Annotated in this window: 56 protein-coding genes, 4 tRNA genes, 1 pseudogene and 1 riboswitch (1 of these 62 running past the window's edge); of the genes and pseudogenes, 43 read left to right on the top strand and 18 right to left on the bottom strand. The window is 38.9% G+C overall.

Features of this window, described 5'->3' with window-relative positions:
• The 6 genes from gyrA to dnaA form a co-directional block, all read right to left on the bottom strand.
• Positions 1-1,413, bottom strand: the 5' portion of a protein-coding gene (gene gyrA / locus H540_RS0111500; protein WP_028400773.1) for a DNA gyrase subunit A. The gene continues 1,050 nt to the left of window position 1, outside the view; the window shows 1,413 of its 2,463 coding nt (coding positions 1-1,413); it begins with the start codon at positions 1,411-1,413; its stop codon lies beyond the left edge, outside the window.
• Between the two features lie 81 nt (positions 1,414-1,494).
• Positions 1,495-3,417, bottom strand: a complete 1,923-nt coding sequence (gene gyrB / locus H540_RS0111495; protein ID WP_034670865.1) for a DNA topoisomerase (ATP-hydrolyzing) subunit B — start codon at positions 3,415-3,417, stop codon at positions 1,495-1,497.
• A gap of 47 nt (positions 3,418-3,464) precedes the next feature.
• Entirely contained in the window at positions 3,465-4,577 is a 1,113-nt protein-coding gene (gene recF, locus H540_RS0111490) for a DNA replication/repair protein RecF (RefSeq protein WP_028400771.1), read from the bottom strand.
• 15 nt (positions 4,578-4,592) lie between these two features.
• Entirely contained in the window at positions 4,593-4,805 is a 213-nt protein-coding gene (yaaA, locus tag H540_RS0111485; protein WP_028400770.1) for a S4 domain-containing protein YaaA, read from the bottom strand.
• Between the two features lie 125 nt (positions 4,806-4,930).
• On the bottom strand, positions 4,931-6,076 hold the full coding sequence (gene dnaN, locus H540_RS0111480; RefSeq protein WP_028400769.1) for a DNA polymerase III subunit beta: 1,146 nt from the start codon (positions 6,074-6,076) through the stop codon (positions 4,931-4,933).
• Between the two features lie 181 nt (positions 6,077-6,257).
• Positions 6,258-7,604, bottom strand: a complete 1,347-nt coding sequence (dnaA, locus tag H540_RS0111475) for a chromosomal replication initiator protein DnaA (RefSeq protein ID WP_028400768.1) — start codon at positions 7,602-7,604, stop codon at positions 6,258-6,260.
• Between the two features lie 573 nt (positions 7,605-8,177).
• On the opposite strand from dnaA, the gene rpmH reads away from it, so the two are divergent.
• The 10 genes from rpmH to H540_RS0111425 all read left to right on the top strand — a co-directional run bounded on the left by rpmH (position 8,178) and on the right by H540_RS0111425 (position 17,566).
• Positions 8,178-8,312 carry a 50S ribosomal protein L34 gene (gene rpmH / locus H540_RS0111470; protein ID WP_000831901.1) on the top strand — a complete coding sequence of 45 codons (135 nt, stop codon included), beginning with the start codon at positions 8,178-8,180 and terminating at the stop codon, positions 8,310-8,312.
• A gap of 224 nt (positions 8,313-8,536) precedes the next feature.
• Positions 8,537-8,908 (top strand): ribonuclease P protein component, encoded by a 372-nt coding sequence (gene rnpA / locus H540_RS0111465; protein ID WP_028400767.1) that lies wholly within the window; start codon positions 8,537-8,539, stop codon positions 8,906-8,908.
• Between the two features lie 29 nt (positions 8,909-8,937).
• Positions 8,938-9,702 carry a YidC family membrane integrase SpoIIIJ gene (gene spoIIIJ, locus H540_RS0111460; RefSeq protein ID WP_028400766.1) on the top strand — a complete coding sequence of 255 codons (765 nt, stop codon included), beginning with the start codon at positions 8,938-8,940 and terminating at the stop codon, positions 9,700-9,702.
• The gene (gene jag / locus H540_RS0111455; RefSeq protein WP_028400765.1) at positions 9,699-10,316 is read left to right on the top strand and encodes an RNA-binding cell elongation regulator Jag/EloR; all 618 of its coding nucleotides are present in this window, start codon (positions 9,699-9,701) and stop codon (positions 10,314-10,316) included. The genes spoIIIJ and jag overlap by 4 nt, the downstream gene beginning before the upstream one ends.
• Before the next feature lie 465 nt (positions 10,317-10,781).
• On the top strand, positions 10,782-12,158 hold the full coding sequence (gene mnmE / locus H540_RS0111450; protein WP_028400764.1) for a tRNA uridine-5-carboxymethylaminomethyl(34) synthesis GTPase MnmE: 1,377 nt from the start codon (positions 10,782-10,784) through the stop codon (positions 12,156-12,158).
• 18 nt (positions 12,159-12,176) lie between these two features.
• Positions 12,177-14,066: a tRNA uridine-5-carboxymethylaminomethyl(34) synthesis enzyme MnmG gene (gene mnmG, locus H540_RS0111445; RefSeq protein ID WP_028400763.1), complete on the top strand. Its 1,890-nt coding sequence runs from the start codon at positions 12,177-12,179 to the stop codon at positions 14,064-14,066.
• A gap of 21 nt (positions 14,067-14,087) precedes the next feature.
• Positions 14,088-14,807, top strand: coding sequence for a 16S rRNA (guanine(527)-N(7))-methyltransferase RsmG (rsmG, locus tag H540_RS0111440; RefSeq protein WP_028400762.1), 720 nt, complete (start codon positions 14,088-14,090; stop codon positions 14,805-14,807).
• Between the two features lie 103 nt (positions 14,808-14,910).
• Positions 14,911-15,756, top strand: a complete 846-nt coding sequence (noc, locus tag H540_RS0111435) for a nucleoid occlusion protein (RefSeq protein WP_028400761.1) — start codon at positions 14,911-14,913, stop codon at positions 15,754-15,756.
• A gap of 201 nt (positions 15,757-15,957) precedes the next feature.
• Entirely contained in the window at positions 15,958-16,719 is a 762-nt protein-coding gene (locus H540_RS0111430) for a ParA family protein (protein ID WP_028400760.1), read from the top strand.
• Positions 16,712-17,566: a ParB/RepB/Spo0J family partition protein gene (locus H540_RS0111425; RefSeq protein WP_028400759.1), complete on the top strand. Its 855-nt coding sequence runs from the start codon at positions 16,712-16,714 to the stop codon at positions 17,564-17,566. Before H540_RS0111430 ends, H540_RS0111425 begins: the two co-directional genes overlap by 8 nt.
• 5 nt (positions 17,567-17,571) lie before the next feature.
• On the opposite strand, the gene yyaC is transcribed toward H540_RS0111425, so the two are convergent.
• Entirely contained in the window at positions 17,572-18,177 is a 606-nt protein-coding gene (gene yyaC / locus H540_RS0111420; RefSeq protein WP_028400758.1) for a spore protease YyaC, read from the bottom strand.
• Positions 18,178-18,427: 250 nt separating this feature from the next.
• Between yyaC and H540_RS0111415 the strand changes: the two are divergent.
• The 23 genes and pseudogenes from H540_RS0111415 to rlmH all read left to right on the top strand — a co-directional run.
• Positions 18,428-19,228 (top strand): annotated as a pseudogene (locus H540_RS0111415) (mechanosensitive ion channel family protein); the annotation flags it as partial.
• 20 nt (positions 19,229-19,248) lie between these two features.
• The gene (locus H540_RS0111410) at positions 19,249-19,449 is read left to right on the top strand and encodes a DUF951 domain-containing protein (protein WP_028400756.1); all 201 of its coding nucleotides are present in this window, start codon (positions 19,249-19,251) and stop codon (positions 19,447-19,449) included.
• A 208-nt stretch (positions 19,450-19,657) separates the two neighbouring features.
• Positions 19,658-20,758 (top strand): redox-regulated ATPase YchF, encoded by a 1,101-nt coding sequence (gene ychF / locus H540_RS0111405; RefSeq protein WP_028400755.1) that lies wholly within the window; start codon positions 19,658-19,660, stop codon positions 20,756-20,758.
• A 188-nt stretch (positions 20,759-20,946) separates the two neighbouring features.
• The gene (rpsF, locus tag H540_RS0111400; protein ID WP_028400754.1) at positions 20,947-21,234 is read left to right on the top strand and encodes a 30S ribosomal protein S6; all 288 of its coding nucleotides are present in this window, start codon (positions 20,947-20,949) and stop codon (positions 21,232-21,234) included.
• 24 nt (positions 21,235-21,258) lie between these two features.
• Entirely contained in the window at positions 21,259-21,762 is a 504-nt protein-coding gene (gene ssb, locus H540_RS0111395; protein WP_028400753.1) for a single-stranded DNA-binding protein, read from the top strand.
• 39 nt (positions 21,763-21,801) lie between these two features.
• Positions 21,802-22,038, top strand: a complete 237-nt coding sequence (gene rpsR / locus H540_RS0111390) for a 30S ribosomal protein S18 (RefSeq protein WP_028400752.1) — start codon at positions 21,802-21,804, stop codon at positions 22,036-22,038.
• Positions 22,039-22,178: 140 nt separating this feature from the next.
• A complete protein-coding gene (locus H540_RS0111380; RefSeq protein WP_028400751.1) occupies positions 22,179-23,117 on the top strand; it encodes a YybS family protein in 939 nt (312 codons plus the stop codon).
• A 108-nt stretch (positions 23,118-23,225) separates the two neighbouring features.
• Positions 23,226-25,199 carry a DHH family phosphoesterase gene (locus tag H540_RS0111375; protein WP_028400750.1) on the top strand — a complete coding sequence of 658 codons (1,974 nt, stop codon included), beginning with the start codon at positions 23,226-23,228 and terminating at the stop codon, positions 25,197-25,199.
• Entirely contained in the window at positions 25,196-25,642 is a 447-nt protein-coding gene (gene rplI / locus H540_RS0111370) for a 50S ribosomal protein L9 (protein ID WP_028400749.1), read from the top strand. The genes H540_RS0111375 and rplI overlap by 4 nt, the downstream gene beginning before the upstream one ends.
• A 25-nt stretch (positions 25,643-25,667) precedes the next feature.
• Complete coding sequence (gene dnaB / locus H540_RS0111365) at positions 25,668-27,023, top strand: replicative DNA helicase (protein ID WP_028400748.1); 1,356 nt, start codon at positions 25,668-25,670, stop codon at positions 27,021-27,023.
• Between the two features lie 213 nt (positions 27,024-27,236).
• Positions 27,237-28,526, top strand: coding sequence for an adenylosuccinate synthase (locus H540_RS0111360; protein ID WP_028400747.1), 1,290 nt, complete (start codon positions 27,237-27,239; stop codon positions 28,524-28,526).
• Positions 28,527-28,782: 256 nt separating this feature from the next.
• Positions 28,783-28,858: transfer RNA gene (locus tag H540_RS0111355), tRNA-Lys, on the top strand.
• A gap of 11 nt (positions 28,859-28,869) precedes the next feature.
• A tRNA-Glu gene (locus H540_RS0111350) sits at positions 28,870-28,941 on the top strand.
• A 10-nt stretch (positions 28,942-28,951) separates the two neighbouring features.
• Positions 28,952-29,027, top strand: a tRNA-Asp gene (locus tag H540_RS0111345).
• 39 nt (positions 29,028-29,066) lie between these two features.
• Positions 29,067-29,139: transfer RNA gene (locus tag H540_RS0111340), tRNA-Phe, on the top strand.
• 166 nt (positions 29,140-29,305) lie between these two features.
• The gene (gene yycF / locus H540_RS0111335; protein WP_028400746.1) at positions 29,306-30,013 is read left to right on the top strand and encodes a response regulator YycF; all 708 of its coding nucleotides are present in this window, start codon (positions 29,306-29,308) and stop codon (positions 30,011-30,013) included.
• A 3-nt stretch (positions 30,014-30,016) separates the two neighbouring features.
• Positions 30,017-31,855: a cell wall metabolism sensor histidine kinase WalK gene (walK, locus tag H540_RS0111330; protein WP_028400745.1), complete on the top strand. Its 1,839-nt coding sequence runs from the start codon at positions 30,017-30,019 to the stop codon at positions 31,853-31,855.
• Positions 31,852-33,216 (top strand): YycH family regulatory protein, encoded by a 1,365-nt coding sequence (locus H540_RS0111325; protein ID WP_028400744.1) that lies wholly within the window; start codon positions 31,852-31,854, stop codon positions 33,214-33,216. Before walK ends, H540_RS0111325 begins: the two co-directional genes overlap by 4 nt.
• Entirely contained in the window at positions 33,203-33,997 is a 795-nt protein-coding gene (locus tag H540_RS29565) for a two-component system regulatory protein YycI (RefSeq protein WP_034670863.1), read from the top strand. The genes H540_RS0111325 and H540_RS29565 overlap by 14 nt, the downstream gene beginning before the upstream one ends.
• Positions 33,998-34,011: 14 nt before the next feature.
• On the top strand, positions 34,012-34,806 hold the full coding sequence (locus tag H540_RS0111315; RefSeq protein WP_028400743.1) for an MBL fold metallo-hydrolase: 795 nt from the start codon (positions 34,012-34,014) through the stop codon (positions 34,804-34,806).
• A gap of 59 nt (positions 34,807-34,865) precedes the next feature.
• A complete protein-coding gene (locus H540_RS0111310; RefSeq protein ID WP_028400742.1) occupies positions 34,866-36,053 on the top strand; it encodes a S1C family serine protease in 1,188 nt (395 codons plus the stop codon).
• 90 nt (positions 36,054-36,143) lie between these two features.
• The gene (locus H540_RS0111305) at positions 36,144-36,320 is read left to right on the top strand and encodes a CxxH/CxxC protein (RefSeq protein ID WP_028400741.1); all 177 of its coding nucleotides are present in this window, start codon (positions 36,144-36,146) and stop codon (positions 36,318-36,320) included.
• A 59-nt stretch (positions 36,321-36,379) separates the two neighbouring features.
• On the top strand, positions 36,380-36,859 hold the full coding sequence (rlmH, locus tag H540_RS0111300) for a 23S rRNA (pseudouridine(1915)-N(3))-methyltransferase RlmH (protein ID WP_028400740.1): 480 nt from the start codon (positions 36,380-36,382) through the stop codon (positions 36,857-36,859).
• Between the two features lie 111 nt (positions 36,860-36,970).
• Here rlmH and nspC read toward each other — a convergent pair whose 3' ends face one another.
• Together nspC and H540_RS0111290 are read right to left on the bottom strand one after the other, a co-directional pair.
• On the bottom strand, positions 36,971-38,098 hold the full coding sequence (gene nspC, locus H540_RS0111295; protein WP_028400739.1) for a carboxynorspermidine decarboxylase: 1,128 nt from the start codon (positions 38,096-38,098) through the stop codon (positions 36,971-36,973).
• A 1-nt stretch (position 38,099) separates the two neighbouring features.
• Entirely contained in the window at positions 38,100-39,338 is a 1,239-nt protein-coding gene (locus tag H540_RS0111290) for a saccharopine dehydrogenase family protein (RefSeq protein WP_028400738.1), read from the bottom strand.
• Between the two features lie 1,035 nt (positions 39,339-40,373).
• Here H540_RS0111290 and H540_RS0111280 point away from each other — a divergent pair.
• Positions 40,374-41,399 carry an acyltransferase gene (locus tag H540_RS0111280; RefSeq protein WP_028400737.1) on the top strand — a complete coding sequence of 342 codons (1,026 nt, stop codon included), beginning with the start codon at positions 40,374-40,376 and terminating at the stop codon, positions 41,397-41,399.
• Between the two features lie 364 nt (positions 41,400-41,763).
• Here H540_RS0111280 and H540_RS0111275 read toward each other — a convergent pair whose 3' ends face one another.
• The 3 genes from H540_RS0111275 to H540_RS29560 all read right to left on the bottom strand — a co-directional run bounded on the left by H540_RS0111275 (position 41,764) and on the right by H540_RS29560 (position 44,670).
• Positions 41,764-42,288: an IS66 family transposase zinc-finger binding domain-containing protein gene (locus H540_RS0111275; RefSeq protein WP_028400736.1), complete on the bottom strand. Its 525-nt coding sequence runs from the start codon at positions 42,286-42,288 to the stop codon at positions 41,764-41,766.
• A gap of 472 nt (positions 42,289-42,760) precedes the next feature.
• Positions 42,761-43,405, bottom strand: a complete 645-nt coding sequence (locus H540_RS0111270; protein WP_028400735.1) for a hypothetical protein — start codon at positions 43,403-43,405, stop codon at positions 42,761-42,763.
• Positions 43,406-44,118: 713 nt separating this feature from the next.
• Positions 44,119-44,670 carry a DoxX family membrane protein gene (locus tag H540_RS29560; protein ID WP_051317080.1) on the bottom strand — a complete coding sequence of 184 codons (552 nt, stop codon included), beginning with the start codon at positions 44,668-44,670 and terminating at the stop codon, positions 44,119-44,121.
• A 492-nt stretch (positions 44,671-45,162) separates the two neighbouring features.
• Here H540_RS29560 and H540_RS0111260 point away from each other — a divergent pair, with 492 nt between their 5' ends.
• The 5 genes from H540_RS0111260 to H540_RS0111240 all read left to right on the top strand — a co-directional run bounded on the left by H540_RS0111260 (position 45,163) and on the right by H540_RS0111240 (position 48,733).
• The gene (locus H540_RS0111260) at positions 45,163-45,495 is read left to right on the top strand and encodes a DUF1904 family protein (protein WP_028400734.1); all 333 of its coding nucleotides are present in this window, start codon (positions 45,163-45,165) and stop codon (positions 45,493-45,495) included.
• Positions 45,496-46,130: 635 nt separating this feature from the next.
• Positions 46,131-47,375 carry an O-antigen ligase family protein gene (locus H540_RS0111255; protein ID WP_028400733.1) on the top strand — a complete coding sequence of 415 codons (1,245 nt, stop codon included), beginning with the start codon at positions 46,131-46,133 and terminating at the stop codon, positions 47,373-47,375.
• Positions 47,372-47,809 carry a winged helix-turn-helix domain-containing protein gene (locus H540_RS29555; protein WP_281172489.1) on the top strand — a complete coding sequence of 146 codons (438 nt, stop codon included), beginning with the start codon at positions 47,372-47,374 and terminating at the stop codon, positions 47,807-47,809. Before H540_RS0111255 ends, H540_RS29555 begins: the two co-directional genes overlap by 4 nt.
• A 17-nt stretch (positions 47,810-47,826) precedes the next feature.
• Positions 47,827-48,153 carry a transposase gene (locus tag H540_RS29550; RefSeq protein WP_425388107.1) on the top strand — a complete coding sequence of 109 codons (327 nt, stop codon included), beginning with the start codon at positions 47,827-47,829 and terminating at the stop codon, positions 48,151-48,153.
• Positions 48,154-48,502: 349 nt separating this feature from the next.
• Positions 48,503-48,733 (top strand): excisionase family DNA-binding protein, encoded by a 231-nt coding sequence (locus tag H540_RS0111240; RefSeq protein ID WP_028400732.1) that lies wholly within the window; start codon positions 48,503-48,505, stop codon positions 48,731-48,733.
• 190 nt (positions 48,734-48,923) lie between these two features.
• Here the strand turns inward: H540_RS0111240 and H540_RS0111235 are convergent, their stop codons facing one another.
• A complete protein-coding gene (locus tag H540_RS0111235) occupies positions 48,924-49,103 on the bottom strand; it encodes a small acid-soluble spore protein H (protein WP_028400731.1) in 180 nt (59 codons plus the stop codon).
• 285 nt (positions 49,104-49,388) lie between these two features.
• Positions 49,389-49,501, top strand: a riboswitch (TPP riboswitch).
• A gap of 175 nt (positions 49,502-49,676) precedes the next feature.
• Between H540_RS0111235 and thiC the strand changes: the two genes are divergently transcribed.
• The 4 genes from thiC to H540_RS0111215 all read left to right on the top strand — a co-directional run bounded on the left by thiC (position 49,677) and on the right by H540_RS0111215 (position 53,432).
• Entirely contained in the window at positions 49,677-51,452 is a 1,776-nt protein-coding gene (gene thiC, locus H540_RS0111230) for a phosphomethylpyrimidine synthase ThiC (RefSeq protein ID WP_028400730.1), read from the top strand.
• A complete protein-coding gene (locus H540_RS0111225; RefSeq protein ID WP_028400729.1) occupies positions 51,427-51,630 on the top strand; it encodes a hypothetical protein in 204 nt (67 codons plus the stop codon). Before thiC ends, H540_RS0111225 begins: the two co-directional genes overlap by 26 nt.
• A gap of 330 nt (positions 51,631-51,960) precedes the next feature.
• Positions 51,961-52,572 carry a class I SAM-dependent methyltransferase gene (locus tag H540_RS0111220; RefSeq protein ID WP_028400728.1) on the top strand — a complete coding sequence of 204 codons (612 nt, stop codon included), beginning with the start codon at positions 51,961-51,963 and terminating at the stop codon, positions 52,570-52,572.
• A gap of 209 nt (positions 52,573-52,781) precedes the next feature.
• Positions 52,782-53,432, top strand: coding sequence for a glycosyl transferase (locus H540_RS0111215; RefSeq protein WP_028400727.1), 651 nt, complete (start codon positions 52,782-52,784; stop codon positions 53,430-53,432).
• Positions 53,433-53,801: 369 nt separating this feature from the next.
• On the opposite strand, the gene H540_RS0111210 is transcribed toward H540_RS0111215, so the two are convergent.
• The 5 genes from H540_RS0111210 to H540_RS0111190 all read right to left on the bottom strand — a co-directional run bounded on the left by H540_RS0111210 (position 53,802) and on the right by H540_RS0111190 (position 57,500).
• Positions 53,802-54,272, bottom strand: a complete 471-nt coding sequence (locus H540_RS0111210; protein ID WP_028400726.1) for a hypothetical protein — start codon at positions 54,270-54,272, stop codon at positions 53,802-53,804.
• 494 nt (positions 54,273-54,766) lie between these two features.
• Positions 54,767-56,047: a glycosyltransferase family 39 protein gene (locus H540_RS0111205; RefSeq protein ID WP_051317078.1), complete on the bottom strand. Its 1,281-nt coding sequence runs from the start codon at positions 56,045-56,047 to the stop codon at positions 54,767-54,769.
• 33 nt (positions 56,048-56,080) lie between these two features.
• Complete coding sequence (locus H540_RS0111200; protein ID WP_028400724.1) at positions 56,081-56,422, bottom strand: EamA family transporter; 342 nt, start codon at positions 56,420-56,422, stop codon at positions 56,081-56,083.
• Between the two features lie 2 nt (positions 56,423-56,424).
• Complete coding sequence (locus tag H540_RS0111195) at positions 56,425-56,763, bottom strand: DUF2304 domain-containing protein (protein WP_028400723.1); 339 nt, start codon at positions 56,761-56,763, stop codon at positions 56,425-56,427.
• Positions 56,764-56,771: 8 nt separating this feature from the next.
• Positions 56,772-57,500 carry a glycosyltransferase family 2 protein gene (locus H540_RS0111190; RefSeq protein WP_028400722.1) on the bottom strand — a complete coding sequence of 243 codons (729 nt, stop codon included), beginning with the start codon at positions 57,498-57,500 and terminating at the stop codon, positions 56,772-56,774.
• Between the last annotated feature and the right edge of the window lie 171 nt (positions 57,501-57,671).

The raw sequence follows: 57,671 nt of genomic DNA, 5'->3' as shown, positions 1-57,671 counted from the left end.
GTTTCTAATAATCTCTAATACCTTTTCTTCATCTGCCAAAATCGCTTTTAGCTCAGCAATAAGACTTAACAGCTCTGCATATTCTTCTTCAATCTTATCACGCTCTAAGCCTGTTAGACGCTGTAAGCGCATGTCAAGAATCGCCTGCGCTTGCTTATCGCTTAAACCAAAACGTTCGATTAAACCTTGACGTGCAATATCTGCTGTACGAGAGCTGCGAATAAGACTGATGACCTCATCCAAGTGATCGAGCGCTATACGTAAACCTTCTAAAATATGAGCGCGTGCCTCCGCTTTCTCTAACTCGTATGCAGTACGTCTGCGAATTACTACTTTCTGATGCTCCAGATAATAATACAAGCATTGTTTAAGATCTAATACTTTCGGTTCTCCGTCTACTAGAGACAGCAGATTAATGCCAAAGCTTGTTTGCAAAGCAGTGTGCTTATATAAGTTATTTAACAGCACGTTGGCATTTGCGTCTCTTCTCACTTCCATAACAATACGCATACCATTACGGTCAGACTCATCACGCAAGTCTGTAATCCCATCAATTTTCTTATCGCGAACAAGTTCCGCAATTTTCTCAATGAGCTTCGCTTTATTCACTTGGTAAGGAAGCTCCGTTACAATAATAGATTGCTTGTTGTTGCCGCGTTCTTCAATCTCTACCTTGGCACGGATAATAACAGTTCCTCTTCCGGTTTCATAAGCACGTCTGATTCCGCTTCTTCCAAGAATTTGACCAGCGGTTGGAAAGTCCGGGCCTGGAATTAATTCCATCAGTTCAGGAATTGTGATTTCCGGATTTTCGCTGAGCGCTAAGACACCATCAATAATTTCTCCAAGCTGATGGGGTGGGATATTTGTTGCCATCCCTACCGCAATACCGGTAGCGCCGTTTACAAGAAGGTTCGGAAACCTTGCAGGAAGAACAATCGGTTCTCTTTCTGAACCATCATAGTTATCTTGATAATCAATCGTATTTTTAGCAATATCACGTATCAATTCCATAGAAATTTTGGACATTCTCGCCTCTGTGTAACGCATAGCAGCCGCAGCATCACCGTCAACAGATCCAAAGTTTCCATGACCGTCAACAAGCATATAACGTTGGTTAAAATCCTGCGCCATACGTACCATTGTATCGTACACTGCCACGTCGCCATGAGGATGATACTTACCGATAACTTCCCCAACAATACGCGCTGATTTTTTATATGGTTTTTCAGCGACAATCCCTAAATCGTTCATCGCATATAAAATTCTGCGGTGAACCGGCTTCAATCCATCACGCACATCGGGCAAAGCACGGGATACAATAACGCTCATTGCATAATCTAAGAAAGAAGAGCGCATTTCTTGGCTAATATTAATTTCTCGAACTCGGGCTTGTTGTTGGTTATCTGACATCAACCAGCACCTCCTCTTACATTTCCAAACACATCTCGTTTTATATGAAGAGAAGACAGGAATATATATTCCTGTCGTTCTTTAAATATCAAGGTTTTTCACGTACCTAGCGTTATCCTGAATAAAGTTGCGCCGCGGCTCCACTTTGTCGCCCATTAAGGTTTCAAATGTTTCATCCGCTTCAATCGCATCCTGCAGATTTACCTGAAGGAGTGTACGAACTTCAGGATCCATTGTTGTTTCCCAAAGCTGCCCTGGATTCATCTCTCCAAGACCTTTATAACGCTGAATTCCTGGCTTCGGCTGAGCAGGCATTTCCGCTAATACTCTTGCCAGCTCTTTCTCATTATAGACGTACTGCACTTTTTTCCCTTGCTGCACTTTATAAAGCGGCGGCTGTGCAATATATACGAAGCCATGCTCAATAATTTGACGCATATAACGATAAAAGAACGTTAATAATAGGGTACGGATATGTGCACCATCTACATCGGCATCTGTCATAATGATAATTTTATGATAACGGGCTCTTTCTATATCAAAGTCTCCGCCAATTCCGGTTCCAATTGCTGTTACCATAGCACGTACCTCATTATTAGATAAAATCTTATCCAACCGTGCTTTTTCTACGTTAATAATTTTCCCTCTTAGAGGCAAGATCGCTTGGAAATGACGGTCACGTCCCTGCTTTGCCGAACCTCCGGCTGAATCACCTTCTACAATATACAATTCACTGATAGAAGGATCTTTAGAAGAGCAATCTGCTAATTTCCCAGGCAAACTTGATATTTCTAATGCACTTTTTCGTCTCGTCAGCTCACGTGCCTTTTTGGCTGCTACGCGAGCACGAGCCGCCATCATCCCTTTTTCTACAATCTTACGGGCAACGGACGGGTTCTCAAGGAGGAACTTCTCAAACGTTTCGGCAAAAACGGACTCCGTAATTGTTCGTGCTTCACTATTTCCAAGCTTCGTTTTTGTCTGCCCTTCAAATTGTGGATCTGGATGCTTGATGGATACGATGGCTGTCAAACCTTCACGTACATCTTCACCAATCAGGTTGCTGTCGCTATCTTTAATCAAGCTGTTCTTTCTTGCATAATCATTGATGACACGAGTCAAAGCTGTTTTAAAGCCTACTTCATGCGTACCGCCTTCGTACGTATGAATATTATTCGCAAAGGAATAGATGTTGCTCGTGTATCCTTCGTTATATTGAAGAGCAATTTCTATTTGAATGCCGTCACGAGCTCCCTCAACGTAAACAGGCTCCTCATGAATCGCTTCTTTCGTACGGTTTAAATGCTCTACATACGACTTAATTCCGCCCTCGTAGTAAAACTCTTTTTTGCGCGGGTTTTCACGCTTATCTTCAATCGTAAGCTTAATGGCGCGATTTAAGAAAGCAAGCTCGCGCAAACGGTTTGCTAATGTGTCAAAATCATATTCTGTCGTTTCCGTAAAAATTTCTGCATCCGGAACAAAGTGAATCGTTGTTCCTGTATGGTCAGCGTCACCAATTATTTTTAAATCTTCAGTAGGAACGCCGCGTCTGAATTCTTGGTAGTGAATTTTCCCTTCACGATATACGTATACTTCCAACTGGGAAGATAGTGCATTTACAACAGAGGCCCCTACACCGTGCAAACCTCCAGATACTTTATATCCGCCCCCGCCAAACTTACCGCCGGCATGAAGGACAGTCATAATAACTTCTACAGCTGGCCGTCCCATCTTTTCATGAATTCCGACCGGTATGCCGCGTCCATTATCTTTTACTGTAATGCTGTTATCTTCTTCAATTATTACATTCACTTCATCACAATAGCCCGCAAGTGCTTCATCAATACTGTTGTCAACAATCTCCCAAACGAGATGATGGAGACCCTTAATGTTCGTAGAACCGATATACATGCCCGGACGTTTTCGAACCGCTTCTAATCCTTCTAGCACCTGGATTTGACTTTCGTCATACGTATTCTCTTGCATTTGCTTTTGTTCCATTGTCACAAACATCACCTACTTTTCCATTTAACAGAAGCAATCCCTGCTTAGCTATTTACCGTACCATTTGTTACTCGAATTGTTTTTGCTTTCTTTAATGTCTCATGCTCAATGCCTTCAACACTTGTTGTTGTAACAAATGTTTGTACTTTACCTTGAATGGTATTTAAAAGATGAGATTGACGATAATCATCTAATTCAGACAATACATCATCTAATAAAAGAATGGGATATTCTTTTACCTCAGAATGGATTAATTCAATTTCAGCTAATTTTAGGGAAAGTGCTGTCGTTCGTTGCTGTCCTTGTGATCCAAAGACTTGAACATTTTTGTCATTAACGAAGAAATGTAAATCGTCGCGATGAGGGCCAATTAAAGTAGTACCACGGAACATTTCGCGCTTCTTAATAGATTGAAAATTTTCATAGTATACTTCTTTCATTTTCGACAAATCCGTCGATTCTGATACATCTATACTTGGTTTATATACAATCTTAAGCTCTTCCAGCCCTCTGCTGATGCCGCGATGGATGGGGGCAGCCCATTCCTGCAGCAAATGAAGAAATTCAAACCGTTTTTTCAAGATGTTCACGCCATGCTCAATCAGCTGAATTGTAAATATATCTAACATCGCTTCATTCTTTGGCGTTTCTTCATGCATAGACTTTAATAAATGATTTCGTTGGGTAAGTACTTTTTGATATTGGCTGAGTTCATATAGATATACGGGGGCAATTTGCCCAAGCTCCATGTCGATGAAGCGTCTCCTTACTTGAGGACTCCCTTTTACAAGATTCAAATCCTCAGGAGCAAACATCACCACATTCATTTCGCCGATATACTGGCTGAGCCTGGACTGCTCCAAATGATTCAACTTTGCTTTCTTCCCTTTTTTTGAAATGATTAACTCCAATGCGAGAGAAGAATGTTGTTTTTGAAGCTTCCCTTTTATTTTACCATACTCGGAGTCCCAATTGATAAGTTCGCGATCATTTGAGGTACGATGGGATTTTGCCATTGCCAACACATAGATGGCTTCCATTAAATTTGTTTTTCCTTGGGCATTTTCCCCAATAATTACATTGACTTTGTCTTCAAAAGAGAGCTGCAGCTGCTCGTAGTTACGATAATTTTGTAATGTCAGTTCCTGAATATACAAAGGGATCCTCCCCTTTTAAACTTTCACTTGAAACGTACCGATTGCCGGAACTGTTACTGTGTCATTAGCGAAAAGTTTTCTTCCTCTTCTGTCTTCCTTTTCTCCGTTCACATACACTTCGTTCTCCTGCAAAAACCATTTCGCTGCGCCGCCTGTATTGATAAGATCAGCGACCTTTAAAAATTGTCCTAATGTAATATATTCTGTCGAAATTTGAATGGTTTTCATTACATTCGCTCACTTTCCGAAAGTGTTCATTCTTTCATTGTACTAAAAAATTGCGCAATAGAAAAGAATTGGGACTGAAAAAAGCTACTAGCTCTTTTTACTAGTAGCTTTTTTCCTCCCTCATATCAGTATGTGCGAACTGGTAAAATCAGCTGCACGATGGAATCATCATTCACAGTACGGATCAAGAATGGACGCATTGCTCCAGTAAAGCTCGTTTGAATTTCTGTGCTGTCCAAAGCTTTTAAAGCATCCATCATATATTTTGCACTAAATGAAATCTTTAATTCTTCCCCCTCAATTTGCTCGCATTGCACTTCTTCTACAACCTTGCCAATTTCCGGTGAGTTAGAGGATATTTCGAGCATATCGCTTCCAAGAGTCGATAATTTCACAACATTATTTCTGCCGTCTCGCGCTAACAATGAGGCGCGGTCAATCGCCTGCAAAAATTCTTTCGTGTTGACCAAAACATCAGTTTTGCTCTCTGTCGGGATTAATCGAGACGTATCTGGGTAATTTCCTTCTAGCAGACGAGAGAAAAACAACAAATGCTTCGTACGGAATAGAACTTGGTAATCAGTAATCACGATATCTACCATTTCCTCTGATTCATCAAGAATTTTACTTAGTTCATTTAAGCTTTTTCCTGGAATGACAACATTTGCTTGAAATTCAGCCGGAAGATTTTTACCTGTAATCTTCGCCTTCCTTAAAGCCAAACGGTGACTATCTGTTGCAATGCAAACCAGCTCGCTGTTATACACCTTCCAGTTGACACCTGTCAAGATTGGTCGAGTTTCGGAAGTAGAGACCGCGAATACTGTCTGCCGGATCATATGTTTTAATAAATCAGTCGGAATTTGAAAAACATGGTGCTCTTCTAACTGTGGAAGCAGCGGATACTCTTGCGGGTCTAAGCCATTTAAATTAAATTCAGCTTTTCCGGATTTAATTTTTGTCATGAAATGGTTTTCTACTTCAATTTCTACAGTATCCTTAGGAAGCTTTTTTACGATTTCACTAAAATATTTAGCTTGCAGTACGATGCTGCCTGAGCGCTCTACCTCTGCAATTTCTTTTCCGTTTTCCTCTGTTGGAATGAAGGATTCAATAGAAATATCAGAGTCACTTCCTGTTAACGTAACGCCTTCTCCATTCGCTACAATTTTAATTCCCGTCAAAATAGGAATTGTTGTGCGAGAAGAAACAGCTTTCATGACATCTTGTACACTTCGAACAAGATAATCCTTTTGGATAATAAAGCGCATTTTAAAAAAACCTCCTGCTGATCAGTATAAATTCTAGTTTATTAAGTAAGAATAAAAAATTAGTAGTAATAGTAGTAATACTTGTGGATATGTGGATAACCTATTTGAGCTAAGGAAAAACAGTCTATCAACATGTGGATAGACTGTGTGTAAACCAGGAAGGGTTATTCACATAATTCAACTAACTTTTGAGTATATCACGGATTTCATCAAGTTGTTTTTGAAGCTGAGTATCTATTTTAACAAGCTTTGAAATTTTTTCATGTGCATGGATAACTGTTGTGTGATCCCGGCCGCCAAATTCTTCGCCAATCTTTGGGAGAGAAGAATCTGTAAGCTCTCGTGATAAATACATAGCAATTTGACGTGGAAAAGCTACAGATTTAGTCCGTTTTTTTGCTTTGAAATCATCCAGTTTTACCTGAAACAGCTGTCCAACTGCCTTTTGAATCTCATGAATGGAAATAATCCTCGGTTTGGAATTCGGAATAATGTCCTTTAATGCTTCAGCAGCTAAATCTGCATTAATGTCTTTATTAATTAGAGATGAATACGCAACAACACGAATGAGGGCACCTTCTAGCTCACGAATGTTGGAATCAATTTGATTAGCGATATATAACATCACTTCATTCGGGATATCCAAACCTTCCGCTTTTGCTTTTTTTCGTAAAATTGCAATACGTGTTTCCAAATCCGGCGGGGTAATATCTGTAATGAGTCCCCATTCAAAGCGAGAACGCAAGCGGTCTTCCAATGTTGGAATCTCCTTTGGAGGACGGTCGCTAGAGATGACAATTTGCTTGCTTTCTTCATGAAGAGCGTTAAACGTATGGAAAAATTCTTCCTGCGTTTGTTCTTTTCCAGCTAAAAATTGAATATCGTCTATAAGAAGAACATCCACATTTCGATATTTGTTGCGAAAATCAACAGCTTTATTGTCACGAATGGAATTAATAAATTCATTCGTAAATTTTTCAGAAGAGAGGTATACAACCTTTGCATTTGGATTATGCTCAATTACATAGTGGCCAATTGCGTGCATTAAGTGCGTTTTTCCTAAACCGACGCCCCCGTAAATAAATAAAGGATTGTACGCTTTTGCAGGAGCTTCAGCCACCGCCAACGATGCCGCGTGTGCAAAACGGTTGCCGGATCCAATTACGAACGTATCAAAAGTATACTTTGGATTCAGCATACTTTTAGGAAAGTGGTTCGGTTCATCGTTCATCATCTTTGCCTTTTGCGCAGGAGGATAATCAAATTCTTCTTCAGCTTGGCTTTGCGGAATGATGAAGCGGATTTCAAGCTCTTCGCCTGTTACATGGTATAAAGTCTCTGATATCAGATCAGAGTAATGCGATTCCAGCCAATCACGGGCAAACTCATTTGGGGCTGTAATCGTCAAATTATGCTTTTTAAGAGAATAAGCTTTTGTTGATTTGAGCCATGTTTCAAAGCTGGGCTTGCTGACCTTTTTTTCAAGCTCTTGTAAGGTCCGGTTCCATAAATCATTAATGTTTTCCAAAGGTGTCCCCCCTTTTACATAGGATAGTGAGCAAAGGTGTTTAAGTTTTGTATAACATTAAAACCCGAACGGTGAATATTTATACAAATACCTACAAATATCTAAAAAATACGAGTGTATGCAGATTGTAGTTTTCGACAAAATATACATATGTGGACAAGTAGTTATAAACATGTGAAAATAAAATGTCCACAAGTTATGCACAGTTTGTGGATAAGATGTTGTTGTGGAAAACTTGTTCTAAGGTGAAAACAAAAATATAATATCAAAAAAGAGTAGTAATATCAATGTGTTTTGGAAAGTTATCCACAAAATCAACCTATTGTGGAGAAAAGTTGTCAACAATACGAGATACTGTGTAAAAGAAAACAGTTAAGCTGTGGATATTTTGAAAGGGGAAATTTTATTATCCACAAGAAAAAAATCGAGTGTGAAAAAAGCTGTGAATAGGATGGAATAGGATAAATTTGCATATTGGATGAAAATTGTAAGAACCATTGACATTTCACTAAGGTATTAACTATAATTTATAAGACTGTCTTTAACAGTTATTCCTCAGGGAGGTGTCATATAATGAAAAGAACTTACCAACCAAATAAACGTAAGCGCAGCAAAGTACATGGTTTCCGTAGCCGTATGAGCACAGCAAACGGCCGCAAGGTTCTTGCAGCTCGTCGCCGCAAGGGAAGAAAAGTATTATCTGCGTAGACCACTGATCGCTCAGTGGTCTTTTTTCTAGGTAGATGAAGAAGGGTAAATCGGCGTGTCCAGCTCTAGCTCTATCGGCTAGGTGCTGTTGGCCAAGAACCTCCGTCAATGTATTGGCGAAAGCGCCTTTCTTAGGCGGAGAACCTTGGTCTCTGTACCTGGACGAGCCGATTGTGCTTTTCTTAACAGGTGCCACTGGACGAAATACAGGAGTGTTAAAACAGATGAAGAAAACGAATCGTATAAAGAAAAATGCAGAGTTTCAAGCGGTATTCCAAAAGGGAAAGTCCAGCGCAAATCGTCAATTCGTTTTGTATTGCTTGGATAAGCCAGGTCAATCCGATTTTCGTATCGGTCTTTCAGTTAGCAAAAAGGTAGGAAACGCGGTGACGCGAAATCATATCAAAAGGATGATTCGCCAAGTATTTACAGAGTTAAAACAATGCATAGATTCCGAAAAAGATTTTGTTATAATAGCAAGGAAGCCTTGTGCAGAAATGACATATGAGCAAGTCAAAAGCAGTTTGCTTCATGTTATGCGCCGGTCCGGCATGAAATTGCCGAGCGAAGAACGAAAAAGAGAAGAAATGCAGTAAGTTCTATACATAAAAGGAGGAAATAGTCCGTGAAAAAGAAAATTACTTTTCTGGTTATGATGATGACTCTCGTTGCAATCATCAGCGGCTGTAACCAAGTGAACCAGCCGGTTACACCAGAAAGCAAGGGTATTTGGAATGAGTACTTCGTGTATCCGCTTTCTCAAGTAATTACGTATTTTGCAGAGCTATTTGGCAACAACTATGGGTTATCCATCGTGGTCGTTACACTTATTATTCGCTGTGCATTATTGCCTCTTATGATTAAACAAACAAGAAGCACGAAGGCCATGCAAGCTTTGCAGCCAGAGATGGTAAAGCTTCGTGAAAAGTATAGTTCTAAAGACCAGGCGACACAGCAAAAGCTTCAGCAGGAAATGATGCAATTGTATAAAACGCACGGTGTAAACCCGCTTTCCGGCTGCTTGCCAATCTTTATCCAAATGCCAGTTCTGTTCGCGTTCTATCATGCTATTATGCGTACAGCAGAAATTAAACACCATAGTTTTTTATGGTTTGACTTAGGACATCCGGATCCGTTTTATATTTTGCCTGTTGTAGCAGGGATCACAACATTCATCCAGCAAAAAATTGCGATGACGGGAACAGCGCAAAATCCGCAAATGGCTATGATGCTATGGCTTATGCCGATTATGATTGTTATTTTCGCAATCAAATTCCCGGCTGCACTATCTCTATACTGGGTAGTCGGAAATATTTTCAGTATTGCTCAAACTTACTTTATTAAAGGTCCTGATTTGAAACAGGCTAAGGCAGGAGGAGCAAGCAAGTGAACGGAATAACTGCTAAAGGACAAACTGTCGAAGAAGCAGTCCAATCAGCGTTAACACAGCTTCAAGTTTCACGTGAACAAGTGGAAATTCATATAGTCGATGAAGGAAAAAAAGGTTTTTTGGGATTTATTGGAAGTAAACCGGCTATAGTAGATGTTGTGGTGAAAAAGAACCCTGTGGAAGAAGCAGAAAAGTACTTAAAAAGTATTATTAAAGAAATGAACGTAGACGTAGATGTCGAAAAGGCGGTAAAAGGGAAGGAAATTGTCTTTACTTTATCGGGCGAGCAAGTTGCGCTCATGATTGGCAAACGCGGAACAACACTGAATGCCCTTCAATATTTGACACAGCTCGTGGCAAATCGTTATACGAAGCAGTATATTAGTGTGCTGGTCGATGCGGAAAGCTATCGGGAGAAGCGTAAAAAAACATTAGAGTCCTTAGCGCATCGATTGGCTAAACAAGTGTATGCTACGAAGAAAAAGGTCGTTTTAGAACCGATGCCGTCATTTGAAAGAAAAGTCATTCACCAAGTTCTTTCCAATCATCCGCATGTTACAACAGCTTCAGAAGGTGCAGATCCGCACCGCCATGTTGTAATTGAGCCAAAATAAAGAAAAACCGGTAACTCTTTTGAGAGCTGCCGGTTTTTTTTGATAAAGTAAGTATAAAGTTGCGTGCCAATGCACTCCGTTCCTTTCTGCTGTTTGTGAATGTTCGCGGGATACAACGCAAAAAAGAACAAACCTATATGTTGAATAAAAAGAAACAGGGGAGGGTGTCTTAAAGGGGATGATCGCTACTATACGTAGCAGGAGCACGATGCCCATAAAAAGGATCGGACAATTTTTGACCGATTTTTCTCGCGCAATTTTACAAAGTTAGATGATGTGGATGAAGAGTGAATTGTTATTTTCACTTATCCACTGTGGATAAGTTTATGCTGTTTATACAGGGGATATAATAAAATGAGTTAATATTCTTTTTAAGATGACAACGTTATGGTATCCTAATAGTTTAGTGATGGAAAATATCCACTTTTTAAATAGAGAACAAAACTAGCAAGTGAGGTGAAGAAGATGGAGCTTGATACTATTGCAGCAATTTCAACGGCACTCGGAGAAGGTGCAATTGCAATTGTTCGAGTGAGCGGAGAAAACGCGGTAGAGAAGGTCAACCGCGTTTTTAAGGGGAAAGATCTTACACAAGTGCCGTCGCATACCATTCATTATGGGCATATTGTAGATTCTGAAACTAATCGTGTTATAGAGGAAGTTATGGTTTCGGTTCTTAGGGCGCCAAGAACGTTTACACGCGAAGATATAGTGGAAATTAACTGCCATGGCGGATTAGTGTCTGTAAATAAAGTATTGCAATTGGTTCTGGCTGAGGGAGTTCGGCTTGCAGAGCCTGGAGAGTTTACAAAAAGAGCTTTCTTGAATGGACGTATCGACTTATCACAGGCTGAAGCTGTGATGGACTTAATCCGTGCAAAAACAGATCGTGCCATGAACGTGGCAATCAACCAAATGGAAGGCCGCTTATCTAAGCTTATCGGCCGCTTGCGTCAAGAATTATTGGAGACGCTGGCTCATGTAGAGGTAAACATCGATTATCCAGAGTATGATGATGTAGAAGAAATGACGCACCACATCCTCATTGAAAAGGCTACGAAAGTGCGTGATGAAATTCGCAAGCTGCTGGAAACCTCTAAGCAGGGAAAAATTTTGCGGGAGGGCATTGCAACAGCTATAATCGGGCGTCCTAATGTGGGAAAATCATCTCTTTTAAATAGTCTTGTGCAAGAAAAAAAAGCGATTGTTACAGATATCGCAGGAACGACGCGTGATGTTATTGAAGAGTATGTAAATGTAAGAGGTGTCCCTCTTCGTCTCATCGATACAGCAGGTATTCGGGAAACAGAAGATATTGTAGAACAGATTGGTGTAGAACGCTCAAAAGAGATGATGCAAAAGGCAGATCTTGTTTTGCTTGTTCTAAATTACAATGAACAGCTGACATCAGAGGATGAAGAGCTGTTCGCAGCTGTACAAGGAAAAGACTTTATTGTAATCATAAACAAAATGGATTTGCCAAGAAATATTGATTTGAGTCGTGTGAAAGAGCTGGCAGGAAATGAAAAAATCATTACAACGGCTCTGATTGAAGAAAAAGGCATAGATGAGCTCGAGCAAGCGATTGCTGACTTATTCTTTGAAGGCTCTTTAGAAGCAGGGGACATGACATACGTTTCAAATGCTCGTCATATTGGATTGCTTACACAGGCAGAAAGAACGATTGCAGATGCAATTGACGCCATCGGGGATGGTATGCCTATTGATATGGTGCAAATTGATTTGACAAGAACGTGGGAAATACTAGGCGAAATTACAGGAGATACTGTACATGAAAGCTTAATTGATCAGCTATTTTCTCAGTTCTGTCTCGGAAAATAGTGTAAGGAGGAGAACATAATGGGATATAATGCCGGTTCATATGATGTAATAGTGATCGGTGCGGGTCATGCAGGTTGTGAGGCTGGACTTGCTGCTGCACGCATGGGGGCCAAAACATTGATGTTGACGATTAATTTAGATATGGTCGCATTCATGCCATGTAATCCGTCTGTAGGCGGACCAGCAAAGGGAATTGTCGTTCGTGAAATTGATGCTCTGGGTGGAGAAATGGGGCGTAACATAGATAAAACATATATTCAAATGCGCATGCTGAACACAGGAAAAGGCCCTGCGGTACGTGCTTTGCGCGCGCAAGCCGATAAATTTGCGTATCAACATGAAATGAAGAAAACGATCGAAGATACGCCAAACCTTACATTATTCCAAGGTATGGTAGAGCGCTTAATTGTAGAGGACGGAGAATGCAAAGGCGTTATTACGCAAACTGGTGCCGAATATACAGCGAAAACAGTTGTTATTACAACCGGTACCTTCCTCCGCGGGGAAATTATTATGGGCGATTTAAAGTACTCTAGCGGTCCGAATAACCAACAGCCGTCTGTAAAACTATCCCAGCACCTTGAGGAGCTTGGACTTGATCTTGTGCGCTTTAAAACAGGTACGCCGCCTCGTGTAAACAGCCATACGATTGATTACAGCAAAACAGAAATTCAACCGGGAGATGAAACTCCCCGTGCTTTCTCATTTGAAACAACGAAATTTATCATAGATCAAATTCCTTGCTGGTTAACGTATACCAGTGAAGAAACACATCGCTTGATTGACGCGAATTTGCACCGTTCCGCCATGTACTCAGGTATGATTAAAGGAACAGGCCCTCGTTACTGTCCATCCATTGAGGATAAAGTTGTGCGTTTCCACGATAAGCCGAGACATCAAATCTTCTTAGAGCCTGAAGGACGCAACACACAAGAAGTGTATGTCCAAGGATTATCAACAAGTTTACCGGAAGATGTACAGAGAGAAATTTTAAAAACGATTCCCGGTTTGGAAAACGTAGAAATGATGCGGACAGGATATGCAATTGAGTATGATGCGGTTGTTCCGACGCAGCTGTGGCCGACATTGGAAACAAAGAAAATCAAAAACTTGTACACGGCAGGCCAAATTAACGGAACGTCAGGCTATGAAGAAGCAGCAGGTCAAGGGTTGATGGCAGGAATTAACGCTGCATGCCGTGCTTTGGATAAAAAAGAAGTCATCTTGGATCGTTCTCAAGCCTACATTGGCGTATTAATTGATGACCTTGTAACAAAAGGCACAAATGAACCGTACCGTCTCCTGACATCACGTGCGGAGTATCGTTTGTTGCTTCGCCACGATAACGCAGATCTCCGACTTACGGATCTTGGCCGCGAAATCGGTATGATTCCAGAGGAGCGTTATGAACGTTTTACTAAGAAGAAAGAGAGCATCGAGAAGGAAAAAGCACGCCTTGCTGGAATTATTATTAAACCTAAGGCAGAAGTGCAAGAGTTGATTCGAAACGCAGGCGGAAGTGAACTGAAAGACGGAATCCGTGCGAGCGACTTACTGCGCAGACCGGAAATGACATATGAGCATATTAAAGCGATTGTACCGAATGAAGAGCCGGTTGCTGAAGATGTAGCGGAACAAGTAGAAATTCAAATTAAGTATGAAGGCTATATTGAAAAATCCCTTCAACAGGTAGATCGTATGAAACGTATGGAAAGCAAGAAGGTTCCAGTTGATATCGATTATGATGCAATTACCGGATTAGCATCGGAAGCGCGCCAGAAACTGAAAGAAGTACGTCCGCTTTCCGTAGGGCAAGCGTCACGTATCTCGGGTGTAAATCCTGCCGATATTTCTATCTTGCTTATATATTTAGAACAAGGAAAAATTGCAAGAGTATCGAACCAATAAAGAAGTAGGAGATTTATTGCGATGAATGTACAGCAATTTCAAATGATGCTGGAGGAAAAGGGAATTTCCCTTTCTCCTCTGCAATTAAAACAATTCGAAAAATATTATGAGCTGCTTGTAGAGTGGAATGAAAAGATGAACCTTACAGCCATTACAGAGAAAGACGAAGTGTATTTAAAGCACTTTTTTGACTCTGTAACAGCTGCCTTCCACTATGATCTTTCCAAACCATATTCTGTTTGTGATGTGGGAGCGGGAGCAGGATTTCCTAGTATTCCGTTAAAAATTTGTTTTCCGAACTTAAAAGTTACAATTGTAGATTCACTGCAAAAACGAATTACATTTTTAAATCATCTAGCAGCAGAATTACGTTTAGAAAATGTTGCATTTTATCATGACCGTGCTGAAACGTTCGGAAAAAAAGAAGGAATACGAGAGTCTTTTGATATCGTGACGGCACGTGCAGTAGCGCGTCTTTCTGTATTAAGTGAATTATGTCTTCCGTTAGCAAAGGTTGGGGGTACATTTATCGCGATGAAAGGTGCAGCCGCACAAGAGGAAATGGAGAGCGGAACACACGCTGTTCAAGTTTTAGGCGGAGAGATACGAGAAATAGCTACCTTCCGTCTGCCTTTTGAAGAAAGCGAACGAAATATTATCATAATTGAAAAAAGAAGAAAAACCCCAAAGAAGTATCCACGCAAGCCAGGAATGCCGAATAAATTGCCTATTGAAAAATAAATCTTATTCGACGTAAGATTAAGTTGTATGAATATAACCTTCATGTTTCACGTGAAACATTTCGTATAGAGCATTCAATAGGATTCGAGGGTGGTGGAGTACAATGAAGAATACAATTTCTCGTCTGTTTGGGCTAGGAGAGAAAGAGATTATATCAGAACAGCCAGAAAGCCGTGAAGAGGTAAAACAAATTCCCGTTACAAGCATTACTCCAAATCGTTATCAGCCGCGTACGGTTTTTAATGATGCAAAAATTGATGAGCTTGCCTTGACCATTCGCACACATGGGATTATTCAGCCGATTGTTGTGCGAATGTATGATACGGATAGCTATGAGATTATTGCAGGGGAACGGAGATTTCGTGCAGTCAGCAAGCTGGGATGGGATACAATCCCAGCTATTGTCAAACATATGAGTGATGCAGAAACCGCTTCTGTGGCTCTCATTGAAAATCTGCAGCGTGAAGAACTTACTGTCGTTGAAGAAGCAATTGCCTATCAAAAATTGCTTGATTTGCATAACTTAACGCAGGAAGCTCTCGCACAGAGGCTGGGAAAAGGACAGTCTACGATCGCGAATAAATTGAGACTTCTTAAGCTTCCAGAAGAAATAAAGCAAGCGCTGCTCGAAAAAAAAATTACAGAACGTCACGCCCGAGCACTTATTCCTTTAAAAGATGCTGAATTGCAATTGAGGATCTTGCAGGAGATTTTGGAGCGTCAGCTTAACGTAAAGCAAACGGAAGAACGAGTTGCAAAAGCTACGGAACAATCTGCGCCTAAACCTAAGCCAAAACGAAAAGCGGTCAGCCGCGATATGAGAATAGCGATGAATACCATTCGTCAGTCGCTGCAAATGGTTGAAAGCAGCGGTGTTTCCATTAATTCTGAAGAAGAAGAATTTGAAGAGTATTATCAAATCACGATTAAAATTCCGAAAAAGCATTAGATTCATAGAATGAGAGCCGTTTCTAACAGAAAGGCTCTTTTTTGTGAACATTTCTCATAACTCGTGCAGGAGATTATAAAGGGAGTTTTGAAGTTTTATACAGAAATAAACTGAAAATAAGCTGTTTCGTGTTACAATAAAAACAGCTTATTTGAACTTGTATAATCAAACAGGACAGAAAGTTTAAAGGTAGGTGACACCATGGGGAAAATCATTTCAATTGCTAATCAAAAAGGGGGAGTTGGAAAAACGACGACTTCCGTTAATTTAGGGGCTGGTTTAGCATGTTTAGGGGAAAAAGTATTATTAGTTGATATTGATGCACAAGGAAATGCAACGACAGGAGTTGGAATTGAGAAATCAGAATTAGATAAGTGCGTCTATAATGTTCTGGTGGAAGATGAAGATATTCGTGAAATTATAAAGTCTACAGCGGTGAAAAATTTATATGTACTTCCTGCGACTATTCAATTGGCTGGAGCAGAAATTGAGCTTGTTCCTACTATTTCACGAGAAGTACGTTTAAAGAGAGCGCTGCAGCCGATTCAAGATGAATACGACTATATTATTATTGATTGCCCGCCATCCCTAGGCTTACTGACAATCAATGCTTTAACTGCTTCAGATTCCGTCATTATTCCCGTTCAATGTGAATACTACGCATTAGAAGGATTGAGTCAGCTATTAAATACGGTTCGGCTTGTACAAAAGCATCTCAATAAAAATCTTGCTATCCAAGGCGTGCTTTTGACAATGCTCGATGCACGTACAAATCTGGGACTGCAGGTCATTGATGAGGTGAAAAAATACTTTAGAGATAAAGTATATCGTTCGATTATTCCAAGAAATGTACGTTTAAGCGAAGCGCCAAGTCACGGGAAACCAATTATGCTGTATGATGCTAAGTCGAAAGGGTCAGAAGTGTACTTAGATTTAGCGAAGGAAGTGATTGCAGGTGGCTAAAGGTCTCGGAAAGGGAATTCAAGCCTTTTTCCCTAATTTAGAGGTTCAAGAGGAAGAAATGATTAAGGAAATTAAATTGAACCAGCTGCGTCCTAACCCATATCAACCGCGCAAATATTTCTTGAAAGAAGCTATTCAGGAATTGAAAGCCTCTATTTTAGAACATGGCATTTTACAGCCTCTTATTGTAAGAAAAAGCATTAAAGGCTATGAAATTGTTGCAGGGGAACGAAGATTTCGCGCTGCAAAAGAAGCAAAATTAGAAACTGTTCCAGCTGTCGTGCGAGACATGACTGACCAGCAGATGATGGAGCTTGCACTTCTTGAAAACTTACAGCGAGAAGACCTGACGCCGATTGAGGAAGCTGCGGCGTATCAAAAACTGATGGATGAATTAAAGTTTACACAAGAACAATTGGCAAAACGATTGGGAAAAAGCAGACCGCATATTGCGAATCATGTACGTCTCCTCTCCCTTCCCCCGTTTATCCAAGAGTTAATTTCCAACAGTACAATTTCAATGGGACATGGCCGCGCTTTACTGGGATTAAAAGATAAAACGAAGCTAAAAGCAGTTGTACAACAGGTTGAAAAAGAAGGCTTAAATGTTCGTCAGCTTGAAAAACTGATTCAGCAATTAAATGAGAATGTTTCACGTGAAACAAAGAAAGCAAAGAAAGAAAAGAATATTTTCTTTGAAGAACAAGAGTCATTCCTAAGAGATCATTTTGGTACATCCGTAAAGATTAAAGAAATGAGCAATAAAGGGAAAATTGAAATTGAATTCTTTAACGAAGAAGATTTGGAGCGTATTTTAGAGCTGCTGACAGGAGAACAGGAAAAATAAACCATCTAGGAGAGATGGTTTATTTTTTTATGGATAGATAATGCTAAATCTGTCTTTTGGATACCATTCGCAATAACATCAGCCATTTTCATCACAAGGTTCAATCTCGTATTTTGCAGTACAAAAAACTCCATAAATCCATGAATATTTACAATCCCATGAATGTGCATATCTCCTACAGCCGGAAGCTTTTTATTCATAGCGGCACCAGGCTTGCTGGGTCCCTTTCCAACTGAAATAGAGCCTACACTCTGCGACTTTCCAAGACATGCATCAATAGCGACAATAAACGGGCGTTCATGCGTTTGCTGAATATTAGAAAGAGTTTCCTCTAAATTCAAGGCATGGACTGGTTCATCTAAAGTTCCGTATAAACGAAAATTCCTAATTCCTTTTTCACATAGTTTAGACCCTACAAGCGGACCTAGAGCATCACCTGTTGAACGATCTGTTCCAATGCAAACGAGAACAAGAGGTTGTACAGATTCTTCAGGAAGATAAGCATATAATGTATGACTAAGGCGGTCGCATACTGCTTCTTCATGATAAAACATAGGCTGCGGCTCTTTTTCAAAAAAAGGATATTTTAAGTTAAACGATCCACGGTTCACGGCCATCCACCCTTTGACATAATAGTATCAGTATATAAAAAAACCTTCCAGTTTATACCTGTATGCTGTTGTAAAAAATAAAGAAACTGTAAACAGATTTTTTAGGATGATATAAAAAATTCTGTTACAATAAGGGATGAATTCTATGAAACTAAGGAGAGGTAAGCAAATGAGTTGGTTTCAAGATAAATATAATGAGTTTGTAAATTATATAACAGATCCTAATGTTTGGATTAATACTTCATTAGGGATTTTGAAGATTATTTTCATTCTTGCAATTGCAAGTGTTGTGGTACGTGTTGGAAGGATTATTATCCGTAATGCTTTCCGGATTAACACAAAATCACCGCTTCAAATTTCTGAAAGAAGAACTGCTACAGTTGCTAAACTGTTAGAAAATGTTATTACCTATGTTGTGTTTTTTGTTGTAGTCATTATGATTTTAGGTGTACTCGGCATTGAAACAAAAGGTTTGCTGGCTGGCGCCGGGGTAGTGGGGCTGGCTGTCGGTTTTGGTGCACAAAACTTGGTGCGAGACGTTATTACAGGATTTTTCATTTTGCTGGAGGACCAATTCTCTGTAGGGGATTATGTACGCCTTGGAAGATTTGAAGGTGTCATTCAGGAAATCGGCTTGCGTACAACAAAAGTTAAAAGCTGGACTGGAGAGATTCACATCCTCCCAAATGGAAGCATTAAGGAAGTTACAAACTTCTCTTTAAGCAACAGTGTATCGTTCGTAGATATAAGCATTTCGTATGAAAGCGATATTGATTACGCAGAAAGAGTAATTGAAGATTTATTGGATGAACTTCCAATGAGGTATGAGCAAATGGTAAAACGTCCAGAGCTTCTTGGTGTGCAAAGCTTAGGCGCATCAGAAATCGTATTGCGTGTCATTGCAGAAGTAGAGCCTATGAAGCATTTCGTTATTGCCAGAGCTTTGCGAAAAGAAATTAAGCTTCGATTGGATGAACATGGTATTGAAATTCCGTATCCTCGTATGGTATTGTACAACCGCGAAGAAATGGAAAGCAAACAAGTAAATTAAATGTAAGAGGTGTTTGGAGCATGGAACAGAAGGAATTCGGTTTACATGATGTTGTAGAAATGAAGAAGTCGCATCCATGCGGAGCAAACCGCTGGAAGATTATCCGGATGGGAATGGATGTTCGTATTAAATGCGAAGGATGCGCTCATTCTGTTCTTATTCCGCGCCGCGAATTTGAACGGAAAATGAAAAAGGTGCTCGTTAAGCACGAAGAAGCATAAGCAGCTGCAAATTTGCAGCTGCTTTTCTTAAATGATACGAAAGTAGAAAATTGCGTATCATTGCTTCAAATTACATTTCTTTTCTTGGCTTGTCATTTTTTTGGTTACTATCTATAATGATGAAAGGTTAAAAAATATCTAGCTGTTTGCGCGGTTTGGGCGGCACGGCTTTCTTTGGCGCAAAAGCTTTTCTATAGGAGTGAAATATATGGGATTAACAGCTGGTATCGTCGGTTTGCCAAACGTAGGTAAATCAACGCTGTTTAATGCAATTACACAAGCAGGGGCAGAATCTGCAAACTATCCATTCTGTACAATTGACCCGAACGTAGGGATTGTAGAGGTTCCGGATGCGCGTTTAAATAAACTTACAGAGCTTGTACAACCGAAGAAAACAGTACCGACTGTGTTTGAATTTACAGACATTGCAGGCATTGTAAAAGGAGCAAGCAAAGGCGAGGGTCTGGGAAATAAGTTTCTTTCCCATATTCGTCAAGTAGATGCGATTTGTCAGGTTGTCCGCTGCTTTGAAGATGAAAACATTACACACGTAGCAGGGAAAGTCGATCCGATTTCAGATATCGAAACAATTAACCTGGAGCTTATTCTAGCTGATTTAGAATCAGTGGAAAAGCGCATCGATCGTGTTGCAAAGCTTGCAAAACAAAAGGATAAAGATGCTGCGTATGAACACGATATCCTAGTTCGTTTGAAAGATGCATTTGAAAATGACCAGCCGGCTCGTACTGTAGAGTTTACAGAAGAAGAAATGAAGGTCGTAAAGTCTCTGCACCTTCTTACTATTAAGCCAATGTTGTATGTGGCAAACGTAGGAGAAGATGATGTGATTGATCCTGCCGGAAATGAGTACGTGCAGCTTGTTCGTGAATTTGCTGCAAAGGATAACGCAGAAGTTATCGTAGTCTGCGCAAAAATTGAAGCGGAAATTTCTGAGCTTGATGAGGAAGAAAAGAAGGCTTTCTTAGAAGAGCTTGGTATTGAAGAGTCCGGTTTGGACCAATTAATTCGTGCAGCGTACCACCTTTTAGGCTTGGCTACGTATTTTACGGCAGGCGTGCAAGAGGTGCGTGCATGGACGTTCCGTAAAGGCATGAAGGCTCCTCAATGTGCCGGTGTAATCCACACAGACTTTGAACGCGGGTTTATCCGTGCTGAAACTGTATCTTATGAAGATCTATTAAAGCATGGATCTATGAACGCAGCTCGCGAAGCTGGGCGTGTACGTTTAGAAGGAAAAGAATACATCGTGCAAGACGGGGATGTTATGCACTTCCGTTTTAACGTATAAAAAAGTCTGATTTCTATAGAAAATAATTCTAAAATAGCTTGGCATTTGCTCAATGCATCTGCCAAGTTTTTTCTTTTTCAATGAGTTGATTACTATAACTTACTATGATATAATCTAAACTCGTGAGTAATTACAAAAATTGCTCCTTGCCCGTATCGGGCCGTTTAGTCCAAAAGGAGGTGACAGTGATGAAAAAGTATGAAATTATGTACATCATCCGTCCAAACATGGAAGAGGAAGCTCAAAAAGCAGTTGTTGACCGCTTCGCTAACGTGTTAACAGACAATGGTGCAGAAATTGCAAACGTTAAAGAGTGGGGTAAGCGCCGCTTAGCTTATGAAATTAACGATTTCCGCGATGGTATCTACATGCTTGTAAACGTAAATTCTGATGCAGCTGCAGTTCAAGAATTTGATCGTTTAGCTAAAATCAGCGAAGATATCATTCGTCATATCATCGTAAAAGGTCAAGAATAAGATATATAGGGGAGAGTGGTTCGGTTGATGAATCGCGTTTTACTCGTTGGACGTTTAACTAAAGATCCAGAATTGCGTTATACGCCAAATGGCATCGCAGTAGCTACTTTCACGTTGGCTGTAAATCGCACGTTTTCAAATCAGCAAGGCGAACGCGAAGCTGATTTTATTAACTGTGTTGTATGGAGAAAGCAAGCGGAGAATGTAGCGAACTACTTGAAAAAGGGAAGTCTGGCAGGCGTGGACGGTCGTCTTAACACTCGTAATTATGAGGGACAAGATGGCAAGCGTGTTTATGTAACAGAAGTTGTTGCAGAAAACGTACAATTCTTGGATACGAAGTCAAGCGGAGAGCAACGTGGCTCATTCAATCCGCAGCCATCCGGCTTTGGTTACGGAGACCAAGGGCCGCAAAATAACCCGTTTGGATCTTCTGGAAACGCAAAACCTGGGTTTACCAAAAATGATGATCCATTTGCAAATGCAGGTCAACCGATTGATATTTCGGACGACGACTTACCGTTTTAATCTATAGATCGGATACTAACAGAATGGAGGGAATTTCAAATGGCTGGTGGACGTAAAGGCGGACGTGCAAAACGTCGTAAAGTATGTTTCTTTACTGCTAATGCTATCACTCACATCGACTACAAAGATGTAGATCTTCTTAAGCGTTTCGTTTCTGAACGCGGCAAGATTTTACCTCGTCGTGTGACTGGTACTAGCGCAAGATACCAACGCAAACTTACAGTTGCAATCAAACGTGCTCGTCAAATGGCACTTTTACCATACGTTGCAGAATAATAACTGTACAAATGCACAGTGGGGATTTTCTCTACTGTGCATTTTGCTTATTCTCTTATGTTTTTGCCGAGCCGGTTTGAAAAAACAGAAGGGGTTCGCTATTCTATAAGAGAAGTAGGAATGAAAAGCGAGGAAACTTAATGAAAAATACGAGATGGATTACAGAAGGAGCCGTTCTTTTGGCTGTTTTCGTTATTTTGCTTCTTGCTTCCATGTATATACCTGTTTTAAATATTGTCTTCCTTTTAGCTTTACCCCTGCCATTTATCATCTTTGCTATCAGAAATGAGCTAAAATATACGTGGATTTTGCTAATTGCAGCATCGCTCATAACAGTAGTAGTAAGTTCGCCATTCAATATTGCAACTTCTCTTACGTTTGGCACAACAGGTATTGTATTAGGAAGTATGTATAAGAGACAAAAAAAGCCAACAGACATTCTTCTTGCAGGTACGATAGTTTATATTGTAAATTTTGTCGTGCTGTATATTGTCAGTGTACTGTTTTTTGAGTACAACTTCATTCAAGAAATACAGGATATGCTAAAGCAGTCTTTACAAAGCGCAGAACAAATTATTGAAGCTACAGGTGTGCAAGTAAATAAAAAACAATTAGAGCAGTTAAAGCAGCTTCCAACGCTAATAGGGTATGCAATACCTGCCATGCTTGTAATGGGCGGTCTTATGATGTCGTGGCTCACTATCATCATTTCTGCACCTATATTAAAGCGTTTACGTTTTGATGTACAGCCATGGCCGCCGTTTCGGAACGTCAATCTCCCAAAAAGCGTTCTGGTGTATTACGTTATTTTTGTAATTATAGCGACCTTTGTTAAAATAGAAGAAGGTTCTTATCTATATATTGCTTTATTAAACTTAAATTTAATTTTTCCATTGCTTATGGCAATTCAAGGTTTCTCTGTTGTAGCCTTTTTCTGTCATTTAAAAGGCTATCCAAAAGCAGTACCTATCATTTTGTTTATCCTTTCGTTCTTTATACCAATTTTATTTTCTCTCGTGAGTTTCTTAGGTATAATTGATTTAGGTTTTTCGTTGCGAAACCGTTTTAAAAGCATATAAATGCGAAAATGTCTTGGCTCAAGACATTTTTTTGCAGGTGAAGAGATGCTTGTATGGATGCGATGAAGCTGCAGCGTGAGTCAAGTTTTCTTTATAGGAGTTGAACGTATGCCTGAGTTTTATAAGAAACAAAAGTTTCTTTATCCTATGTATTCCCTGGCGTTCTTGACTCTTGTTACAATTACGATTCTTACGTATTATGACTGGGTTATCGGGGTTCTTACTTTTGCTTTCTTTTGTATCGTTGTGTTTTTCTTAGTGAAGTTCGAATTGATGTTTCGAAAGCATTTGGAGCAATACACATCTGATATGCTTACAAGAGTAAAAAAGGTAAGCGATGAAGCATTGAACCGGATGCCGATTGGGATTTTACTTTACAACAAAGATTACGGTGTAGATTGGGCAAATCCATATTTATCCTCTTGTTTCGGCCAGCACTCTCTTGCCGGATGGCATTTGTATGATTTAGCTGAAGCGCTGCTTTTATTTGTAAAGCAAGAAACAGATGATGATGTGATTGCGCTCAATAAGCGTAAATTCCGGGTGTTCGTGCGCCGGGAAGAAAAGTTAATTTACTTCTTTGATGTCACGGAACAGACGCAAATTGAGAAAATGTATGAAGATCAACGAACAGTGCTGGCAGTCATTTATCTCGATAACTATGATGAAGTGACGCAAGGATTGGATGATCAACTCCGTACGAACATTACAAGTCATGTAACTTCTTTGTTGAACGAATGGGCTTTAAAGCACGGCATCTATTTAAAGCGTGCTTCTTCTGAGCGTTTCTTTGCAGTATTAAATGAAAGCATCCTCGTTCAATTAGAAAAAGGGAAATTTGATATCCTCGATCAGGTAAGAGAGGAAACATCGAAGAAAAATATTCCTCTTACGTTAAGTATCGGCGTCGGCTCAGGTGCTCTCATGCTGCCGGAACTAGGCGTGATGGCACAGTCCGGCCTTGACTTAGCTCTAGGAAGAGGCGGCGATCAGGTAGCAATTAAACAGGCGACAGGCAAGGTGAAATTCTACGGCGGAAAGACAAATCCGGTAGAAAAGCGCACAAGAGTGCGTGCACGCGTGATTTCACATGCCTTAAAGGATCTTGTTCTAGAAAGCAGCAATGTGATTATCATGGGGCATAAGTCGCCTGATATGGATGCAATCGGTGCTGCCATTGGAATTTTGAAGGTAGCAGAGCTGAATCAGCGTGAAGGATATATTGTTTTAAATGAAAATGACCTAGATACAGGTATTAAGAGGCTCATGGAAGAAATTAAGAAAAATGCTGCTCTTTGGTCTCGTTTTATCAGCACAGAACAAGCCCTTGAGATTGCAACAGAAGAATCATTGCTTGTTGTGGTGGATACGCATAAGCCGTCAATGGTAATTGAAGAGCGGGTACTGAATAAAATCGAGAATGTTGTCGTCATTGACCATCATCGCCGCGGTGAGGAATTTATTGAAGACCCGCTTCTCGTATATATGGAGCCGTACGCTTCTTCTACAGCTGAGCTTGTAACAGAGCTCCTAGAGTACCAGCCGAAGCGTTTAAAGCTGAATATGCTGGAAGCTACAGCATTATTGGCTGGAATTATTGTGGACACGAAGAGCTTTACGTTCCGAACAGGCTCCCGTACCTTCGATGCAGCTTCTTATCTTCGTTCGCACGGGGCAGATACTGTTCTTGTTCAGAAGCTTCTTAAAGCAGATATGGATCACTACTTAAAGATTGCAAAAACCATTCAAAATGCGTACATTTATAAAAATGGAATTGCAGTGGCAAAAGCAGAGGACGGCGAGTACTACGACCAAGTTCTGATTGCGCAAGCTGCAGATACACTCCTGACTATGACAGGAGTAGTAGCTTCCTTTGTAATCGCTAAAAAGAAGGAACACTCGATTGGAATGAGCGGCCGTTCCTTAGGCGACATCAATGTCCAAATTATTATGGAAAACTTAGGCGGAGGCGGACATTTAACAAATGCGGCCACGCAATTACAAAATATGTCTCTTGAAGAGGCGGAGTCGCAGCTTCGAGATGTAATTGACGAGTATTTAGAGGGGGATACAAAATCATGAAGGTAATTTTTTTAAAAGATGTAAAAGGTAAAGGGAAAAAGGGAGAAGTAAAAAACGTAGCGGACGGCTATGCACATAACTTCTTATTGAAACAAGGACTTGCAGTTGAAGCAACAAATACAAATGTAAAAACATTGGACGCGCAAAAACGCAAAGAAGAAAAAGATGCACAGCTGGAGCTTGAAAACAGCCAAAAGCTGAAAGAAACATTAGAAAAGCTGACAATAGAGTTGAAAGCAAAGTCTGGCGAAGGCGGCCGTTTATTCGGTTCAATCACAAGCAAGCAAATCGCAGATGTGCTGCAAAAAGCACATGGCATTAAAATTGATAAGCGTAAGTTTGAAATGGCAGATGCGATTCGCGCATTAGGTCATACAAATGTACCTGTTAAACTTCACCCGCAAGTGACAGCAACAGTGAAAGTACATGTAACAGAGCAATAAACTTGCGTATGAGGAGGTATTGAATGTGACTGACGTGTATACTGATCGTACTCCTCCGCAAAATATAGAAGCTGAACAAGCCGTTTTAGGAGCTATCTTTCTTGAGCAGGAAGCGTTAACGGTAACTTCTGAAATTTTGATGCCGGAAGATTTTTACCGAACAGCTCATCAAAAGATTTATCAGGCGATCCTTACTCTTACAGACAAAGGAGAGCCGGTGGACTTAGTAACGGTAACAGCAGAGCTCGCCGACCAAAATCTGTTAGATGAGGTCGGCGGTGTTTCGTATTTAGCTGAATTGGCGAATTCTGTTCCCACTGCAGCTAATGTGGAATACTATGCTCGCATTATTGAGGAGAAATCGATTCTTCGCCGTTTAATTCGGACAGCAACAACTATTGCTTCTGATGGATATGAACGAGAAGATGATGTAGAAGGCTTATTGAGTGAAGCGGAGCGCAAAATTTTAGAGGTGTCACAACAAAAGAATACGAAGGGCTTTCAAAACATTAAAGATGTCCTCGTAGTGACGTATGATAAAATTGAGCTGCTTCATCATCGTAAAGGTGATGTTACAGGTATTCCAACAGGGTTTACGGAGCTTGATAGAATGACTGCGGGCTTTCAGCGCAATGACTTGATTATTGTCGCTGCCCGTCCTTCTGTAGGGAAAACCGCATTCTCTTTGAATATAGCACAAAACGTAGCAACCAAAACAGATGAAAATGTAGCAATCTTTAGTTTAGAGATGGGGGCAGATCAGCTTGTAATGCGTATGCTGTGTGCGGAAGGAAATATCAATGCACAGCGCTTACGTACAGGAGATTTGACCACTGAGGATTGGGCTAAGCTTACGATGGCAATGGGAAGTCTCTCAAATGCTGGTATTTACATTGATGATACACCGGGCATTCGTGTGGGAGAAATTCGTGCGAAATGCCGTCGATTGAAACAGGAAAGCGGCTTAGGAATGATTTTAATTGATTATCTGCAGCTTATTCAGGGAAACGGCAAAGGCGGAGAAAACCGTCAGCAGGAAGTATCAGAAATTTCACGTTCCTTAAAATCGCTTGCACGTGAGCTGCAAGTGCCGGTTATCGCTCTTTCGCAGCTATCACGCGGCGTAGAATCGCGGCAAGATAAACGACCGATGATGTCTGATATTCGTGAATCAGGAAGTATTGAGCAGGATGCTGATATTGTAGCGTTCTTATACCGTGACGATTACTATGACAAAGAAACCGAGAAAAAAGATATCATTGAAATTATCATTGCGAAGCAACGTAATGGTCCAGTTGGAACAGTTGAGCTCGCTTTCGTAAAAGAATACAATAAGTTTGTGAACCTAGAACGCCGTTTTGACGAATCTGGTGCATCATAGGCATAAAAATGAGAACACATCACATGATAAGGATGTGTTCTTTTTCTGTATAGAAACGGAGTTACAATTTAAATTTCATTCGAAAATACAACATTGACACGAACAAAAAAACAAATGAAAAAATAAACGTTCGTATTTTCCGTTGACATCTATCAACAGTTTGGTAAAATGGTAATTGTTTAAGTTCGTTTGAAATATTTGGAGGTGCTTGGAATGTCTTCAGTAGTAGTGGTAGGAACACAGTGGGGAGACGAAGGAAAAGGTAAAATTACGGATTTCCTTTCGCATCATGCAGAAGTGGTAGCACGCTACCAAGGCGGAAATAATGCAGGTCATACAATTGTATTTGATGGTAAGCGTTATAAACTTCACTTAATCCCGTCTGGTATTTTCTATAAAGAGAAAATTTGTGTAATCGGGAATGGTATGGTAGTTGATCCAAAAGCGTTAGTGGAGGAGCTTGCATATTTGCACGGTCACGGTGTTAGCACAGATAATCTGCGCATCAGCAATCGTGCTCATGTTATCTTGCCTTACCATTTAAAGCAGGATGAACTGGAAGAAGATCGTAAGGGCGCAAACAAGATCGGAACAACGAAAAAAGGTATCGGCCCTGCATATATGGATAAAGCGGCGCGTGTTGGCATCCGCATTGCAGACCTTTTAGAGAAAGAAGAATTCTATACGAAGCTTGAGTGTAACTTAACGGAGAAAAACCGTCTATTCGATAGAATGTATGATACAGAAGGATTTAAGATTGAAGATATTTTTGAAGAATATTATGAGTACGGTCAACAAATCAAAAAGTACGTATGTGACACATCCGTTGTGTTGAATGATGCGTTGGATGAAGGACGCCGCGTTCTATTTGAAGGTGCGCAAGGTGTTATGCTTGATATTGACCAAGGCACATATCCATTCGTTACATCTTCTAATCCAATCGCTGGCGGTGTAACAATCGGCTCCGGTGTAGGTCCTTCTAAAATTAATCATGTTGTAGGTGTATGTAAAGCATATACAAGCCGTGTTGGTGATGGTCCGTTCCCGACAGAACTTAATGATGAAATTGGTCATCAGATTCGTGAAGTGGGACGTGAGTACGGTACAACTACAGGCCGTCCGCGCCGTGTAGGATGGTTTGACAGTGTAGTTGTAAGACATGCACGCCGTGTAAGCGGTCTTACAGACTTATCTTTAAACTCTATTGACGTATTAACAGGTATTCCTACGCTGAAAATTTGCGTAGCTTATAAGTATAAAGGAGAGACTCTCCAAGAGTTCCCTGCAAGCTTGCGCATTTTATCTCAGTGTGAGCCTGTATACGAAGAGCTTCCAGGCTGGACAGAAGATATTACAGGTGTAAAAACATTAGGTGAGCTGCCGGCAAACGCAAGACATTATGTGGAGCGTGTTTCTCAGTTAACAGGTATTCCTTTATCTATGTTCTCTGTTGGACCGGATCGTAACCAAACAAATATTATCCGCAACGTATATGGTGTTTAAATTTGTTGTTTTCTGATTGCAAATAAGATATAGTAAGTAACGGAAGAACCCATTCCTCATGGGTTCTTTTTTGTGGTCACTTTTTTTGAAAAAAGTATTGCAAAATGGGTTTTATCTATGGTATTATAAATCTTGTCGTCATGAAATAAAGGGCGTCAAGTGAAATAGGTTTACACTCATACATAATGAGTACGCTTCTCTGAGATGAGGACGTCCAGAACAAGGAATAACCTTAAGTTTAATCTTTCATTATTATGAGCCATTAGCTCAGTCGGTAGAGCATCTGACTTTTAATCAGAGGGTCGAAGGTTCGAGTCCTTCATGGCTCACCATTTTTTCTTGTGGCCCGTTGGTCAAGCGGTTAAGACACCGCCCTTTCACGGCGGTAACACGGGTTCGAATCCCGTACGGGTCACTTTATATATGGTTCCGTGGTGTAGCGGTTAACATGCCTGCCTGTCACGCAGGAGATCGCGGGTTCGATCCCCGTCGGGACCGCCATTTTGTTTTACCGCAGATGCGGTTTTACATAGATAGTTTGGCTCGGTAGCTCAGTCGGTAGAGCAGAGGACTGAAAATCCTCGTGTCGGCGGTTCGATTCCGTCCCGAGCCACTTCAAAGGTACTAAGTGGGCCCGCTTAGTGCCTTTTCAATTTGGAAAAAAAATCTCATATTTTACAAACACGCCTACATCTTTTAAAATAAGAAGTAAGACCGCCTCTAGCAGCAGCTAGAGGTTTTTGTGTAAAAATAACGAATTTTCGGGAGGAATGGAGCAAATGATGGGAAAAAAGATTTTAGTCGTTGATGATGAAAAACCAATTGCTGATATCCTGAAGTTTAATCTTGAAAAAGAAGGCTTTGAAATTGTCGTAGCTCACGACGGGGAAGAAGCGATTGAAAAGGTAGAAGCAGAGCAGCCGGACATGATTTTGCTTGATATTATGCTTCCGGGAAAAGACGGTTTAGAAGTATGCCGCGAATTAAGAAAAACATATGAGATGCCAATTATTATGCTTACAGCAAAGGATTCCGAAATTGATAAAGTATTAGGCTTAGAGCTGGGTGCAGACGACTATGTAACAAAGCCGTTTAGCACACGTGAACTATTGGCGCGCGTAAAAGCGAACTTACGACGTCATCAGCAAGGCGGAGGAAACGAAAAAGAAGAAAACATTGAAATTGAAGTGGGCCCGATTGTTATTAATCCAAATGCATACAGCGTGGCAAAGCGTGAAGAAAATATTGAATTAACGCATCGAGAGTTTGAACTTCTTCATTACTTGGCAAAACATCTTGGACAGGTTATGACGCGTGAGCATTTACTGCAAACAGTATGGGGGTATGACTACTTTGGTGACGTTCGTACAGTGGATGTAACGGTTCGTCGTTTGCGTGAAAAGATTGAAGACAATCCAAGTCATCCAACTTTAATTGTTACGCGAAGAGGAGTCGGCTATTATCTTCGTGACCCAGAGCAGGAATAATTCATGAAAAAAGTTGGATTTTTTCAATCCATTCATTTGAAATTTGTTTTAATTTATATGCTTTTGATTTTGCTTGCGATGCAAATCATCGGTGTGTATTTCGTACGTGAATTAGAAAAAAGGCTTGTTGATACTTTTCAGACGTCGTTAACGAAACGTACAGATCTATTAGCATATAACTTAAAAGAAGAATTTTCAAAGGAAAGGGAAAAAAGTGATCCTCCGATTCAAGTAGCCATAGAAAACTTATTAAAAAGTTTTATTTCAACCCCAAAAGATGATGTCCAAGAAGTGCAGTTTATTGATGAAAACAGCCGCGTGGTAGCTACATCCGATCCATATAATCAAGGAATTGTCGGAAAGAAAATAAATGACCTTCGTGTAAAACAGGCACTTGTATCAGGTAATGCCCCTGACAATCTTAAGATAGAAAGAGCTCGTGACAGCGGAAAACGCATGCAGATAAAAGTTGTACCGATTGTGGTAGAAGGAAAGACAAAAGGCGTTATTTATATCACTGCTTCTATAGAAGAAGTGTATGTGCAAATGAAGGAGATCAATCAAATCTTTGCTACAGGTACAGTCATTGCGTTAATTGTAACAGCAGTACTGGGGATTTTATTGGCGCAAACGATTACGAGACCTATTTCAGATATGCGCAGACAAGCGTTAGAGATGGCAAAGGGAAATTACTCTCGTAAAGTAAAAGTATATGGGTATGATGAAATTGGGCAACTGGCGCTGGCATTTAACAATCTAGCCAAAAAACTGCAGCATGCCCGTGCTTCCACAGAGAGCGAGCGCCGTAAATTAACATCGGTTCTTTCTCATATGACGGACGGCGTAATTGCCACTGACCGAAAAGGTCGTATTATCTTATTAAATGATCCAGCAGAAAAGATGCTGAATGTTTCACGTGAAACAGCGCTTGATCAGCCGATTTTAGAGATTCTGGGCATTGAAAGTGAATATACCTTAGATCATTTATTTGAAGAGCCGGATTCTGTACTGCTTGATTTCAGTACACGCGATGAGCCATATATTTTACGTGCCAGCTTCTCGGTCATTCAAAAGGATACGGGGAAGGCAAACGGTTTAATTGCAGTTCTATATGATGTAACGGAGCAGGAGCGTATTGACAGAGAGCGCAGGGAGTTTGTTGCGAACGTGTCTCATGAGCTCCGTACGCCTCTTACAACGATGAGAAGCTACCTTGAGGCATTAAGTGAAGGAGCATGGCAAGATCCTAACATAGCGCCAAACTTCTTATCTGTAGCGCAAGATGAAACAGAACGTATGATACGTCTGGTGAATGACCTTCTTCGGCTATCTAAGATGGATAGCACAGAGTATCATCTAATGAAGGACTGGGTAGAGTTTACTGAGTTCTTCAGCCATATCATTGATCGTTTGGAAATGTCTAAGGAGCAAAATGTTTCCTTTAAACGGGCTTTTTCAAAGAAAAGCAGGTTTATTGAAATTGATGAAGATAAAATTACACAGGTTCTTTATAATATTATCTCAAATGCATTAAAGTACTCTCCAGAAGGCGGAACTGTTACGTATCGACTGCGCGAGCGGGGCGAAATGCTGGAAATCAGCATCAGCGACCAAGGAATGGGGATACCGAAAGAGAATGTGGATAAAATTTTTGATCGCTTTTATCGTGTAGATAAAGCAAGATCACGACAAATGGGCGGAACGGGTCTTGGTCTTGCAATTGCCAAGGAAATGATACAGGCGCATGGCGGATCTATTTGGGCAAAGAGTGAAGAAGGAAAAGGAACGACGATTTATTTCACTCTTCCGATGGAAAAGGACCAAGAGGATGATTGGGAATGAACATGGAAAACTTTAAAACCATTTTACTCATCAATCTAGTTGCCATCAGCTTATTTTTATCCTATAGCCTATGGACGTCACAGCCCGCTTCTAATTCATTTCAACAGCAAAAGTATGTGCAGGATGACGCTGTTATAGCAAAGAAAGAAGTATCTGATTTAATATTTCCCTCACGCATGATTGTTCATAAAGGGAATGCTCATATAGCGAGTGAACAAAACGTGTATATTAATGATATGTATAAAGCGTTGGAGCAAGGAGAGTTTCATGACTTTAAAGATGTATCTTATAAAGTTTCCATAAAAGAATTTCTCTCCTTTGTTCATGGCGACAACAAAACAGAGCTTGAGTTCACTACAGATATCCCATTTGATGCAATGAAAAGTGTTTTTTCTATTAAAGATAAAGGCTTAAGCAACTATAGCTTTGATCGTATTGTTATTAATTTTGATCCGGGTATAAGTCATGATGACGCCATTAAAACATATTTCATTTCGTATGATAAGAGAAAAATATATGAAATGACGCTAAAAGGCTATAAACTAAAGCAATTGGAAAATATACGAAATCAATTTACGGCAAAAGGCGGAAAAGACTACTTCATGTATCGGCTTGATGATGCACGTGCCGTTTTCTTGCCGGAAGCAGAGGTTGCACTCCCAAGTATACCGTATGTAACAAGCGAGCTACCGGAGGAAATGTTCAAAAACGCCCTGTTTACAGATCCTCGCTATGTAAAAAAAGATGAGACAGAAACTGAAGAAACATATACGGATGGCACACGTCTGCTGCAAGTCAATAAAGGGACCCAGATGTTGAATTATGAAAATTCCTCAGTTTCGAGCAATGAATATGTAACAGCCGGCTTGCTTGTGCAAAGAAGCATCAATTCCATCAATAGCCACGGCGGATGGACAGATTCCTATCGTTTTCATTATGTAAGCCCTAAAAAAGGAGAAACGGTCTTCCGTCTTTACGCGGATAATAGCTATCCTGTTTTTAGTGAAAAAGAAATGGCTTCGTTAAAGCAAACGTGGGGTGTTGAAGAACTTAGCACCTACAAGCGTCCTCTATTTAAGCTGCTCCTAAAAGGAGAGGAAGAAGAAAGCACCAAGCTTCCGTCCGGGCGAGCAGTTATAGCTTTATTGGAAAAGATGCCGAATGCAGATATGAAAAATATTAAGAGCATCGATTTTGGATATGAAATGGTTCCGGAAGTCGGGATGAGCGGCGGGAAAATTAATGTGATTAAGCTAAAGCCAATTTGGTTTATTTCATATGAATCCGCTAAGAACGGTCAGCTTTATAAAAAGATTTCTTGGGATACAGTAAAAGGAGGGGATCTTATTGGATTGGAGTAAAATTAAGAATATCTTTATCATTACGTTCTTAATCCTGGATCTCTTCCTTGTTTTCCAGACTATTCAAAAGCGTAACAGCAATCAGCTTGAGCCTATGGCGGTCACACCGCTCGAAGACCGCTTGGCAGAAGATAAAATCACGTATGTAGACCTGCCGAAAGAACCGACAAGAGAAGCTTATATTACAGGAAAAAGCAAAGTATTTAAGGAAGAGGAAATTCACTCCCTCAAAAATCAAACCGCTTCTTTAGAAAACAGCAATACGATTACAAGCAAGCTCAAGGACCCTTTGTTGATTCCGAAAAGCGACAAGGGTTATTTTTTTGAAGAATTTTTACGAACTTATATTTTTGAAGGATCAAAATATAAGTATTGGAAAACAGACGAGAAAGAGAAAAAGATTTATTTCTTCCAGCAATATAAAAATAAGAATATTTTTCTTAATGATTATGCAATGCTTATTGCAAACTTCAACGATAAGAATGAAATTACTTCTTATACACAAACCATGCTGACAGCTGTTTCAGAGATGGGCGGGCGCAATAAGGAGCAAGATATTGTTACATCTGTAAAAGCATTGGAAACATTGTATCTAAAGAATGAAATTAAGCCGGGAAGCCGGATAACAAAGGTAGAAATGGGCTACTATGCCATTGTTATTCCGTCATCAGGGGCACAAGTTATTGCGCCGACATGGCATTTTGTCGTAAATGGAAAAGATGATTATTATGTCAATGCGATAGAAGGACAATTTATCAAGATTGGCAAGGATAACAAGTAATGGAGTGAAAAAAGATGAGTTTACATTTCAGTATACTTGCCAGCGGAAGTACGGGAAACATGCTGTACGTAGGGACAGACAAGCAGAAGCTATTGGTGGATGCAGGGCTTAGCGGGAAAAACGCGGAAGCCCTTTTTCAGCAAGTCGGAGCGAATCTGCAAGATCTATCTGGCATTTTAGTGACGCATGAGCATAGCGACCATATTAAAGGATTGGGTGTTCTGGCTCGCAAATACAAGCTCCCGATTTATGCGAATGAAAAAACATGGAGAGCAATGGAGCCGCTTATCGGCAATGTTTCAACCGATCAAAAATTTATATTCCCTGCCGGAACTGTGAAAACATTTGGGGATATTGATGTAGAATCCTTTGGTGTTTCTCATGATGCTGCGGAGCCGATGTTTTACGTATTTCATCATGAGGGCAAGAAGTTAGCTATCATCACAGATACGGGTTATGTAAGCGACCGAATGAAAGGTGTTATTAAGGGAGCTGACGTCTTTATTTTTGAAAGCAATCATGATGTAGATATGCTTCGCATGGGCCGCTACCCGTGGAGTGTAAAACGAAGAATTTTAAGCGATGTGGGGCACGTTTCTAATGAAGACGCCGCTCTCGCTATGACAGATGTGATTACAGACAATACAAAGCATATTTATTTGGCGCATTTAAGCCAGGATAACAATATGAAGGAACTGGCGAATATGTCAGTATCGCAAGTATTGGAAAGCAAAGGAATGCCTGTCGGACAAGCATTTCTTATTCATGATACGGATCCGAAAATACCGACGAAAATTCAATACGTATAATTTATCCTTTTGGCGAACAATACAAGAGAGATGTTTTCCAAAAGGACAGGTGAACGTATATGGGTTTCTATGATGATAACGAGTATAAAAGAAACAGAAAAGTTAATAAAAAGGTAGTAATTTCCGGTGTGGCCGGCGCTGTTGTGGGAGCTACTTTGTTTGCATTTGCTGTACCTACCTTCTCCAAGCTTGGCTGGATTCAGGAGGAAGGAAAAACAGAAGCAAGCGAAACACGCAACTATGCGGCTCCTGCAAAGCAAGAAATTGTGAATGTGGATGTTCGTTCCGGTTTTATCAGTGCTGTAGATAAGGCATCCGATGCGGTTGTCGGAGTTATCAACATCCAGCGCGACAGCTTTTCTGAAGCGGATGCAGAGGCAGGAACAGGATCGGGTGTCATCTATAAAAAGGGCAATGGCAAAGCAAATATTGTTACAAATTATCATGTCATCGAAGGTGCCAACCGAATTGAGGTCAGCCTAACCAATGGAAAGAAAGTCCCTGCTCAAATATTGGGGGGAGACAAGGTCATGGATTTGGCAGTGCTGCAGATCGATGAAAAATTTGCGCCGAAGGTTATTGAAGTCGGTGACAGCAATACAGTGAAGCGCGGTGAGCCTGTTATTGCAATTGGGAACCCGCTCGGGCTCGAGTTCTCTGGAACTGTTACACAAGGAATTATCTCTGCCACTGAGCGTATCGTACCAGTGGACTTAGACAATGACAAGCACTATGATTGGCAAGTGGAGGTGCTGCAGACGGATGCGGCCATTAACCCTGGAAACAGCGGAGGAGCACTTGTCAATGGAGCGGGGCAATTGGTCGGAATCAACTCCATGAAGATTTCTGCGAAAGACGTACAAGGAATTGGCCTTGCAATTCCTATTACAAGGGCGATTCCAGTCATTGATGAACTTGAGAAAACAGGAAAAGTAAAACGCCCATACTTAGGTGTGGAGCTTCGTTCACTCAACGAAATTCCGAGTTACTACTTTGACAAAACGCTCAAGCTGCCGCCAAATGTAGTTGACGGCGTTTGCATACTGGATGTAAAAAGCCCTTCTCCAGCTGCCCAAGTAGGACTGAGAGAATATGACGTCATTGTTGAAGTGGACGGGAAGCCAGTGCGTGATATTATTGAATTCCGTACAATCCTGTACAAAAAGAAAATCGGTGATAAAATGAAGATAGGTTTTTATCGCGGAACGAAGAAAGAAGCAACAACCGCGACACTTGGTGAAGGTTAATGATAAACAGGAGAGTCTTCTCTCCTGTTTTCTTATGATAATCAGCAGATAAAAAGTATGTATATCAGAAAATATATTTGAGGTGATACAATGAACATTTTATGCTGTCTTGAGCATGTAGAACTTGCATTGGATATTATTGTGGATGAGTTTGAAACGCCGCCGGTTATACACAATGTGGATAACTCTTTAGAAACATGCGAATATTGTCAAAATAAAGCGATATATGTTGTATCGAACGCAGATTCTGATACAAGATGTGGATGACGGTTGTGGATATGTTGATAACTTCTGTGGATAAGATGTTTGTAAAGTGAGGAATATTTGTGAATATCACGATTATAACAATTGGCAAGTTGAAGGAAAAATACTTAAAACAAGGAATTGATGAGTATTTAAAAAGATTATCTTCCTATGCAAAGGTAGAAATTATAGAGCTGCCAGACGAAAAAGCACCAGAAAATTTAAGCGAAGCTGACATGGAAATCGTCAAAGAAAAAGAAGGAAGCCGTATTCTTGAAAAAATTTCAGATGATACACACGTTATTGCGTTAGCGATTGAAGGGAAAATGAAATCTTCTGAGGACCTTGCGAAGGATATGGATCGGCTTGCTACATATGGAAAGAGCAAGGTAGCATTTATTATTGGTGGCTCGCTCGGGTTGAGCAGTCAGGTGATGAAACGCGCTAATGATGCTCTTTCCTTCTCAAAAATGACGTTTCCACATCAGCTAATGCGATTGATTTTACTGGAGCAGGTGTATCGGGCGTTTCGGATTAATCGGGGGGAACCGTATCATAAGTAAATGAGGTTTTTTAGTAACTGAAATATTTAGAAAAAATCCAGCAGCAAATAGCTGCTGGGTTGTAGTTTTATAGATGATATAAAAGCGTTAGAAAAAATCGTTACAACTCTTTTAAGCTAGTCTCATCTTAAAATCTTGATAGCTAAATTCGCGCACGACTTGACAATCACCATCTTTATCTCGTACTGCAATGGCTGGCAATGGCATGCCGTTGAATGTGTTGGTTTTCACCATTGAGTAAATCGCCATATCCCCAAAAACTAACCTGTCGCCGCTCTTTAATGGCTGATCGAAAGAATAATCTCCTATTACATCGCCTGTAAGGCAGGTTTGCCCGCCAAGTCGATATGTAAATGGCTTCTCGCCAGTTTCGCCTGAACCAAAAAGAGGTGGACGATATGGCATTTCCAATACATCGGGCATATGACAAGTTGCTGAGGTGTCAAGAATGGCAATCTCGATTCCGTTTTTATGGATATCAAGTACAGATGTGATCAGATAGCCTGCATTGAGCGCAATGGCTTCTCCTGGTTCAAGGTATACTTCTAAACCGTATTTATCCTGCATTCTCTTAATACAAGCTTCTAGTGTTGGGATATCATAATCTTCTCTTGTGATATGGTGACCACCGCCAAAGTTGATCCATTCCATTTGTGGCAGCCATTGTCCAAACTTTTCTTCCACTGCATTTAGAGTTGTCTCTAAATCGTCTGAGTTTTGCTGGCAAAGGGTATGGAAGTGCAGTCCTGAGACACCTTCAAGCAAATCCGGACGAATATCTTCCTGTTTTGCACCGAATCTGGAACCTAGTGAACATGGATCATAGATTTCATGTCCAACTTGTGTAGAGCATTCAGGGTTGATGCGCAAGCCCACTTTCCTACCAGCTTGAAGAGCTTTATCTTTGAATTTTTCCAACTGTGAGAAGGAATTAAAGATAATATGATCGCAAATGGATATAATTTCGTCGATTTCGTCTTCACGATAGGCAGGGGCAAAGACATGATTTTCTTTGCCCATTTCCTCGTAACCCAGGCGAGCTTCGAATAAGCCACTCGCTGTTGTGCCACTTAAATATTTTCCAATCAGGGGATACATTGTTGTCATAGAAAAAGCTTTTTGTGCCAACACAATCTTTGCTCCTGTACGCTGCATGACGCCATTCAGGATTTTTAGATTTTTTTCGACGAGGTCTTCATCGACTACGTAACAAGGTGTTGGTAATTCTTCAAACCGCATTTTAACGAACTAGCTCCGATTCTTTTGTTTTTGCAGGCTCATCATTAACAAGCACTGGATTAAAGTCTTCTACCCATGGAAGTCCCCATTTGTTCAACGCTTCCATGAATGGATCTGGATCAAATTCTTCAATATTGTATACGCCCGGTTTGTTCCACTTTCCAGTCAGAATCATAGCTGCTCCAATCATGGCAGGAACACCTGTTGTATAAGAGATGGCTTGAGAACCAACTTCTGTGTAGCATTCTTGGTGGTCACAAACATTGTATACATAGTATGTTTTATCTTTGCCGTCTTTTTTCCCTTTGAAGATACAACCAATGTTTGTTTTTCCAACTGTACGTGGTCCTAGCGTTGCTGGATCCGGTAATACAGCCTTTAAGAACTGAAGTGGAATGATTTGTTTTCCTTCGAACTCAATTGGTTCAATGGAAGTCATTCCTACATTTTCAAGGGCCTTTAGGTGAGTAAGGTAACTTTCGCCGAATGTCATGAAGAAACGGATACGCTTAAGTCCTGGGATGTTTACAGCAAGAGATTCAAGCTCTTCATGGTAAAGCAAATACATATCCTTCTCGCCAACTTCAGGGAAGTTATAGCCGCGTTTGATTTCCATTGGTTCCGTTTCGATCCATTCACCATTTTCCCAATATCTTCCGTTTGCAGAAACTTCACGTATATTGATTTCAGGGTTGAAATTCGTTGCGAAAGGATATCCATGATCCCCGCCATTACAGTCAAGAATGTCGATGTATTCAATTTCATCAAAGTGATGTTTTAGTGCATAAGCAGAAAATACACCTGTTACACCTGGGTCAAAGCCGCTGCCTAAAAGAGCTGTAATTCCAGCTTTTTCGAAACGCTCGCGGTATTCCCACTGCCATTTGTATTCAAATTTTGCTGTATCTTCCGGCTCATAATTTGCTGTATCCAAGTAATGTGTTTTGGTTGCAAGACAAGCCTCCATGATGGTTAAATCCTGGTATGGTAATGCTAAGTTCATGACGATATCTGGTTTTACTTCTTCAATTAAAGCGATTAGCTCATCAACATTATTTGCATCCACTTGTGCAGTGGTAATTTTCGTTTTGCCGCCATCTAATTTGGCTTTTAACTCATCACATTTAGATTTTGTACGGCTTGCGATACAAATCTCTTCAAATACATCACTGTTTTGAACACATTTGTGGATAGCTACTGATGCCACTCCACCACAACCTATAATAAGTGCTTTTCCCATTCTTCTAGCTCCTAACTATATAAAGTTTTGAAAAATAAAAGGAATTCCGTAACAGCCCAACTAGCGGAGTATCTGGCACTTGCGATTTTTTGTAGAAAAGGATGACTGTTATAGCTCCTCAAAACAAAAAAGCAAGTGCAAAAACGCATAACCGCGCATCACACTTGCTTTAGATATAATCATCAATATTAAAAAAGCATAGGTAACTCCATAACAAAAGCAATTTGTATACACTGGGGCTTTTGTAAGAAGGCTCTTTAATATTCGGAATATATCATAAAAGGATCAGAGTCTATATAGCAAATAAGTACTTTTACCACTCTTATTGACCGTTTCACAAGTTGATGTGCACATGCACTGGTTGTAAAGTAACCAACTTATAAAATTTGAGCTTTTAACTCAATCAATAAGGCAACTAAAGTTGCCAATCGGCATTTGACCCGGCTGTCCGTATGGCCTTAACATTCTTAAGAGAAGTGGTCAAAATTATCTGCTTGGAAAGATCCAGATATATTGAATAGCAGCTTTCCAATTTACGCACCTCTTTATATTATCACATACAATATATATAGCAATAGGCAAAATTTAGATTATTTATTAAAAATACAATATATAAAGATGCCCAAATGGTTTGCGAAAAAACCAATCTGCAAATGCTTGTTTTAAATCTGAAGGCGTAACCGGCAAACTATAAAGATGATTTAGTTAAAATACCCTCATATAGATACATCACGGTGAACCCTACCATAAATAGATGCGATTTTCACAAAAATGAATATCAAAACTATGACTATTAATATCGATTTAAGTTCAATTGGTATTTGCTTATTAAGGCGATTATTCGCTATTATATAGGAGCCATCTCTTCTGTGTTGGCAGTGTTTCCTAGTCTAAATCAATATACCAAAATTGATATGTTTTTTATGCTTATTCCTGTAAATGACTATGCTTCAATGGCTACTAGTATTACTGCTAATTACACTCATCAAACTTTTATAGTTGCAAAAGTTGAGTAATTCAATTATGGAGGGAAATATGAATCGACTACTGTATATGGATTGGCTGCGTGTTTGTGCAACGTTTGGCGTTGTAATCATTCATGTTTCAGCTGGTTATGTATCAACATTACATCCAGGTCAAGAATTGAGCTGGTTTATAGGAAACTTTTTTGAGACACTTTCACGTTGGGCTGTCCCAGGATTTGTTATGATTAGTGGTGCTTTGTTGTTAAAAGATCAAAGAGAGCTACCATATTGGGAATTTTTAAAAAAGCGTGCAAGTAAGGTGATTATTCCTTTTGTAGGATGGAGCGTTTTGTTTTATATTTATGAAGTTTATAAGGGTTATTACCCTCCATCTATTAAAGAGGGTATAAAGCTATTCATTAATAATGGAATAACCGGTCACTTTTGGTTCCTTTATATGATTATAGGATTATATCTAATTACTCCTCTCTTAAAGGTATTTGTTAGGCACGCACAAAAACATCATATTGAGTACTTTTTAATCCTTTGGCTATATGCTTCTGTAGTTACAAAGGTATCAAATTTCTGGTTTGGTATGAAATTTTCCTTAGAACTGTTTTTTGTAACAGATTATGTAGGCTACTTCCTTTTAGGGTACTATCTTAATCAATTTGAAATCAAAAAGCGTTGGAGAGTGCTTTCATATTTTGGATTAATCATTGGTTTGATTGCTACGTTTCTATTTACTTATTATTACACAGTGAAAGGTGGAGGACAGCTCGATCAGTTTTGGTACGATTATTTCTCACCAACTGTTCTACTTTGCGCTGTTGGTCTATTTATATTCTTTCGTAATAATTTTAATGAGCGCCCATTATCATTTCTATTCAATGGAATCAATCAAGCAAGTCTAGGTATTTATATAATTCATTACTGGTTATTAAATAATTATTTATGGAGAATATTCCCCTATCTTGAGACGAATTTTCATCCAGTTATTGTAATTCCAATAAAGATTGCAATTACTTTAATCCTTAGTACTATTATCATATTAGTTTTAAAACGTATTCCGATAGTAAACAAATTGGTACCTTAATTTCCAAATTTATATGTTGATGAAAGACTTGAAAAGGGCATAACCATTTGTTCAGGTTACGTCATTTATAAAAAGAAAGCTTTACTACAATACAATAAAGGTGTAAAAAATGAACCCGGTATTTTGTGTGGTTCATTTTTTAATAAATTATTTGTAGTGAACATAAAGAATTACTTCAATATTGTTTGATTTCATTAAAAAGTCCTGATACGAAGATTATTGATTTTGAAAAAGATATCATTATGGTCACTACTCAGGTCCTATCCAAAATCAATACAAATAGAGGTAATTGTATCACGATTACCTCGTAAGCTATGTTTCAAATAATTCTATTTCTCCTGTTTTCATCACTTGTTTCATGGATTCAAACAGGTGCTTGGATGAGTCTGTTTCTGGCTTGCGGTTCAAAGGTTTCACTCAAATAGGTTCCAAATTTCCGATTTATATTCCAAAGTGTTCCTTCGCTGATGGACAGATCGAAAAAATGGTGAAAGAACTCTTTTGTCCGGGCAAAGGGAACCAATTGGTAGTGCATCATATACATGACTATGGTTTGCACATTTGTCCCGTATTGAACATGATGCCGCACATCTTCAGAGAAGGCAGACTCTGTTTTTACGCCACATCTCGCGCATGATTTCACTTCGGTCTCGTGTTGTGTCACCTCTAGCTGAATCGGCGGAATATCAAACACCTGACGCGTTTTCACTCGAATAACTGGCCGATCTTCTAAGGATTCACCGCAACAGGTATACGTCGTCACACGATGTTGGATGACAGAATCAGGATGAGGAACGTGATGGAGTGTATGACCTTCATGCCCTGGTTGCCCCCCTGTCTTACGGCCTATTTTTTCATGTAAACTCTTCGTTTTTGGTGTTTGTGACAATCTAAAAATGGTTCTTACGCAACTTTCACTAAAGTTGCGTAAGAACCATTTTTTAGTTGCCAAATACATTTAATGACGATGATATCCAAAATGTTGTTTATGTAGAAATCCCCCATAAAATATTATGGGGAGTTAGCCTAAATACATATAAATACTTTATGTTCAAAATCAACTATGTTCTTAGGTGATGTTCGGTGAACCGTACCATAAATAGATGCGATTTTATTGTCTTTATAATGATTTTGAAGGGCTAGTCTATTTTATTAAGATAAGATCATTTTTCATTAGCCCGCTTAAAGCGGGCTTTTTTAATACCAAGAAAGTCTTAAGATTTATATAAAGAGCTTGTTTAGATTTGATTAGTATCATTACCTTAGATGAATAAAAAGAACAGTTCAATGTTCTTGATACTTTTTCTCTGTATGTTAGTGAACAGATATATATTTTGTTTTTCAGGCGATACTATTTCCGATTAATACACTAACTCTAAAATCGTATGAATATCAGCCTTTGCCGATTTAGAGTTAGGGTTACAAATTAATCTGAGCCATATTTTTGATATCGTTCTATTCTTTTCTTTTTTACTATCGACAATGAATGTAATGGGGTGTTTTTTTAAGGCAGTGTTCTTTATAAGGAGATTTGCTTTCTCTATCAAATCGAGGATATTTAACCGATTATCATAATTATAAAGTTTAATAACATCTAAATGATCATTAAAAGATAGATGATCATGATCTTTTATACGCATATCTACTACTATAGTGCTTTTGAGTTGAAATTCTTCATTAAAATAACTTGGATCTATTACGTAGATCGGTAAACTCTTTTCCACCACTTTTAGGGATAATCTACCTTCCCTTTTTTTGATTGTTAAGCGTAGCCTTTTCATATAATTAAATGCATAGATTGTCCATTCTGTGAATAATGCTAGTAACAAGCTCGCAAATGGAATAATCATAAAAGGCTTTAAAATAAAATCAACTGGATTAAAACTTATATTCCATAAATGAATATTGAAAAAATTAAAAATGGTAAATGGTATGATAAGATTTAGGATGATATAAAGAATGATTGAGTATTCTTTCCAACTATTTTTACCTAAAATGTTAATCAAATTAACCATCTCCTTTTTTAGTAAGTCCGTTCATCAATTGCCTCCATTTTAACATAAAATAACTTGTTTTCTATAAAAACTATTAATCAAATTCTTTCATATATAGATAAGAATCTACATGCAGCTTACTTAATAGGATTGATTTTGTCTAAGTATGATTACTAGTATCGAATAAGGGGATTTACATATTTAGTCAAATTTCATCTTAATTCAAGGTCTAGTGTTTAGTTTAGCTTATGTTCGACAATCATTTATAGTATACTTTGCTAATTCAATTCCGTAAAAGTCAGTTCATGAAGGATAAAGAAATTTGATCAATGAAGAATCAGTGCTAAATAAGGGGTAAATAAAAACACAGGTTTTCATGTTGTGGTGAACCGTATCATAAGTAGTACAAAGTTCCTTTAAGAAAAGAATAAAAGAATAAAAGAATTATTCAATTTTCTTATTGTTATTAATTGTAATGATGTAAGTATAATAAATTACCGTCACTAAAAATTAGTGACGGTAATTTATTATATGCTTTAATGTAATTTTAAGGTTATTTTAGAATATAATTGCTATGAACTACTATTAACATTAATAAGTAAAGGAAGTAATGACATTGAAGGTTACTAGAATTTTATTATATTTATTTGTGTTATTTAATATCCTTGGGTTGCTGTATTGGATTACTTTAATGTTAATAGACATATTTAACTAATAGTAATAGATTAAGTGTTACTCAGCAATCTTTCTTTCTCAGGTGGCATGGAGTTGTTTTTTTCTCTTTTGTTTTCATTGGTTGTAAACAGAATATCTAGATTAAAATACTTATCAAGACTTAAATGATAAATTTTCGTTCTAAAAATGATTAATGTAAACGCACTCGTATAAAGAACAAGGCTCATTAAATTCATATTTCCAGAAAGTATGAAGTTAATGTGCATAAAGAGACAGATTAAGATTGATGGTATAGTAAGTAATCCCATTATAATAAGTACACCAAGAATGATTTGAACGATAGGAATGACATAGTTTAAAGTCATCACATATTCTAATGCTACGTTTTCAATAAGAACTTTATAAAACAATGGGACATTTGGCTTCTCTAATGCACTGATTAAATACTCATTCAGAAACACCCCAGGTTCTTTAAACCATAGTTTTTCGGAAATTTTGGTTACTCCAGCTAATAGCCAACCAATTCCAAAGAGAACACGCATTAAAATAATAAGAGATGGAAACAACCATCTTTTTTTATTTACTTTTGATTGAATTGCCATTCGAGTACTCCTCCTCTTTAAATATTTAGGTTGTTTTTCCTTATACAAACTTTTTTGCCTTAGGTAAAAAATAAGGACAAAAAAATTTGTATGTTTGATTTTGGACTCTTGCATTATATGCATTACTCTTAAAAAGTTTCCTTTACGCAAATTATTTTACCGCATCAAAAAGGATATTAGTAAACATTAATGGAGTATTTCTTTTTATTTTGTTAGAGCAGGAAACCTAAAAAAACCACACTAGGTTGTGGGGAAGAAGATTATATAGATATAAATACTTTTTGTTCGAAACTAACTATGTGCATTGTATTCTTACGGTAAACCGTATTATAAGTAAATAAGATTAAGAACTTTAAAAGCACATCCTTTGCTAATGTAGGTAACCTTAAAATAATTATTAAAGGTTTTAGAGGAGGTATTCTTTTATTGTTCGTTTTAGAATCTTTAGTATAATGTTAGTAAATAATAAAAGTACAAAATGGAGGAAATACATTGCCGCATTTAGTTATTCGAGGAATATCCAGTGAACAGATGAAGATAATCAGTAAACCGCTAGTAGAGGAGCTTGCAGAAATTTGTGAGTGTGATACGGATAACTTTACGTTGGAAGTAATGCAGTCTACTTTTGTGTTTGATGGGAAGGAAGTTCCGGCTTTTCCTTTTATTGAGGTAAAATGGTTTGAACGCGGACAAGAGGTTCGTGACAAGTTCGCACAAGCTGTGACGAAGCATATGATGTCAACTGATGTTTTGGAGGTAGAAGTTGCCTTTATTCCTTTTTCTGAGTCAGCTTATTATATTAATGGAAAAAGATGTGCAGAATAAAGGAACAATACTATATATGAGTGAATGATAATTTCGACATGTCCATGTGCTATGTGCAACGAAAAGGGAGTACGGCATGCTTCTTCTCTCTGGTTTACCCTTGTATGAACCGCTACAAAGGTTTGACCGCTTCTGCACGTCGCCGGATGATCTCTCTCCACTATCAACGGTTTTTTTATTCACTTGTATATAGTTGTGAAAGCAATTAACCTAGTTCTTATCAAGGAGCTAGGTTTTTCATTATTTAAGAATAAGGGAAGCAAACATTAGAATGATCATCGATAAAGTGGAGAGATATATTGTTTAATTCTCAACAATGATGTGAATGATAAAGTTAAGATATTTTTATAAAAAAAGAAATAATTCTCAATTATGCTGTAAAGTTATTGATATAAGAGCATACTGTAGTCTAAAATTTTATTTGCATTAAACAATTGTGTGTGGGGATAATGAAAAGCTGCATTCTCAGATAACAAGGGATTTTCAATCAACGAGGCGTTTAAAAAAGAGGAGTCGTTTTTAAAGTGCTGAAAGATCTATTAGCGCTGCATAAGGTTTCAAATGAGCCTCGGACGAGTCAAGTATGTTTATAGAAATCGTAGGATATACGAATCTTCATTTTTGGGATGTGTGAAATGATCAGTAAAGGATTAGCTTGGTTTCAAAAATTAAAAATTGGTTGGTCAGAATGGGGCATGATACTGCTTTTTATTCTTCCACCCGCTGGTATTGCAGTACTTTTATTGTCCGGTTGGCTGCATTTATACAGAGTCGTAAAAAGACGAAAGCCATTTGAACTCAAAATCGAAACGTTTTTCTTTTTGAGTTTATTCTTAGCTTCTGTTTTGGCATCTATCCAATTTCATAAATGGACGTATTTTGCTTCGCCTGCTCTTATCTTAGGCTATTTTGGCTTTTATTTGTATACGAAACAGCATGGCTCCTTATCCTCATTCCGTCATTGGATTTGGATTACTATCGGGGGTGGATTGTACGTTGCAGTATTGGGATTTATTCAGATGACTACACATACTGCTTACAGCACAGGGGGAGTGTTCAGCTTCCTTACGGGCACAAGGCTGTTTGGCTATGATCAGCCGGATCGCTTGTTCGGCAGTGCTTACAATCCAAACTTTGCTTCGTTTTTACTGCTTTATGCATTAGCGCTTCTGCTGATGGTGTTACTGCATCAAATGCATGGGACAGGACGGCGGGTTCACGTTTTGTTGATTACATGTATTTTTATTGTGTCGACAGCGATTATAGAAACGGGATCGCGTACTGGATTTGCCTGCATGGCTATGCTGCTTTTGCTCTTTTTTTTCCGCTTTCGCTGGAAGATTGGTGCGTTTTTGATCATTGTTTTTGCAGTCTGCAGTCAGGAGCTTATTCAATGGCTGCCGCGCACTACATATTTAGGAGAATCAATGGATACCCGAAAAATCATCTGGGAAACCAGTATACGTATATGGGAGAAATATCCATGTTTTGGCGTTACGATGCAGGGATTTCAAGATATGTATCAGAATTTTACCGGAGAGTATATTGCGCATCCCCATAATATTTTTCTTGCCTTTTTTGTCATTTATGGAACCTTAGGTGGGATGGCATTCTTACTTTTACTCGCTGTCCTGTTGTATCAACTAACAGCATTGTTAGTTTCCTGTCATACACACAAGGAGTTTTTCGAGATGTTTTTGTTTTTATTTCCGGTCACGCTTCTTACGGGCCTGTTTGACTATCCAATGTTTTCTCCGCAGACAGCGCTTCTTGCTGTAGGGCTGCTTGGCCAATGGGGTTATTATTTGAGAACATGCTCGTTCGCCCTAGATAGCAAAAAAGTTGGCGCGCTGAGACTTTTAAGGAAAAAGAATTCCTGACTGCGGTTCGTCTTGTCATGGAAGGAAAGTTAGGAAAGGAAGTAGCTGAAATCTGTAACCTTCATCGCCAATCTGTCTCAGAATATGTTCGTCGTTTTAATGAAGGTGGCTTAGACCTTCTTCTGGATCGTAAATTTGGCGAAGGGCGTCCTTGTTCACTGACAGAGGCGCAACAGAACGAACTGACGGAAACCATCTTACACAGTTCTCCGGCAAATCACGGGCTGGGAACCGCTGTGTCTTGGACAACGCCAATGATTCGTGAATATATCAAGCGCGCGTACGACGTTCACATGACCAGAACAGGTGTATTACGTATGCTTTGGCGCCTTTCTTTTTCTTACACACGTCCCACATATGTGCTGAAGAAAGCGAATCTCAAAAAGCAACAAGCCTTTTCACGCCAGCTCGAGTGGATAAAAAAAACGCTGTAAACGAGAACACAGTACTCTTGTATCAGGATGAAACACATATCCGTGCTTACCAAAGTCTGCACGCCACTTGGTCACAATCCGGTGTACAGAGGCAAATTCCAACGTACGGTCATCACGCTTCTGTCACATTGTTCGGGACAGCGGGTACGGGAAAGATTGTGACTTCCACAGTTTCTTCCAGTAAGAAGGAACAGTTCGTTGCTTTCTTGCGACTTCTCTTACAAGAATACACAGGAAAATTTATCATTTTAGTGACAGACAATGCCCCCATTTATCGCAGCCAAATGGTTCGGGATTTTCTAGAGGAACATAAAAACGCACTTATGGTGGTTCTATATTTCTAGCAAATTATTTTTGTAACAGAATCTTCTATGGAATTATCCTATATAAGTCCGCTTTGTTATTCCGACATATCTGTCGTTTGCCACGTAGAACAAAAGGGAAACTGCGCTCGCTCCCTCTCTATGGTCTACTCCTGCATGGACCACGAAAAGGGTTTGAGCGTTTCTACGCTTAGTCGGATGCTCTCTCCCACCTAAAAGAAAAGTTTTATGTCGATTTTTTTAGTTGCATTTATATATCTGCTTTTTATGCTGCTATTTTTGCTAATAAACCGTACCATAAGTAAATGGGGTTTTATAAAAAGAAGAACCATAAATTCTGAGAATTTTCCAAGAAAAGGCGGAATGATATATGTATTTGACCATTAAAGAAACAGCCGAGTACTTATCGCTGCCTGAATCGACCATCCGCAGCCTGATTCAGCAAAGACGGATTCGGGCGATTCATGACGGGGAGCAGTACCTTGTTTATAAAGAGCAGTTTAACGAGCATCTAAAGCAGCTGGAAAAAGCGAAAAAGCAGCTTGGAGAATGGAACAGCGAACCGATTCCGGAAGATTTCGATGTGAAGGATGAGGACTAGCAAACGCAAGAACGAATTTAAAATAAATATGGCATGAGTTCGGTACAAACTCATGCCGCCTGGTTCATCTAGTTTTTATTTGTGTCTATTTAACAGCAGTGTATTCATACGTAAGGTTTATTTTTAGAAAGAATGCAGCTAATTCAGTTAGCGTATTCCTTTCATTCTTGAGACTAATAAGAGCCGGTTTTTAATGCTCAATTAGGCTGCTTAGAGGTACGTTTTGTTCGTCCTGCGGTTGATTGAGCGGATAGATTCTAGCCGTTTCATTATTTTCATCAACCTGTTGAATATAGATTGGAACCCCTTCATAAGTAACATTAGCCATAACAGGTGAAGCAGCAATCTCTTTAGCACGTTGTTTGTGCATTCTCCTTTCCTCCTTTCCTTCTTATAAATTGTAATAGCTATATTATGTACTCCAAACTATTTAAGTATTCTACAGTACGAACGGAAAAAGGCTATTACAAATATTCTTTGTAAAAAACGAATAAACCTGAAATAAGATTATTTCATCAATAGAGAAGTGATTGGGTTTCATCCCATGCTAATATAGATTGCTGCGCAAATTTATTTTTATCAAATATTAGAAAAAGCTTTCTTAATACTGAAAACTATGATATTTTCTATAGTAAAGCATGATATGTTAGTTCAAAAGCTCTACTAGGGGTGTCCGATGGCCGGACTGAGAAAAGAATGCGTGGAATTCTTTGACCCTTTGAACCTGATCTGGATTATACCAGCGTAGGGAAGTAGTAACGAAGGCGTCTGCTGTCTGTTTTCTCAGCGCGCTGCTACTTTTTTGACGATTAATCAGGTTCTGTGTATACAGAACCTTTTTTTATTGTCCTTCATCTACTCGTTTGACTATAAAGGCAACGTGTAATGAACTATGCTGCAGCTCCTAGGTCGCACTATCGATCCATTTTAAGGAGGAAGTTACATGCAAAAGCAAAATGAAGTGAACATTGAATTAAAATCCCAATTTACGGGAAGTAAAAAAGTTTATGTCGAAGGCTCAAGACCAGATATCAAGGTCCCAATGAGAGAGATTGAGCTAAGCCGAACAGTAAGTTCTTTTGGGGAAGAAGACAATGCTCCTGTTCGTGTATACGATACGAGCGGCCCTTACACAGACTCGGATTACAATGTAGATATCAGACAAGGGTTGCCAGCTTTTCGCAAAAAATGGATCTTAGAACGTAATGATGTTGAGGCGTATGCAGGAAGAGAAATAAAACCTGAAGATAACGGATACCGTGAAGGCGATGTACGTGCAAATCTTGAGTGGTTCCCTAATGTAAATACAACACCTTTACGTGCTAAAAAGGGACATAATGTCACACAAATGCATTACGCTAAAAAAGGCATTATTACACCTGAAATGGAGTACATAGCTATTCGTGAAAATATCGATCCGGAGTTTGTTCGTGACGAGGTAGCAAGAGGAAGAGCGATTATACCGGCAAATATTAACCATCCGGAAACTGAACCGATGATTATCGGACGTAATTTTCATGTGAAAATAAATGCGAACATTGGTAATTCTGCTGTCACTTCTTCGATTGAGCAAGAGGTTGAAAAGATGACATGGGCTACTCGATGGGGCGCAGATACAATCATGGATTTATCAACAGGGAAAAACATTCATACTACGAGAGAATGGATTGTTCGCAACTCCCCAGCTCCAGTTGGGACAGTACCTATTTATCAAGCACTTGAAAAAGTAAATGGAATTGCTGAGGATTTGACATGGGAAGTTTATCGAGACACTTTAATTGAACAGGCGGAACAAGGAGTAGATTACTTTACGATTCATTCCGGCGTTTTATTGCGCTATATTCCATTAACGGCTAAACGTACAACAGGTATTGTATCCCGCGGCGGTTCCATCATGGCGCAATGGTGTTTAGCTCACCATAAAGAAAATTTCCTATACACACACTTTGAAGAAATATGTGAAATCCTGAAGCAATATGATATTTCCGTTTCGCTTGGAGATGGATTACGTCCTGGTTCCTTAGCGGACGCAAATGATGAGGCGCAATTTGCTGAGCTCGAAACGTTGGGCGAATTAACTGCAATTGCATGGAAGCACGATGTGCAAGTTATGATTGAAGGTCCTGGTCACGTGCCGATGCACATGATTAAAGAAAATGTTGATAAGCAAATGGAGATTTGTAAAGAAGCACCGTTTTATACATTAGGACCTTTAACAACGGATATCGCTCCAGGGTATGATCATATTACATCAGCTATTGGAGCTGCGATGATTGGCTGGTTTGGAACAGCTATGCTTTGTTACGTGACTCCAAAAGAGCACCTAGGATTACCGAATAAAGACGATGTTCGCGATGGGGTTATCGCATATAAAATTGCTGCGCATGCAGCTGATTTAGCGAAAGGTCACCCGGGCGCTCAAATTAGAGACAATGCTTTATCTAAAGCACGCTTTGAATTCCGTTGGAACGATCAATTTAACCTATCGCTTGATCCGGAACGCGCAAGAGAGTACCATGATGAGACGCTTCCAGCTGAAGGGGCAAAAACAGCTCACTTTTGTTCAATGTGCGGACCGAAGTTTTGCTCCATGAGAATTTCTCATGACATTCGAGGAATGGCAACGGAAGATATCGTAAACGAGGAAGTTTCAGTTGAAGAAGGAATGAGACAAAAAGCAGAGGAATTTGTTAATGATGGATCAAAAATCTATCGATGAAAGCAATTACAATGAGATAAAGAAAATAAAAAGAGAAATAGAAATCATGCAGCATAAAATACACCAGCTGCAAGAAGAAATTCAATATATCCAGCGTATTTGTGATCATACATTTATGGAAACCTCAGTTATGAGGATATGCCAGAGGTGTGGTTTCTCAGAAAGTACGTATTATTGATTGAGAGCTAGTATTTTGATAAATAAAAAATGCACTGTTCTCCCTGCTATAATGAACTTTATCATAAATAATGGTAGGAGATTTATCAAAGATTATTGCGGGAAAAAGTCATTAAAAATTTAGAATGAATGTATGCTTTTACTGAATTTTAGCCATCCTTTCTAAGAATATTTCTTAGAAAGGATGGCTATTTTTTGGTTCTGCATAATGTTTAAATAGAAAATGGTACAGCTATGCTACAATAGCTATAAACGGGAAATCCTTATATATATGACTTATCTGCATTACGTATAAAAACAAATTTATCAATTTAAGAAAACGGTGATTACTTTGCTTGAATGGACTGGAGAGAGAATTATTCCTAAGTTACTGAAGCCGACGAACGGCATGTTATTAGAACATATAGCCAGATATTACTTCGCTACTCCTTACATTAAAGGAAGAGTGCTGGATATCGCATGCGGTACAGGCTATGGCTGCCATATGGTGGCAAAAGAGCGCAAACGCGAAGTGGAAGAAATTATCGGGGTGGATATTGACCCGGAAACGGTTTACTATGCGAATCGTGAATATAATCATCAAAAAGTAACGTATATGCAAAAGAATGCGATGGATCCGGATTTGCCTGAGCAGCTCGGTACATTCGACACTATACTAAGCTTTGAAACAATTGAACATGTCGAGGACGATCAAATCTTCATGGATCATTTATATCGCATGCTGAAGCCCGGCGGTACGCTCGTTTTATCAAGTCCGTTTGGAAGAGGCCGCGGAAAGCCGACAAGTGAGCCTTTCCACGTTTATCAGCTTACGCCGGAAGAATTTGAAGAACTTTTCGTGCGTTTTTCAAATGTGGAGATGTATTATCAAAGAGGCCCTACCTTTGAAAAAAAGCGGGACGGGGTTCGGTATTTCATAGGAGTAGCAGTTTGTACAAAATAAAATCCAATGTATCGGTATAGAAAGAAGAGATGAACCATTGTTTATTTTTGGTTCGTCTCTTTTTTTTGTTATTTCAACATAATTTAATGGATGCTTTTTGTTTACAAATAAATGAATTTATTTGGCAAATAGAGAATGAAAAATGAAAAAAATGAAAACTAAAAATGAGAATCACGTATATGTAAATCTTATAAAAGGAGTTCATACGCATGAAAAAACAATTGCTACGATTCATTCTGCTACTTGTAACTGCTATGTTTGTGTTCACGCCATTCCATGCGGACGCAGAAGTAAGCACTCAAACGCAGGACCAGCGCTATAGTCAATCTGAAGCAAAATTGAGGTTTGATTTAAGAAAGCTCTGGATTGATCATACGATATGGACGCGAGGTTACATCGTAAGCAGCTTGGCAGGACTTGAGGATCAAGACAGGGTGCTAGTCAGACTGTTGAAAAATCAAGAGGACATCGGAAATGCGATTAAGCCTTATTATGGGAATGATGCAGGAAATAAACTTGCCAAACTGTTAAAAGAACATATTATACTTGCCGGTAAAGTAGTAGAAGCTGCCAAAAGCGGAAATAAGGCCAGTTTAGATAAATACAATAAGGAATGGTATAAGAATGCGGATGATATCGCACAGTTTTTAAGCAGCGCAAACCCAAATTGGTCCAAGCAAAAATTGAAAAATTTGCTGTATGTGCACTTGCAGCTCGTAACAGATCAGGCCGTTGCCAGAATCAAAAAGGATTGGACTGCCGATATTCTCGCTTTTGATAAAGGCGAGGATCATATTATTGTACTGGCGGACGCTATTACAGATGGCATAGTGAAGCAGTTTCCAAATAAGTTCAGATGACGTATTGCTGTATCATGAACACCTGTACGATGATTGCTGAGAAGTTTTCTATTACCTATCTGAACAAAGCAAAGTGACGAACAACAATACTACAATTATGATACAAAGGAAATCTTTATCCTTCATGGAAAGAGGCATAAAATAAAACCAATTATAAATCAAAATGCTCTCCCCTTAAGGGAAGAGCATTTTGATTTAAGATAAGAATTTATAAAATTTCACGCACTCTGTCCTTCTGTTCACACACAGTATGCAACACAAGCTTATGCGCTTAGTAAAAAGACACAGGGAAGAGCGTTTTAAAGGGTTTGACCGCTTCTGCACGTCTTTTAATCTCTCCCCACTATAAAAAGCCGGTTTTCCTCTCCTCTATTTACGAGTAAACCCTTCTTCATCTAAATACTGCGCAGCTTCTCTATAGGAGTTGAATGTACCGTCTAAATTCAAGCCCGCATATACGTTCCACATATCATCCTCTTCTACAAGAATAAGAGTGTGATTCTCCTCGTTTATCCACTGCTCCTCTTCGTTTTGTGCAACAGATACGACTTCATCTGTTGTGCTTTGTGAAAGGGAGAGAATAGATTTTTGGATTACAGTACGGAGCTCCTCCGCTGAAAAATCACGGATGTTAACCATCCCTTTATCATTGGTCTTATAACCGTGCACATATTCAGCATAAACGAAGCCATTGCCGTTTGGATGTAAATGATACACGACATTCTTTTTATCTGAGACGCTTTCTTCAAAATGAAAATTAATTCGTCCTAATGATACATTTTTTCTTTGCAATTCCGGAAATGATTCAATAATAGCCAGTTTTTCTTCAAAAGTTAGCATGTAGCCTCCATATGAGTAGTGATTTAATTCGTCCATTATACCATAGACAAAATTTTTTCCAAAATTCTCCCTTATCATTCGTTTTGCATACAATGCTTTTCCTCACTCAGCCGATTTTGGCGTACCCATTCCTTATCGGATTCCCACACATGTCGAGTGACAATTTTTTTGTGATTCACAGAACGTGTACATTGAGAAAGAAGCGTTTATTGAGTGGTACGATTGCAGTTCCACTTTTGTCCATGCGAAACAGGGATTTGACCGGTGGCTTGAGCAAGGAGAACGAATTGACCACGCTTTCGTTCCTGTCTCAAAACCACTCGTGATAAATAGGATACTTTAATAATTGTATTATGGAAGAGTGTAGTATCTATTCATTATAAGCGATAAAAAAAGGTGCTTGTTGAAAAGCACCTTTTCTCGTTTTTAAAAGATAAGAGAGTATAAACTTTCCTTAGATAAATGCATAGAAAGAGACGTATAGTATATAGCAACTATTTGATAGTTACGAGTCTTTTGTAAAGTATGTGTATGACGTTTACAATGAAAAATGCACCTAATATGCATAGACAAGGAATGATAAAAAATCCGTATCTCGTTATAGCCAAGAATATGTTTGAAAGAGCAACATATCCAATTACTATGGTTGATAAAAGGAATATCTTTGGATTTTTTCTGAAGGTAATCATGGATGCAAGTCCAGTTAGTACTACAGCAAAATGCTGAAGTTTAAATGCTGAGATAACCCAAGATGCAAAATAGCTATCATATAAAGGTCTCAAAGCATCTGCTGCGTTAAATAAATGAATTGTTTTTCCTAAAGTAAACCATGAAAACCATAATGCAAAATCATTTTTAAAGCCATTCTTAATAAGTATTTTAGCATAGGTACCTTTATTTTCTTCTGTCACAGTGTATCCTGCATTCACCATATCTTGGGTAATACTGTCATATCCACGTAAATAAAATGGATCTGTTCCTGCTAGCAAAGGATCGCCAGAATGAGAAGAAAAAATATAAGCATGTCCTAATACAAGTAAGTTACGCAGTACCCATGGTCCCATTATTAGAACAGGACCAATACACCATATAAATCCGATTTTAATCGCTTCTTTCCATCCAGATTTATAAACAATAATTCCCCATCCAATAAGGAGTAAAGGAGCAGGTGCTGGGCGGAACATTAATGTAATAGAGGCAACGATGCCAAATATAATGTGCCACATTAACGTTTCTTTTCTTAATGCCAATATAAAGATTAGAATAGTGAGCATGAACAGAAACATAGATGGTATTTCAGTTAATAAAGTCCTAAAAAAATGATACCCGGAAAAGTAAGTTGTATACATTAAGCTGGCAAGAGATGATACGAATATATTTCTAAATAATAGTTGGGATATGTTATAAATTATGAAGACTATCCCGATATTTAGAAGCATGTTAATAATTCTAGTCAGAAGTATATGATCCATATGTACCCATTCAGAAACTTTAAAAATTGCAGCTAAGTAAAGAGGGTGTCCAGGTGTCACATAAGCATTTGACTTTGTCTCTGCATATCCATATATACCATCATGTAATAATTGCCAAGCCATTGATGCATATTTATATGCATCAACAGACCCGTAAGCAGAAACTCCTTCTCCATACACTTTAGGATTATGAAAAACATCACCAGGATTTTTTATGAGAAAATACATATTTATAAACAATGCAAAGATAAGAATATATAACAAAGGGCTTTTTAGCCATTTATATAGATTGGTTAATGACAATGTGAAACATCCCTTCAACTCAAGAATTTATCTTTATTTTGCTATGAAGTAGGCACCTAAAATAATGAGTCCTACCCCAAACCATTGTGAAATTTCAATTTGTTCTTTAAATAAAAAATATGCAGCTAACATGCCGACAATGTAACTCATACTTTGAAGAGGATAAGCAACACTAAAAGGGATTTTTGAAAGAATAAAAATCCATACAGCTGTTGCAAGCACATAAAGAATCCCCCCTCCTATAAAATAAGGAGAGAAAACAACTTTAAGAACAGCGTTCAAATTCCATGTTGTAACACCTCGAAGTGAAAATTTCCATAAAATTTGACCGCTTATCAATAAGCATACATTTAAAAGTAAAACGAGATAGTACATGCTTACTTCTCCTTCTCCAGCTTTTGTTTCAGCAAGGCATAATCTTGTGTAAGGGTAACAAATTGATGATGTAGTTTCGATAATCTTCGTGTCAAATCAAAAATTAAAATAAAGCAAAATAAAAGTCCAAATAGAAATAAGATAGAAGGTGGATACTCGACTTTTAATAATTTTCCTATCCAGTTCACAACTTTTTCAGTAGAGCTTAGCACAGCCATGATAATACATACGAAAATCCAAAGGATCGCATATTTCGTCTCTAGTGCTCCTCGACGGATAGAGTTAATAATGAAAAAAAATAATAAGATAATAAATATAAATGAAAAGGTAATTATCCTCATAATTTCAATCAGCCTTTCACAATTTTTTGCATGAATATTGCTAAGCTTACTTTTATCATATAGTACACAGATTTTAGAGGAGTAATAGAAGATTTCCCACCTTGTCTTTCTTGCATATTCACGGAAATCTCTTTAATGCGTAAGCCTTTCTTTTTTAAATAGATGAGAACCTCTGGTTCTGGATAATCTTTTGGATAATTATGGGCGAAAATTTGAATGATTTTTCTATTTTTTGCGCGATATCCAGATGTAGGATCCATAAAAGTTTGTTTTGTTAATAATTTCAGTAATGCAGTAAAATAATAAATGCCAATTCTTCTCGAAATACTTCCTTTATAATCTGTCTTCTCAGCAAAACGAGATCCAACTACTATATCACATTCATTTTCCGCAATAGGTTTAATAATTTTGTATAGGTCTTCTGGATTGTGTTGACCATCTGCATCAAATTGGATTGCTATATCATATCCATTTTCATAAGCATATTTATAACCTGTTTGCACAGCAGAACCAATACCAAGGTTATATGGGAGGCTTACAACTTTCACGCCAAATTGTTTTACAATTTCAGCAGTTTTATCTCTAGATCCATCATTAATTACACACATGTCTAATTGTGTAAAATGTTCTCGTAGTTGCAGGAGTCTTGTTAATGTATCTCCAATAGCTTCTTCCTCATTATAAGCAGGAATGATAATTAAAGTTTTAGGAATAGAAATAGGTACTTCAACAGGCATATTTGCACCTTCCTTTATATGAAATCATGTATATTATGCTACCTCTTCAAACTTCACCCTATCTAATATATCATTAAAAGTATGCCAAATAAAGGATAAGGAAAGTATGCCAAATAAAGGATAAGGAAAGTATGCCAAATAAAGGATAAGGAAAGTATGCCAAATAAAGGA

It is taken from the genome of Ectobacillus panaciterrae DSM 19096, assembly GCF_000430785.1.
Taxonomy (GTDB): domain Bacteria; phylum Bacillota; class Bacilli; order Bacillales; family Bacillaceae_G; genus Ectobacillus; species Ectobacillus panaciterrae.
The sequence above is the reverse complement of the archived record's forward strand: the minus strand, read 5'-3'. Positions and strand labels throughout refer to the sequence as shown.

Excerpts from the sequence above, each read along its gene's own strand:
- H540_RS0111195 (WP_028400723.1), bottom strand. The coding sequence starts at position 56,763 with ATGAGGATAATTACCTTTTCATTTATATTTATTATCTTATTATTTTTT.
- H540_RS0111305 (WP_028400741.1), top strand. The coding sequence starts at position 36,144 with ATGAACATTTTATGCTGTCTTGAGCATGTAGAACTTGCATTGGATATT.
- H540_RS0111235 (WP_028400731.1), bottom strand. The coding sequence starts at position 49,103 with ATGCACAAACAACGTGCTAAAGAGATTGCTGCTTCACCTGTTATGGCT.
- gyrB (WP_034670865.1), bottom strand. The coding sequence starts at position 3,417 with ATGGAACAAAAGCAAATGCAAGAGAATACGTATGACGAAAGTCAAATC.
- H540_RS0111410 (WP_028400756.1), top strand. The coding sequence starts at position 19,249 with ATGGAACAGAAGGAATTCGGTTTACATGATGTTGTAGAAATGAAGAAG.
- H540_RS0111310 (WP_028400742.1), top strand. The coding sequence starts at position 34,866 with ATGGGTTTCTATGATGATAACGAGTATAAAAGAAACAGAAAAGTTAAT.
- mnmE (WP_028400764.1), top strand. The coding sequence starts at position 10,782 with ATGGAGCTTGATACTATTGCAGCAATTTCAACGGCACTCGGAGAAGGT.
- H540_RS0111380 (WP_028400751.1), top strand. The coding sequence starts at position 22,179 with ATGAAAAATACGAGATGGATTACAGAAGGAGCCGTTCTTTTGGCTGTT.
- rplI (WP_028400749.1), top strand. The coding sequence starts at position 25,196 with ATGAAGGTAATTTTTTTAAAAGATGTAAAAGGTAAAGGGAAAAAGGGA.
- H540_RS0111280 (WP_028400737.1), top strand. The coding sequence starts at position 40,374 with ATGAATCGACTACTGTATATGGATTGGCTGCGTGTTTGTGCAACGTTT.
- dnaN (WP_028400769.1), bottom strand. The coding sequence starts at position 6,076 with ATGCGCTTTATTATCCAAAAGGATTATCTTGTTCGAAGTGTACAAGAT.
- rpsR (WP_028400752.1), top strand. The coding sequence starts at position 21,802 with ATGGCTGGTGGACGTAAAGGCGGACGTGCAAAACGTCGTAAAGTATGT.
- H540_RS29560 (WP_051317080.1), bottom strand. The coding sequence starts at position 44,670 with ATGGCAATTCAATCAAAAGTAAATAAAAAAAGATGGTTGTTTCCATCT.
- thiC (WP_028400730.1), top strand. The coding sequence starts at position 49,677 with ATGCAAAAGCAAAATGAAGTGAACATTGAATTAAAATCCCAATTTACG.
- mnmG (WP_028400763.1), top strand. The coding sequence starts at position 12,177 with ATGGGATATAATGCCGGTTCATATGATGTAATAGTGATCGGTGCGGGT.
- H540_RS0111375 (WP_028400750.1), top strand. The coding sequence starts at position 23,226 with ATGCCTGAGTTTTATAAGAAACAAAAGTTTCTTTATCCTATGTATTCC.
- H540_RS0111360 (WP_028400747.1), top strand. The coding sequence starts at position 27,237 with ATGTCTTCAGTAGTAGTGGTAGGAACACAGTGGGGAGACGAAGGAAAA.
- H540_RS0111290 (WP_028400738.1), bottom strand. The coding sequence starts at position 39,338 with ATGGGAAAAGCACTTATTATAGGTTGTGGTGGAGTGGCATCAGTAGCT.
- H540_RS0111240 (WP_028400732.1), top strand. The coding sequence starts at position 48,503 with ATGTATTTGACCATTAAAGAAACAGCCGAGTACTTATCGCTGCCTGAA.
- yycF (WP_028400746.1), top strand. The coding sequence starts at position 29,306 with ATGATGGGAAAAAAGATTTTAGTCGTTGATGATGAAAAACCAATTGCT.
- H540_RS0111430 (WP_028400760.1), top strand. The coding sequence starts at position 15,958 with ATGGGGAAAATCATTTCAATTGCTAATCAAAAAGGGGGAGTTGGAAAA.
- noc (WP_028400761.1), top strand. The coding sequence starts at position 14,911 with ATGAAGAATACAATTTCTCGTCTGTTTGGGCTAGGAGAGAAAGAGATT.
- H540_RS0111255 (WP_028400733.1), top strand. The coding sequence starts at position 46,131 with ATGATCAGTAAAGGATTAGCTTGGTTTCAAAAATTAAAAATTGGTTGG.
- ychF (WP_028400755.1), top strand. The coding sequence starts at position 19,658 with ATGGGATTAACAGCTGGTATCGTCGGTTTGCCAAACGTAGGTAAATCA.
- H540_RS0111210 (WP_028400726.1), bottom strand. The coding sequence starts at position 54,272 with ATGCTAACTTTTGAAGAAAAACTGGCTATTATTGAATCATTTCCGGAA.
- rpsF (WP_028400754.1), top strand. The coding sequence starts at position 20,947 with ATGAAAAAGTATGAAATTATGTACATCATCCGTCCAAACATGGAAGAG.
- H540_RS0111225 (WP_028400729.1), top strand. The coding sequence starts at position 51,427 with ATGATGGATCAAAAATCTATCGATGAAAGCAATTACAATGAGATAAAG.
- H540_RS0111190 (WP_028400722.1), bottom strand. The coding sequence starts at position 57,500 with ATGCCTGTTGAAGTACCTATTTCTATTCCTAAAACTTTAATTATCATT.
- rpmH (WP_000831901.1), top strand. The coding sequence starts at position 8,178 with ATGAAAAGAACTTACCAACCAAATAAACGTAAGCGCAGCAAAGTACAT.
- rsmG (WP_028400762.1), top strand. The coding sequence starts at position 14,088 with ATGAATGTACAGCAATTTCAAATGATGCTGGAGGAAAAGGGAATTTCC.
- H540_RS0111200 (WP_028400724.1), bottom strand. The coding sequence starts at position 56,422 with ATGTACTATCTCGTTTTACTTTTAAATGTATGCTTATTGATAAGCGGT.
- H540_RS0111315 (WP_028400743.1), top strand. The coding sequence starts at position 34,012 with ATGAGTTTACATTTCAGTATACTTGCCAGCGGAAGTACGGGAAACATG.
- nspC (WP_028400739.1), bottom strand. The coding sequence starts at position 38,098 with ATGCGGTTTGAAGAATTACCAACACCTTGTTACGTAGTCGATGAAGAC.
- H540_RS0111325 (WP_028400744.1), top strand. The coding sequence starts at position 31,852 with ATGAACATGGAAAACTTTAAAACCATTTTACTCATCAATCTAGTTGCC.
- yaaA (WP_028400770.1), bottom strand. The coding sequence starts at position 4,805 with ATGAAAACCATTCAAATTTCGACAGAATATATTACATTAGGACAATTT.
- walK (WP_028400745.1), top strand. The coding sequence starts at position 30,017 with ATGAAAAAAGTTGGATTTTTTCAATCCATTCATTTGAAATTTGTTTTA.
- H540_RS0111215 (WP_028400727.1), top strand. The coding sequence starts at position 52,782 with ATGAAAAAACAATTGCTACGATTCATTCTGCTACTTGTAACTGCTATG.
- rnpA (WP_028400767.1), top strand. The coding sequence starts at position 8,537 with ATGAAGAAAACGAATCGTATAAAGAAAAATGCAGAGTTTCAAGCGGTA.